Source organism: Glycomyces endophyticus (genome assembly GCF_039531525.1).
Taxonomy (GTDB): Bacteria; Actinomycetota; Actinomycetes; order Mycobacteriales; family Micromonosporaceae; genus Glycomyces; species Glycomyces endophyticus.
This window is the reverse complement of the sequence record NZ_BAAAQF010000004.1, coordinates 417,439-474,319: the sequence shown is the minus strand read 5'-3', so window position 1 is coordinate 474,319 and position 56,881 is coordinate 417,439. Positions and strand designations below refer to the sequence as shown.

At 71.0% G+C, this 56,881-nt stretch carries 53 protein-coding genes, 1 other RNA gene and 1 pseudogene (1 of these 55 cut by a window edge); 30 read left to right on the top strand and 25 right to left on the bottom strand.

Annotated features, from left to right (window positions below):
- The first annotated feature begins 11 nt into the window (after positions 1-11).
- From ABD419_RS05345 to ABD419_RS05335, 3 genes are all read left to right on the top strand, one after another.
- Positions 12-386: a sigma-70 family RNA polymerase sigma factor gene (locus ABD419_RS05345; RefSeq protein ID WP_344482755.1), complete on the top strand. Its 375-nt coding sequence runs from the start codon at positions 12-14 to the stop codon at positions 384-386.
- Positions 387-632: 246 nt separating this feature from the next.
- Entirely contained in the window at positions 633-887 is a 255-nt protein-coding gene (locus ABD419_RS05340; protein WP_344482752.1) for a type II toxin-antitoxin system VapB family antitoxin, read from the top strand.
- Positions 884-1,300 carry a type II toxin-antitoxin system VapC family toxin gene (locus ABD419_RS05335; RefSeq protein WP_344482749.1) on the top strand — a complete coding sequence of 139 codons (417 nt, stop codon included), beginning with the start codon at positions 884-886 and terminating at the stop codon, positions 1,298-1,300. The genes ABD419_RS05340 and ABD419_RS05335 overlap by 4 nt, the downstream gene beginning before the upstream one ends.
- Positions 1,301-1,410: 110 nt before the next feature.
- Here the strand turns inward: ABD419_RS05335 and ABD419_RS05330 are convergent, their stop codons facing one another.
- The 6 genes from ABD419_RS05330 to ABD419_RS05305 form a co-directional block, all read right to left on the bottom strand.
- Positions 1,411-1,827: a roadblock/LC7 domain-containing protein gene (locus ABD419_RS05330; RefSeq protein WP_344482746.1), complete on the bottom strand. Its 417-nt coding sequence runs from the start codon at positions 1,825-1,827 to the stop codon at positions 1,411-1,413.
- A gap of 14 nt (positions 1,828-1,841) precedes the next feature.
- A complete protein-coding gene (locus tag ABD419_RS05325) occupies positions 1,842-4,382 on the bottom strand; it encodes a sensor histidine kinase (RefSeq protein ID WP_344482743.1) in 2,541 nt (846 codons plus the stop codon).
- A 29-nt stretch (positions 4,383-4,411) separates the two neighbouring features.
- Positions 4,412-5,122, bottom strand: a complete 711-nt coding sequence (locus tag ABD419_RS05320) for an ABC transporter ATP-binding protein (RefSeq protein WP_344482740.1) — start codon at positions 5,120-5,122, stop codon at positions 4,412-4,414.
- Positions 5,115-6,806, bottom strand: a complete 1,692-nt coding sequence (locus ABD419_RS05315; RefSeq protein WP_344482737.1) for a branched-chain amino acid ABC transporter ATP-binding protein/permease — start codon at positions 6,804-6,806, stop codon at positions 5,115-5,117. The genes ABD419_RS05320 and ABD419_RS05315 overlap by 8 nt, the downstream gene beginning before the upstream one ends.
- The gene (locus tag ABD419_RS05310; protein WP_344482734.1) at positions 6,806-7,687 is read right to left on the bottom strand and encodes a branched-chain amino acid ABC transporter permease; all 882 of its coding nucleotides are present in this window, start codon (positions 7,685-7,687) and stop codon (positions 6,806-6,808) included. Before ABD419_RS05310 ends, ABD419_RS05315 begins: the two co-directional genes overlap by 1 nt.
- Positions 7,688-7,748: 61 nt before the next feature.
- Positions 7,749-8,924 carry an ABC transporter substrate-binding protein gene (locus ABD419_RS05305; RefSeq protein WP_344482731.1) on the bottom strand — a complete coding sequence of 392 codons (1,176 nt, stop codon included), beginning with the start codon at positions 8,922-8,924 and terminating at the stop codon, positions 7,749-7,751.
- A 322-nt stretch (positions 8,925-9,246) separates the two neighbouring features.
- Between ABD419_RS05305 and miaB the strand changes: the two genes are divergently transcribed.
- On the top strand, positions 9,247-10,752 hold the full coding sequence (gene miaB / locus ABD419_RS05300) for a tRNA (N6-isopentenyl adenosine(37)-C2)-methylthiotransferase MiaB (RefSeq protein WP_344482728.1): 1,506 nt from the start codon (positions 9,247-9,249) through the stop codon (positions 10,750-10,752).
- 72 nt (positions 10,753-10,824) lie between these two features.
- On the opposite strand, the gene ABD419_RS05295 is transcribed toward miaB, so the two are convergent.
- From ABD419_RS05295 to ABD419_RS05280, 4 genes are all read right to left on the bottom strand, one after another.
- Positions 10,825-12,741: an ABC transporter ATP-binding protein gene (locus tag ABD419_RS05295; protein WP_344482725.1), complete on the bottom strand. Its 1,917-nt coding sequence runs from the start codon at positions 12,739-12,741 to the stop codon at positions 10,825-10,827.
- Complete coding sequence (locus ABD419_RS05290; RefSeq protein WP_344482722.1) at positions 12,738-14,456, bottom strand: ABC transporter ATP-binding protein; 1,719 nt, start codon at positions 14,454-14,456, stop codon at positions 12,738-12,740. Before ABD419_RS05290 ends, ABD419_RS05295 begins: the two co-directional genes overlap by 4 nt.
- A 259-nt stretch (positions 14,457-14,715) precedes the next feature.
- Complete coding sequence (locus ABD419_RS05285) at positions 14,716-15,450, bottom strand: tyrosine-protein phosphatase (RefSeq protein ID WP_344482719.1); 735 nt, start codon at positions 15,448-15,450, stop codon at positions 14,716-14,718.
- Between the two features lie 222 nt (positions 15,451-15,672).
- Positions 15,673-16,890 (bottom strand): DUF349 domain-containing protein, encoded by a 1,218-nt coding sequence (locus ABD419_RS05280; RefSeq protein ID WP_344482716.1) that lies wholly within the window; start codon positions 16,888-16,890, stop codon positions 15,673-15,675.
- Positions 16,891-16,999: 109 nt separating this feature from the next.
- Between ABD419_RS05280 and miaA the strand changes: the two genes are divergently transcribed.
- Complete coding sequence (miaA, locus tag ABD419_RS05275) at positions 17,000-17,959, top strand: tRNA (adenosine(37)-N6)-dimethylallyltransferase MiaA (protein WP_344482713.1); 960 nt, start codon at positions 17,000-17,002, stop codon at positions 17,957-17,959.
- Here the strand turns inward: miaA and ABD419_RS05270 are convergent.
- From ABD419_RS05270 to nadA, 5 genes are all read right to left on the bottom strand, one after another.
- A complete protein-coding gene (locus ABD419_RS05270; RefSeq protein ID WP_344482710.1) occupies positions 17,916-18,911 on the bottom strand; it encodes an aldo/keto reductase family protein in 996 nt (331 codons plus the stop codon). The genes miaA and ABD419_RS05270 overlap by 44 nt on opposite strands.
- Positions 18,912-18,996: 85 nt before the next feature.
- Positions 18,997-20,076, bottom strand: a complete 1,080-nt coding sequence (locus ABD419_RS05265) for a WG repeat-containing protein (RefSeq protein WP_344482707.1) — start codon at positions 20,074-20,076, stop codon at positions 18,997-18,999.
- Between the two features lie 130 nt (positions 20,077-20,206).
- Complete coding sequence (locus tag ABD419_RS05260) at positions 20,207-20,860, bottom strand: DUF3043 domain-containing protein (RefSeq protein ID WP_344482705.1); 654 nt, start codon at positions 20,858-20,860, stop codon at positions 20,207-20,209.
- 68 nt (positions 20,861-20,928) lie between these two features.
- Entirely contained in the window at positions 20,929-22,254 is a 1,326-nt protein-coding gene (gene murA, locus ABD419_RS05255) for a UDP-N-acetylglucosamine 1-carboxyvinyltransferase (protein WP_344483447.1), read from the bottom strand.
- Positions 22,255-22,602: 348 nt separating this feature from the next.
- Positions 22,603-23,769: a quinolinate synthase NadA gene (nadA, locus tag ABD419_RS05250; protein WP_344482702.1), complete on the bottom strand. Its 1,167-nt coding sequence runs from the start codon at positions 23,767-23,769 to the stop codon at positions 22,603-22,605.
- A 160-nt stretch (positions 23,770-23,929) separates the two neighbouring features.
- On the opposite strand from nadA, the gene ABD419_RS05245 reads away from it, so the two are divergent.
- From ABD419_RS05245 to ABD419_RS05210, 8 genes are all read left to right on the top strand, one after another.
- Positions 23,930-25,033, top strand: a complete 1,104-nt coding sequence (locus ABD419_RS05245; protein WP_344482699.1) for a glycerate kinase family protein — start codon at positions 23,930-23,932, stop codon at positions 25,031-25,033.
- 213 nt (positions 25,034-25,246) lie between these two features.
- Positions 25,247-25,597, top strand: a complete 351-nt coding sequence (erpA, locus tag ABD419_RS05240; RefSeq protein ID WP_344483445.1) for an iron-sulfur cluster insertion protein ErpA — start codon at positions 25,247-25,249, stop codon at positions 25,595-25,597.
- A 154-nt stretch (positions 25,598-25,751) separates the two neighbouring features.
- On the top strand, positions 25,752-26,456 hold the full coding sequence (locus ABD419_RS05235; RefSeq protein ID WP_344482696.1) for a PfkB family carbohydrate kinase: 705 nt from the start codon (positions 25,752-25,754) through the stop codon (positions 26,454-26,456).
- Between the two features lie 212 nt (positions 26,457-26,668).
- On the top strand, positions 26,669-28,333 hold the full coding sequence (locus ABD419_RS05230; RefSeq protein WP_344483443.1) for a peptide ABC transporter substrate-binding protein: 1,665 nt from the start codon (positions 26,669-26,671) through the stop codon (positions 28,331-28,333).
- A gap of 88 nt (positions 28,334-28,421) precedes the next feature.
- Entirely contained in the window at positions 28,422-29,432 is a 1,011-nt protein-coding gene (locus ABD419_RS05225) for an ABC transporter permease (RefSeq protein WP_344482693.1), read from the top strand.
- Entirely contained in the window at positions 29,425-30,345 is a 921-nt protein-coding gene (locus tag ABD419_RS05220) for an ABC transporter permease (protein ID WP_344482690.1), read from the top strand. The genes ABD419_RS05225 and ABD419_RS05220 overlap by 8 nt, the downstream gene beginning before the upstream one ends.
- 5 nt (positions 30,346-30,350) lie before the next feature.
- Entirely contained in the window at positions 30,351-31,388 is a 1,038-nt protein-coding gene (locus ABD419_RS05215) for an ABC transporter ATP-binding protein (protein ID WP_344482687.1), read from the top strand.
- A complete protein-coding gene (locus ABD419_RS05210) occupies positions 31,378-32,466 on the top strand; it encodes an ABC transporter ATP-binding protein (protein ID WP_344482684.1) in 1,089 nt (362 codons plus the stop codon). Before ABD419_RS05215 ends, ABD419_RS05210 begins: the two co-directional genes overlap by 11 nt.
- Before the next feature lie 40 nt (positions 32,467-32,506).
- On the opposite strand, the gene ABD419_RS05205 is transcribed toward ABD419_RS05210, so the two are convergent.
- The 3 genes from ABD419_RS05205 to ABD419_RS05195 all read right to left on the bottom strand — a co-directional run bounded on the left by ABD419_RS05205 (position 32,507) and on the right by ABD419_RS05195 (position 34,457).
- Positions 32,507-33,370, bottom strand: a complete 864-nt coding sequence (locus ABD419_RS05205) for a metallophosphoesterase (protein WP_344482681.1) — start codon at positions 33,368-33,370, stop codon at positions 32,507-32,509.
- A gap of 24 nt (positions 33,371-33,394) precedes the next feature.
- Positions 33,395-33,820: a toxin-antitoxin system YwqK family antitoxin gene (locus ABD419_RS05200; RefSeq protein ID WP_344482678.1), complete on the bottom strand. Its 426-nt coding sequence runs from the start codon at positions 33,818-33,820 to the stop codon at positions 33,395-33,397.
- Positions 33,821-33,923: 103 nt separating this feature from the next.
- Positions 33,924-34,457 carry a hypothetical protein gene (locus ABD419_RS05195; protein ID WP_344482675.1) on the bottom strand — a complete coding sequence of 178 codons (534 nt, stop codon included), beginning with the start codon at positions 34,455-34,457 and terminating at the stop codon, positions 33,924-33,926.
- 156 nt (positions 34,458-34,613) lie between these two features.
- Between ABD419_RS05195 and ABD419_RS05190 the strand changes: the two genes are divergently transcribed.
- Positions 34,614-35,195 (top strand): hypothetical protein, encoded by a 582-nt coding sequence (locus ABD419_RS05190; RefSeq protein ID WP_344482672.1) that lies wholly within the window; start codon positions 34,614-34,616, stop codon positions 35,193-35,195.
- A 73-nt stretch (positions 35,196-35,268) separates the two neighbouring features.
- Complete coding sequence (locus tag ABD419_RS05185; protein ID WP_344482669.1) at positions 35,269-36,153, top strand: Vgb family protein; 885 nt, start codon at positions 35,269-35,271, stop codon at positions 36,151-36,153.
- Between the two features lie 65 nt (positions 36,154-36,218).
- Here ABD419_RS05185 and ABD419_RS05180 read toward each other — a convergent pair whose 3' ends face one another.
- Both ABD419_RS05180 and ABD419_RS05175 read right to left on the bottom strand, forming a co-directional pair.
- Positions 36,219-36,821, bottom strand: coding sequence for a superoxide dismutase (locus tag ABD419_RS05180; RefSeq protein WP_344482666.1), 603 nt, complete (start codon positions 36,819-36,821; stop codon positions 36,219-36,221).
- A gap of 153 nt (positions 36,822-36,974) precedes the next feature.
- Positions 36,975-38,099: a cysteine desulfurase family protein gene (locus ABD419_RS05175; RefSeq protein ID WP_344482663.1), complete on the bottom strand. Its 1,125-nt coding sequence runs from the start codon at positions 38,097-38,099 to the stop codon at positions 36,975-36,977.
- 140 nt (positions 38,100-38,239) lie between these two features.
- On the opposite strand from ABD419_RS05175, the gene ctaC reads away from it, so the two are divergent.
- From ctaC to ABD419_RS05155, 4 genes are all read left to right on the top strand, one after another.
- Positions 38,240-39,160 (top strand): aa3-type cytochrome oxidase subunit II, encoded by a 921-nt coding sequence (ctaC, locus tag ABD419_RS05170; protein ID WP_344482660.1) that lies wholly within the window; start codon positions 38,240-38,242, stop codon positions 39,158-39,160.
- Positions 39,161-39,170: 10 nt separating this feature from the next.
- Positions 39,171-39,617, top strand: a complete 447-nt coding sequence (locus ABD419_RS05165) for a cytochrome c oxidase subunit 4 (RefSeq protein ID WP_344482657.1) — start codon at positions 39,171-39,173, stop codon at positions 39,615-39,617.
- A 148-nt stretch (positions 39,618-39,765) separates the two neighbouring features.
- The gene (locus ABD419_RS05160; RefSeq protein ID WP_344483442.1) at positions 39,766-40,233 is read left to right on the top strand and encodes an NUDIX hydrolase; all 468 of its coding nucleotides are present in this window, start codon (positions 39,766-39,768) and stop codon (positions 40,231-40,233) included.
- Between the two features lie 75 nt (positions 40,234-40,308).
- Positions 40,309-40,977: a hypothetical protein gene (locus ABD419_RS05155; protein ID WP_344482654.1), complete on the top strand. Its 669-nt coding sequence runs from the start codon at positions 40,309-40,311 to the stop codon at positions 40,975-40,977.
- Between the two features lie 3 nt (positions 40,978-40,980).
- Here the strand turns inward: ABD419_RS05155 and rnpB are convergent.
- Positions 40,981-41,367: RNase P RNA component class A (rnpB, locus tag ABD419_RS05150), an RNA gene on the bottom strand.
- A gap of 31 nt (positions 41,368-41,398) precedes the next feature.
- Between rnpB and ABD419_RS05145 the strand changes: the two genes are divergently transcribed.
- The 4 genes from ABD419_RS05145 (at position 41,399) to ABD419_RS05130 (ending at position 45,794) form a co-directional block, all read left to right on the top strand.
- A complete protein-coding gene (locus tag ABD419_RS05145; protein WP_344482651.1) occupies positions 41,399-42,157 on the top strand; it encodes a sulfite exporter TauE/SafE family protein in 759 nt (252 codons plus the stop codon).
- 71 nt (positions 42,158-42,228) lie between these two features.
- Entirely contained in the window at positions 42,229-43,989 is a 1,761-nt protein-coding gene (locus tag ABD419_RS05140; RefSeq protein WP_344482648.1) for an NAD+ synthase, read from the top strand.
- A gap of 147 nt (positions 43,990-44,136) precedes the next feature.
- Positions 44,137-45,006, top strand: a complete 870-nt coding sequence (gene panB, locus ABD419_RS05135; RefSeq protein ID WP_344482645.1) for a 3-methyl-2-oxobutanoate hydroxymethyltransferase — start codon at positions 44,137-44,139, stop codon at positions 45,004-45,006.
- Between the two features lie 107 nt (positions 45,007-45,113).
- The gene (locus ABD419_RS05130; RefSeq protein WP_344482642.1) at positions 45,114-45,794 is read left to right on the top strand and encodes an HAD family hydrolase; all 681 of its coding nucleotides are present in this window, start codon (positions 45,114-45,116) and stop codon (positions 45,792-45,794) included.
- 119 nt (positions 45,795-45,913) lie between these two features.
- Here the strand turns inward: ABD419_RS05130 and ABD419_RS05125 are convergent, their stop codons facing one another.
- Entirely contained in the window at positions 45,914-46,681 is a 768-nt protein-coding gene (locus ABD419_RS05125) for an MOSC domain-containing protein (RefSeq protein ID WP_344482639.1), read from the bottom strand.
- Positions 46,682-46,725: 44 nt separating this feature from the next.
- Here ABD419_RS05125 and glnA point away from each other — a divergent pair, with 44 nt between their 5' ends.
- The 5 genes and pseudogenes from glnA (at position 46,726) to ABD419_RS05100 (ending at position 54,220) form a co-directional block, all read left to right on the top strand.
- The gene (glnA, locus tag ABD419_RS05120; RefSeq protein WP_344482636.1) at positions 46,726-48,078 is read left to right on the top strand and encodes a type I glutamate--ammonia ligase; all 1,353 of its coding nucleotides are present in this window, start codon (positions 46,726-46,728) and stop codon (positions 48,076-48,078) included.
- Positions 48,079-48,095: 17 nt separating this feature from the next.
- Positions 48,096-48,788 (top strand): type 1 glutamine amidotransferase, encoded by a 693-nt coding sequence (locus ABD419_RS05115; protein WP_344482633.1) that lies wholly within the window; start codon positions 48,096-48,098, stop codon positions 48,786-48,788.
- Positions 48,789-48,829: 41 nt separating this feature from the next.
- Positions 48,830-51,403 (top strand): annotated as a pseudogene (locus tag ABD419_RS05110) (bifunctional [glutamine synthetase] adenylyltransferase/[glutamine synthetase]-adenylyl-L-tyrosine phosphorylase); the annotation flags it as partial.
- Between the two features lie 77 nt (positions 51,404-51,480).
- Complete coding sequence (locus ABD419_RS05105) at positions 51,481-52,563, top strand: CorA family divalent cation transporter (RefSeq protein WP_344482627.1); 1,083 nt, start codon at positions 51,481-51,483, stop codon at positions 52,561-52,563.
- A 193-nt stretch (positions 52,564-52,756) separates the two neighbouring features.
- Entirely contained in the window at positions 52,757-54,220 is a 1,464-nt protein-coding gene (locus ABD419_RS05100) for a glycosyl hydrolase family 18 protein (RefSeq protein ID WP_425555929.1), read from the top strand.
- A 72-nt stretch (positions 54,221-54,292) separates the two neighbouring features.
- Here ABD419_RS05100 and ABD419_RS05095 read toward each other — a convergent pair whose 3' ends face one another.
- Positions 54,293-54,640, bottom strand: coding sequence for a DoxX family protein (locus ABD419_RS05095; RefSeq protein WP_344482621.1), 348 nt, complete (start codon positions 54,638-54,640; stop codon positions 54,293-54,295).
- Between the two features lie 104 nt (positions 54,641-54,744).
- On the opposite strand from ABD419_RS05095, the gene ABD419_RS05090 reads away from it, so the two are divergent.
- The gene (locus ABD419_RS05090) at positions 54,745-55,635 is read left to right on the top strand and encodes a LysR family transcriptional regulator (protein WP_344482618.1); all 891 of its coding nucleotides are present in this window, start codon (positions 54,745-54,747) and stop codon (positions 55,633-55,635) included.
- A gap of 86 nt (positions 55,636-55,721) precedes the next feature.
- Positions 55,722-55,913, top strand: coding sequence for a ferredoxin (locus ABD419_RS05085; RefSeq protein WP_344482615.1), 192 nt, complete (start codon positions 55,722-55,724; stop codon positions 55,911-55,913).
- Positions 55,914-55,928: 15 nt separating this feature from the next.
- On the opposite strand, the gene ABD419_RS05080 is transcribed toward ABD419_RS05085, so the two are convergent.
- A complete protein-coding gene (locus ABD419_RS05080) occupies positions 55,929-56,585 on the bottom strand; it encodes a response regulator (RefSeq protein WP_344482613.1) in 657 nt (218 codons plus the stop codon).
- On the bottom strand, positions 56,582-56,881 hold the final stretch of the coding sequence (locus ABD419_RS05075; protein WP_344482610.1) for a sensor histidine kinase. Its footprint extends 885 nt past the window's final position; 300 of the gene's 1,185 nt are visible here — the last part of the coding sequence; its start codon lies off the right edge, out of view; the stop codon is at positions 56,582-56,584. Before ABD419_RS05075 ends, ABD419_RS05080 begins: the two co-directional genes overlap by 4 nt.

Genomic DNA, 56,881 nt, shown 5'->3' with positions numbered 1-56,881 from the left:
GGGTGGCTTCGATGAAGGAATACACCGTCACGGCGACACGGGTTCACGGCCTGTGGGAGCTCGACGTACCCGGTGTCGGCGTCACCCAGGCGACCACCGCTGGAGGTGCCGAGGAGATGGTCCGCGACTATCTCGACTGCTTCGGCATCGCGGAAGCGGACACCGTGCCGATCAACCTCGTCTGGCGCATCGCCCCGGAGATCGACGCGCGCATCCTGGAAGCGCGGGAGGACGCCGCCAAGGCAGCTGAACTCCAGGCGCAGGCCTCGCGTATCAATCGCGAGACCGTGATGCTTCTCAAGGGCTCAGGTATGACCGGCCGCGATATCGCGGCAGTCCTCGGGATCTCGGAGCAGCGTGTATCCCAGCTCGCCAAGGCTGCCTGAGCAACTGCGCGATCGGGCCTCGACAATCGATGCGCGGGTTTCGTTCAGCCGCTGGTGTAGTGGAAGATCACCGAGACGGCGTAGCCGCGAGGTGATCCGGGTGGTTCGGTACCGAGCCACCCGGAACCGTACGAAACGTAAAGGCCGGGAGTCGTGCAGCGACTCCCGGCCTTCGTCGTTCGGTGCCGGGGACTCGCCGCGACGATTGGATTCTATCTTTCTAGAAAGAAAGATAGAATGGTAGACATGGCGCTGAGCATCAAGAGCCCGACGGCCGACCAGCTCGCTCGCGAGCTCGTCGCGGCCACCGGTGAATCCCTGACCGAGGCCGTGGAGACGGCGATCCGCGAACGGCTGGAGCGGCAGACGCACGACGCGCGTCCCCGGCGCATCCACCGCCGGCTCGACGCGCTGCGGGCCGAGCTGCGGCAATTGCCGGTCCTCGACGACCGCCCCGCCGACGAGATCCTCGGATACGACGAGAACGGCCTCCCCACGTGACCGAAGCCGACTTCCTCGTCGTCGACACCTCAGCCGCCGTCGCGATCTTGAGCGACGAGCCCGGCGCCGACTGGCTGACCGACGCACTCGCGCAGACGACCGCGGCGGTCATGCCCGCGGCTACCTACCTGGAGCTCGGCATGGACCTTGAGTCCCGTTTCGGTCCGCGCGAGACCGGGATCGCCGCCCGGTTCGTTCGCGATGCGGAGATCGACCTCGTCGATGCGACCGCCAAGTCGACTGAGCGGGCGCTCGAGTCCTGGCGCCGGTTCGGCAAGGGGCGGCACCCGGCGAAGCTCAACTTCGGCGACTGCATCGTCTACGGGGTCGCCGCCGAGCTGGACTGGCCGATCCTGTGCGTCGGCGACGACTTCGTCCAGACCGACATCGCCGTCCTCCGGCCTCCGCCGTAACACCTCTGGCCGGCACCGAACTGAAGAGGCCGGGAACCGCGATGCGGTTCCCGGCCTCTCCGTGTGTACCTGTAGCTGCGATCTGCACATTCGCAGACCCGACGAAAGGGTCAGTGCTGCTGCTGGTACTGGGCCGCGTACATCTGGCGGGCGGCGGGGGTGAGGGCGGGGCCGACCTGGTTGATGAGGTTGGCGAGTTCGTGGCCGACCTGGCCGATGTCGCAGTTGAGACCGGCGAGGGCGAGGATGCTCGCGCCGCTCGACACCGACATCGAGAACATGAAGCCGCCGTTCATCTCCGTCAGGTTGGAGATGACGGGGTCGGCCTGGAGCGACCGGGCCGCGCCGGCGAGGAGGCTCGTCAGACCGGAGGCGATCGCCGACAGGCGCTCGGCCTCGTCCCGGGGCAGGGTGTTGTTCGAGGCGATGAGCAGACCGTCCGCCGCCACGGCGATCACGTGCGTCACGTGCGGCACCCGGCCGACGAAGTCGTTGAGAAGGAAGTCCAGTTGCGCGCTAGTGGTCATGGTCGATCTCCGGGTCATTTCTCATTGTGGGGTCCAGCGGTCCTGCTGCTCGAAAGGCCGCGGGCGTACGCGGAGTACGTCGCGCCGATGCTCCGGGGGTTGCGCTCGATGACCATGCCGTCCTGGCCCGGGCTCGGGGCGACCGCGCCGGGGACGAGGTTGGTCATCGGGTCCCGCCGCGGCAGGCCGTTCGGCCCGAAGGTGGGGGCCTTCTTGGGTTGGGGCAGCGCGTGTCCGGCCCGCAGGGACGGGTCAGCGTGCACCACGGTCACGTCGAACTTGATCTCCGGGAGCTCGGAGAGCACGGCCGTCGTCGAGGAGGAGAGTACCGGCAGCGGGCGGGTGTCGTCCACTGCGGAGACCCGGTGACTGGGGCCGGCCGGAAGCGCCTTGGGTTCGGGCGCAACGTGTTTCGCGGGCTGACGCTGCTGCGGCACCTGGTTCGGGTCGGCCGACTGCGTCAGCGCGGGGTTGTCGGCCCGCCCGAACAGCGGCGCGTTCTGGCGCGGGCGCTGGATCGGGACGGTGCGGGCGCCGGCCGCGCCGCCGGGCAGGGTGGGCGGGCGCTGGGTGCGCGGGGGCGGCGTGAACGAGAGCAGCGTCCCGGGGACGGCGATCTCGGCGACCACGCCGCCGCCGATCGACGGCCGCAGCTCGACCTCGATGCCGTGCCGCCCCGAGAGGAAGCCGACCACGGTGAGCCCCATGGCCTGCATGGCCTCCAGGTCCACCGGGGTGTCGCGGCGGAGCCGGTCGTTGAACCGCTCCATGCGGTCGGGCTCGATCCCGATGCCGTGGTCGCGCACCTGGATGATGACCTTGCCGGTCAGGACCCGGGCGGTGATCTCGGCGGCGGACTCGGAGTAGCGCGTCGCGTTGTCCATGAGCTCGGCGAGGAGCTGCACGACGTCGTCGACGTAGTCGGCCTTGACCCACGCGCCTTCGTCCGCGGCGGCCTCGATGCGGGTGTAGTACTCGATGCGGCTCTGGGCCGCGATGAGCACGTCGTCGAGCGAGGCGTCCGTGGTCCGGACCTTCGCGGCCGAGGAGCCGCCGAGCACCAGGAGCGAGTCGTTCGCGCGCCCGATGAGCGAGGCCAGGTGGTCCAGGCGGAACAGCCGCTGGAGGCGCTCCGGGTCCTGCTCGTTCTGCTCGGCCGCGTCGAGCTCGGCCGTGAGCCGGCCGGTGAGCGAGTGGCCGCGGCGGGCGAGCCGGACGAAGATCGCGCCGACGTGGTACCGCAGGAGGGCCTGCTGCGCCGAGACGCGGATGGCCTCGCGGTGGACGATGTTGAACGCCTCGCCGACCTCGCTGAGCTCGTCGTCGCCGCGGACCCGCATCGGCGGGGTGGTGCGCGCGGCGTACTCGAACGGGCTCAGGCCGCCCAGGCCCTGCTGCTGGTCGACGCGCTTGACGGCCTGCGGCAGGTCCACCATGGCGATCTGGCGGGCCGAGCCCGACAGGTCGCGGAGGCCGCGCGTGACCGAGCGGCCGATGGTAAAGGCGATGAGGAACGCGATGGCGAGGGCGACGACCACGATGACGGACTCGGCGACCAGGCGCCGGATGGCGGCCGCGCTGACGGCGCCGGCCTCCTCGGTGGCCTCGTCGAGCGCCGCGCCGATGAGCGAGGACGTGTCCGAGTGGCGGGCGTCGTAGGCGGCCATGAGCGCGTAGTGCTCGACCTCCTGCTCCTCGTCGGAACGGGAGCCGGCGATGGTGCTCTCGAACGCGTTGGCCTCGCGGGCGTCGGACGAGCCGATGCCGCCCACCTCGAACACGGCGGCGCCGGGGTCGGTCTGGGCCACGATGCGGCGGTACTCGTTCAGGGACTCCTCGCGGGCGGCCGTGAGCCGCATGAAGGTCCGGTGCTTGCCGGCGAGCGGCTTGCCGTCCTCGAGGGACAGCACCAGCATCCGGATCTGCTCGGAGTACTCGTCGATGGTGGACAGGAGGCTCGCGGTGCGCACGGTCCGGGTCAGCTCGGCGGTCCCGGCGAGGTCGACCGCGTGGTCGAGCACGGCCGACAGGCGCGCGACCATCGAGTTGTACACCGTGAGGTGGACCGCTTCCACCGTGCCGTCGACGACCGCGCTGCGGGTCGTCTCGAGCCGCGACAGCGGGGCGTCGGCGCGCTCCAGGAGCGACTCGGACTCCGCGTCGAGGTCGAGGCTCTCGCGGGTGGCGGTGAGCTCCTCGATGGCGTTCCCGGTGGCGGTCTCGTGGTTGGTGAAGGAGGTCGCGATCGCCTCGGCATCGGAGCTGCCGGTCTGCTCCTGGTACACCAGCCTGGCGGCGTCCTCGCGCTCGGCCTGGATCGCGGCGATGACCGCGTTGACGTCGCGGGCGAGCTCGACGGCGTCGGCGGTGGCGCCGATGTCGCGGGCCTCGTCGGCCGACTCGACGAGTCGGAGCGCGACCATTCCGGCCAGGGTGAGCGCGGGAACGAGCAGCATGATCGTCAACTTGGTCCTGATCCTCATGCGGGACCAGGGACCGCCGCGCGGCTGCCGCTTCTTGCGCGTCGGCGGGGACTCGGCTAGCTCATCGTTCATCTCAGGGGTTCCTTCGGCGGGCGCCGCCGCTATTCGACGCCCAGATAGGCTTTCACGACTCGGGGGTCTTGCAGGAGTTCGGAGGCGGGGCCGCTGTGCGCGATCTCCCCGGTCTCCAGGACGTGCCCGGTGTCGGCCGCGCGCAGGGCCCTGCGGGCATTCTGCTCGACCAGCACCACTGTCACGCCCGAGGCGCGGATCTTCTCGATGACCGCGAAGACTTCGTCGACCATCTTGGGGGCCAGCCCCATCGAGGGCTCGTCCAACAGGACGACCCTCGGCCTGGCGATCATCGCGCGGGCGATCGCCAGCATCTGCTGCTCGCCGCCCGACAGCGAACCGGCGGGCAGGGCCCGCCGCTCGGCCAGGACGGGGAACAGGTCGTACATCTCGGATTCGGGGGCCGCCACGCGGCGGCGCCGGTGCGCGCCCAGGAGCAGGTTCTCGGCGACGGTGAGCGTCCCGAGGATCTGGCGCCCTTCGGGGACGAGGACGAGTCCGGCGGCGATGCGGCGGTGCGCGGGCCGGCGGGTGATGTCCTCGCCGCCGAAGCGGATCCGGCCGGAGCCGGGGCGCATCAGCCCGGAGACGGCGGCGAGCACGGAGCTCTTGCCGGCCCCGTTGGCCCCCACCAGCGCGACGAGGCCGCCTTCGGGAACGGTGAAGGACACGTCGCGGACGGCCTGCACGCGCCCGTAGGCGACCTTGAGCGACTCGACTTCGAGGATCGGTTCAGACATGTTCGGACTCCTCGGGCGCTTCGGCCTCGGTGCCCAGGTACGCCTCGATCACTCTCGGGTCGGAGGCGACCTCGCGCGGCTCGCCTTCGGCGATGACCTCGCCGAAGTCGAGGACGACGAGGCGGGTGCAGGCTTCGAGGACCATCTTGACGTTGTGCTCGATGAACAGGACGGTCACGCCGTCGTCGGCGAGGCCGCGGATGAGGGTGGCGAGTTCGGCCGCCTCGACGTGGTTCATGCCGGCCGCGGGCTCGTCGAGGATGAGCAGGGTCGGGTGGGCCGCGAGGGCGCGGGCGATCTCCAGCCGCCGCCGGTCGCCGTAGGAGAGCGCCCCGGGGCGGAGCCCGGCCCGGTCGGCGAGGCCGACGCGTTCGAGCTGGGCCCAGGCGAGGGCGAGCGCGCGGCGCTCGTCGCGGCGGGCGGACGGCAGCCACAGGAGCCGCCGCAGGTAGGTGGAGCGGCTGACGACGTGCGTCCCGACGAGGACGTTGTCGAGGACGGTGAGCCGCTCGAACAGCTTGGAGTGCTGGAAGGTCCGGCTGACGCCGGCCTGCGCGAAGCGGTGCGGGCGGGAGCCGAGCGGGACGCCCAGGATCTGCCCCTCGCCGGCGGTGGGCGGCTCCAGGCCGCTGATCATGTTGACCAGGGTGGTCTTGCCGGCGCCGTTGGGGCCGATGACCCCCAGGACCTCGCCGGAGCGGATCTCCAGGTCGACGCCGCGGACGGCGTCGACGGCCCCGTAGCTCTTGGCGAGGCCGGTGACGGACGCGATCGGGGTGCCCGGGTCGGGCAGCGGGTCGAGCGAGTCGAGGGGGGCGTAGTCGGGGCCGGGCCGGGCGGGCGCGCGGCGGAGCCGGCTGAAGAGGGTCGACAGGCCGCCGGGGAGGAACAGGACGACGGCGAGGAGGAGCGTCCCGGTGACGAGCGGGTGGATCCAGCCGGCCTCCAGACCGAGGGCCTTCTGGATCTCGGGGACGAGCGTGAGGAACCCGGCGCCGAGGACGGGGCCGAAGAACACCAGGTAGCCGCCGAGGACGGCGGTGATGAGGCCGTCGACGGTGAGGGCGAAGTCGAAGGTGGCGGGGGTGATGCGCCCGAAGAAGTAGGCGAACATGACCCCGTAGACGCCGGCGATGGCGCCCGAGGCGACGAAGGACGCCATGCGGGTGCGCACGACGTCGACGCCCATGGCGCCGGCGGCGAGCTCGTCCTCGCGGACGGCGGCGAAGGCGCGGCCCGAGCGCGAGGGTCCGAGGCGCCAGAACAGGTAGGCGAGGACCGCGACGATGATCCACGCGAAGTCGAAGGTCACCCACTTCTCGACGCGCACGCCGAGGGCGCCGTTCGTCCACTCGGCGTTGTTGATGACCACGCGGACCATCTCGCCGAAGGCGATGGTGGCGATGGCGAGGAACACCCCGCGCAGGCGCAGCACCGGGAGGCCGACGACGAACGCGGCGGCGGCGCCCACGAGGGCGCCGACGGGGAGTCCGACGAGGACGGGGGAGAGCGATCCGGCGATGGGCTCGGTCGGCACCACGAGGGTGGAGACGTACGCCGCGAGGGACGCGAACCCGGCCTGGCCGAGGCTGAGCTGCCCGGCCATGAGGACGACGTGGAAGGAGTAGGCGAGGATCGCGAACAGCGCGATCGTGGTGATGAGGGTGTCGTATCCGGCGAGCATCAGACCTCCCTGACCTTGACCTGGCCGAAGAGGCCGCGCGGCCGCAGCACGAGCACGGCGAAGAGCAGCGCGAATGCGACCATGCTCTTCCAGGTGGAGTCGAACAGGTGGATCGTCAGTGCCTCGGCGATGCCGAGGACCACCCCGGCGGCCATGGCGCCCCACAGTGAACCGAGGCCGCCGAGGATGATCACCGCGAATCCGACCAGCTCGATCGAGGCGCCCAGGTCGCGGCCGGCTTGGCCGAGGTTGAGCGCCAGGAGCGCCCCGGCGACGGTGCCGAGCGCCGACGAGAGCGCGTACGTCCCGGCGGTCACCCTCCCCACGTTGACGCCGAGGACCTTGGCGGCGGTCGGGTTCTCCGCCACGGCCCGCATGGACCGCCCCAGCGACGTCGCCGAGACGAGCCATGCGAGCCCGAGCATGAGGACCAGCGCCAGTCCGAGTGTCACGAGCTGCGTCAGGGTGACCCGGACGCCCGCGAACTCGAAGAGCTGGTTGGGGAAGTAGTCCGCCGAGAAGCTCTGCGGCTCGGTGCCGTACCGCGCCTGGAGGAGCGCGATGACGACGCCGCCGAGGGCGACGGACGAGATGAGTCCGGCGAAGTGCTCGTCGTCCCGGCCGCGCAGCGGCCGGAACGCGATGCGCTCCACCAGGACCCCGGCGAGCGCCCCGAACAGGGCCACCACCGGGAACAGGATCCACACCGGGATCGCGGTCCGCGCCGCGACCTCGATGCCGACGAAGGCGCCGGCCGTGAACACCGCCGGGTGGGCGAGGTTCAGGTGTCGGAGCACGCCGAACACGAGCGTGAAGCCGATCGCGAAGAGCGCGTAGATCGAGCCTGCGAACACGCCGTTCGCCAACTGTTGCAGCAGCATGTCTGGTTTTCCTGTACGAGGTGGGTGGGGACGGGGTCCCGCCGGGGTTCCGGCGGGGCGGTTACAGCAGGGTGAAGGCGCCGTCGCGGATGATCTGGACCACGGGCTCCTGGGTGACCTCGCCGCCCTCGTCGATCGAGATCGGGCCGAGGATGGAGTCGAACTCGAGGATCTGGCCGAGGTTGTCCTTGATGGCCTCGCGGTTCGCGTCGCAGTCGGCGCGGACGGCCTGGTCGATCAGGAACGCGGCGGTGTACGCCTGGGCGGCGAACTGGTCGGGCGCGCGGCCGAACTTCTCGGTGTAGTTCGCGATGAACTCGGCGTTGCCGGTGGTGTCGGCCGCCGCGCTCCAGGCGCCGCCGACGATGAGGCCCTCGGCGGCGTCCTCGAGGGCGCCGACCAGGACGGGGGAGTTGAAGGCGTTGCCGCCGACGATGGGGGCTTCGATGCCCAGTTCACGGGCCTGCTTGACGAGCGGGACGGTCGCGCCGGGCAGGGCCGAGAGGATGACGGCGTCGGGCTCCGCGTCGAGGACGCTGGTGAGCTGCGCCGAGAAGTCGGTGTCGGTGGTCTCGAAGGTCTCCTCGGCGACGATCTCGATGCCCTCGTCGGTGAGGACGTCCTTGATCGTGTTGAACGCGGAGGCGGTGAACTCGTCGGCGCTGTCGTAGAGCACGGCGACCTTGGCGAGGCCGAGGGCCTCCTTGGCGGCCGGGATGCTGGCGGCGAGGGCGACCTCCTCGGGCAGCGAGGCGCGGAAGATGTAGTCGCCGATCTCCGGGATGCCCTCGGCGGTCGTGGAGACGCCGAGCGCGGGCACGCCGGCGCTCTGCGCGTCGGTGTAGGTCGTGAAGGCCATGTTGGAGAGGGTCGGGCCGACGATGGCGCTGACCTTGTCGCGGTCGATGAGCTTCTCGAAGGCGGCGACCGAGCCGTCGACGGTGGTCTTGTCGTCCTCCTGGATCACCTCGTAGGTGATGCCCCCGGCGGCGTTGACCTCCTCGAACCCGAGCGCGAGTCCTTCTTGCTGGTAGGCGCCGGCGAACGCGGCGGCCTCGGTGAGGCTGAAGACGGCGCCGATCTTGACGGTCTCGTCGATGGTGCAGTCGGCGCCGGTTCCGGAGCCCGAGAGGGCGCTGTCGGAAGAGGCGTCGGTCGTGTCCTGGGAGACACAGGCACCGGTCGCGAGCAGGGCGGCAACGGCCAAGGCCGCGCCAGTGGTGGATTTGAGGCGCATGTTCTTCCTTGATCGGAAATGATGATGAGAGAGGCTGGTGGGGTCTTTGGTGGGGAAGCCACCCTCTCGTGGGGGATAGGGCGGCACGCAGGCCACCTTATAAGGACGGTCGGGGACGCACAAGACCGGACAAGAATAAGTTTTGTCAACTAGTGGGCTTTACCGTGCTCATTAAGGGAGAACACCGCGCTGTCGTCGAATTGCTCCGAACGGGCGTACGGACGACAGTGCACAGTAGGCGGTCGACTGATCACGCTGCGTGCATGGTGCGTCGCGCTCCCGGCCCTGATGATGTGACCCGCATCGCGTCTATCCTGGGGAGGTGGCTGTCAACGGTGTGAAGACGTACCAGGTGAAGACGTACGGCTGTCAGATGAACGTGCACGACTCCGAGCGGATCGGGGGCCTGCTCGAAGCGGCCGGGTACGTCCCGGTCGCGGCCGACGCCGCGCCCGACCTCGTCGTGTTCAACACCTGCGCCGTGCGCGAGAACGCCGACAACAAGCTGTACGGCAACCTCAGCCACCTCGCGCCCGCGAAGCGCGAGAACCCCGACATGCAGATCGCCGTCGGCGGCTGCCTGGCGCAGAAGGACCGCGGCGACATCGTCGCGCGCGCCCCCTGGGTCGACGCGGTCTTCGGCACGCACAACATCGGCTCGCTCCCGGCCCTGCTGGAGCGCGCCCGGCACAACCGCGCCGCCGAGGTCGAGATCCTCGAGTCCCTGGAGACGTTCCCCTCCACGCTGCCCACCAAGCGCGAGTCGACCTACTCCGGGTGGGTCTCGATCTCCGTGGGCTGCAACAACACCTGCACGTTCTGCATCGTGCCCTCGCTCCGCGGCAAGGAGAAGGACCGCCGCCCCGGCGAGATCCTCGCCGAGGTCCGCGCGCTCGTCGCCGAGGGCGTCTCCGAGGTGACCCTCCTGGGCCAGAACGTGAACACCTACGGCGTCGAGTTCGGCGACAAGCTCGCCTTCGGCAAGCTCCTGCGCGCGACCGGGGAGATCGAGGGCCTCGAGCGGGTCCGATTCACCAGCCCGCACCCCAAGAACTTCACCGACGACGTCATCGCCGCCATGGCCGAGACCCCCAACGTCTGCCACTCCCTCCACATGCCGCTCCAGTCCGGCTCGGACCGCGTCCTCAAGGAGATGCGCCGCTCCTACCGCTCCACCGCGTACCTGGAGATCATCGACAAGGTCCGCGCGGCCATGCCCGACGCGGCCATCACCACCGACATCATCGTGGGCTTCCCCGGCGAGACCGAGGAGGACTTCCAGGCCACCCTCGACGTCGTCGAGAAGTCCCGCTTCTCCAGCGCGTTCACGTTCCAGTACTCGATCCGCCCCGGCACCCCCGCCGCGACCATGGACGGGCAGATCCCCAAGGCCGTCGTCCAGGAGCGCTACGAGCGCCTCGTCGCCCTCCAGGAGCGCGTCTCCTGGGAGGAGAACCGCCGCCTCGAAGGCACCGAGGTCGAGGTCCTGGTGACCGTCGGCGACGGCCGCAAGGACGCCGCCACCGGCCGCCTCTCGGGCCGCGCCCGCGACGGCCGCCTCGTCCACTTCAACGTCACGCCCTCCGACACCGACCCGACCGGCAACGCCGAAGGCGTCCGCCCCGGCGACGTCGTCACGACGGCGATCACCTACGGCGCCCCGCACCACCTCGTCGCCGACGGGAAGGTCCTCACCCACCGCGCCACCCGCGCCGGCGACGCCTGGGCCGCGGGCAAGGCCACCAAGCTCCCCGGCGTCTCCCTCGGCATCCCCACCATCGGCCGCAAGCCCCTCCCGAAGGCCGAGGGCCCCGGCTGCGCCTGCTGAGGCGCGGGGCCTCGCCCCCGCCCAGGCCTGTCCTGTGCGCCAGGACAGGCCCGGAGACGGCCTCGAACGCCGTCAGACGAGCGAGTCCTCCCACTGGCGGTGCAGCGTCGCGTACTCGCCGCCGTGGTCGATGAGCTCGTCGGGGCGGCCGTCCTCGATGATCCGGCCGTGCTCCAGCACCAGCACCCGGTCGGCGATCTCCACCGTCGACAGCCGGTGCGCGATGATGATCGCCGTCCGGTCCGCCAGGATCGTGCGCAGCGCCCGCTGCACCAGCCGCTCCGAGGGGATGTCGAGCGAACTCGTCGCCTCATCGAGGATGAGGACCCGCGGGTCGGCCAGGAACGCCCGCGCGAACACCACGAGCTGCCGCTGGCCCGCCGACAGGCGACCGCCGCGCTTGCGCACGTGCGTGTCGTACCCGTCCGGCAGCGCCTCGATGAACTCGTGCGCGCCGACCACCCGGGCCGCCTCCACGATCCGCTCGCGGCTCGCGCCCGGCAGCCCCAGCTCGATGTTCTCGGCGATCGTGCCGTTGAACAGGAAGTTCTCCTGCGTGATCATGACGATGTTGCGCCGCAGGTCGGCCTCGGACAGCTCCCGCAGGTCCACCCCGTCCAGCGACACCGAGCCCGAGACCGGGTCGTAGAACCGGCTCACCAGCTTCGCGATCGTGGTCTTCCCCGCGCCCGTCGCGCCCACCAGCGCCAGCGTCTGCCCGCCCGCGATCCGCAGGTCCAGGCCCGGCAGGACCACCTGGTCCTCCCGGTACCGGAAGTGCACGTCGTCGAAGCGCAGCTCGCCGCGCGCCACCGCGATCGACCGCGGCTCCTCGGGCTCGGCCACCTCGACGGTCTCGTCGAGCACGCCCGAGAGCTTCTCCAGCGCCGACGTCGCCGACTGGAGCACGTTGTAGAACTGCACCAGCTCGTTCAGCGGGTCGAAGAACCGCTTCATGTACAGGAGGAACGCCGCCAGCACGCCGAGCTCGGTGTTGCCCTGCATGACCTGCCAGCCGCCGAACAGCAGCACCACCACGGTGGCGAGGTGCCCGATGCCGCGCATCCCGCCGGACATGAACGCGTTCTGCTGGTGGCCCTTGGCCTGCGCGTACTGGTTGTCGGTGTTCAGCCCCGCGAACAGCTCCCGGTCGCGCGGCTCGCGCCGGTACGACTGCACCGCCCGGACCCCGCCCATCGACTCCACGAAGTAGACGATCAGCAGCGCCACGGTCTCGCGCGCCTTGCGGTACGCCACCGCCGACACCCGGCTGAACCAGCGGCCCAGCAGCAGCATCAGCGGGAACGTCAGCAGCGCCACCGCCGCCAGGAGCGGGTCGATCACCAGCATCACGATCGTGATCGTGACGACGTTGAGCGCGGCCAGGACCAGGTCGTCCACGCCGTTCTCGGTCATCTCCCGGATGGCCTCCATGTCGGAGCTCTGTCTGGCCGTGACGCGCCCCGAGGTGAACCGCTCGTGGAACGACACCGACAGGTCCTGGAACTTGCGGAACACCCGGTTGCGCAGCGCGAACAGCATCGCGTTGCCGACCTTCGCCGACTGCGCGATGTACAGGCGCACGCACACGTACTTCAGGACCGACACCACCGCGAACACGACGGCGATCCCGATCAGCAGCGAGTAGTCGCCGCGGTCGGCGATCGCCGGGATCGCGTTGTCGATCCCGAACATGACCAGCAGCGGCGTCGCCATGCTGGTGAAGTTCTGCACCACCAGGATCGCGCACAGGAACGCGATCCCCTTCTTGTGCGGCCGCATCATCCAGCCCAGGAGCCGGCGGCTCTGCAGCCGCAGCTCCTTGATCGACTCGGCGTCGTCCACCTCGGCGCTGGTCCGGTCGGCCTCGGCCGACTCGGCCCGGCCGCGCCAGGACGCGTGCTTGTCGACGGGCTGCTCGGCGCGCCGCTCCAGCTCGTCCTCGGTCGCGCCCTCGACGTCTGCGACGCCGCTTCCGGTCGCGGTCACGCCGCCACCTCCTCAGACTCTGCGGAGAGCACGTCGACGTACTCGGGACTGGTCGCCATCAGCTCGGAGTGCGCCCCGAAGGCCGCGATCCGGCCCTCGTGGAGCAGCGCCACCTTGTCGGCCAGCGCCACCGTGGACGGCCGGTGGACGACCACGAGCGCGGTGGTGTCGCGCAGGACCTGCGCCAGGGCCCGCTCCACGAGCTCCTCGGTGTGGACGTCGAGCGCCGACAGCGGGTCGTCGAGGACGAGCACGGCCGGGCGCACGACGACGGCGCGGGCGAGCGCGAGGCGCTGGCGCTGGCCGCCGGACAGGGACAGGCCCTGCTCGCCGATGCGGGTGTCGAGCCCGTACGGCAGGTCGTAGACGAACTCGGCCTGGGCGACGCGCACGGCCTCCTCGAGGTCGCGCTCGTCGGCGTCGGGGCGGCCGAGGGCGAGGTTCTCGCGCACGCTCATCGAGAAGAGCGTGGCCTCCTCGAACGCGGTGGTGACGACCGAGCGGAGGTTCTCCAGCTTCAGGTCCCGGATGTCGGTGCCGTCCAGGAGGATCCGGCCTGCGGTCGGGTCGTTGAGGCGGGAGGGCAGCGACACGAGCGTGGTCTTGCCCGAGCCGGTCTTGCCCGCGATGGCGACGGTCTCGCCGGGGTTCACCCGGAGGTCGACGCCGGCGAGGATCTCGCGGCTGTCGTCCTCGAACGCGAACCGCACGCCCTCGAAGACGAGTTCGCCGCGCACCTCGCTCCGCTCGATCACCTTGGCGTTCGGGCGGTCCTTGATGGCCGGCTCGGTGTCGAAGACCTCGTAGACGCGGTCGGCGGCGGTCATGGCCTCGTTGCCGTGGGCCATGACCCAGCCGGTGGCCTCGATCGGCCACAGGAGGGCCAGCTGGAGCATGATGAACGCGGTGAGGTCGCCCACCGAGAGGGTGCCGCCGGCGACCATGGTCGCGCCGAGCACGAGGACCGCGCCGACGGCCGCGGTGGCGATGGCGTCGTAGCCCGACCAGGACCGGGACGCGATCATGCTCTTGAAGATGCTGCGCGAGCGCAGCTCGGCGGCCTCCTTCTCGAAGCGGGCCGCCATGAGCGGGCCGCGTCCGAGCGCCTTGATGGCGCGGATGCCGAGCGCCGACTCCTCGGCGGCGCTGGAGACCTCGCCGGACTGGTCCTGCTCGGACCGGGCCGCGGGGAGGTACTCGCGGAAGAACTTGCGGCCGATGAGGAACAGCGGGACCGCCGAGGCCGCGACGATGAGGGCCAGCCGCCATTCGATGAACAGGAGCTGGCCCATGATGATGAGGATCATCCCGGTGGAGGTGATCGCGAAGACCAGGCCGCCGGCGAAGAAGCGCCGGATCATGCCGAGGTCGGAGGTGACGCGGGCGAGGAGCTGCCCGGTCTGCCACCGGTCGTGGAACCCGGTGTGGAGCACCTGGAGGTGCTCGTACAGCGCGCCGCGGATGTCCTTCTCGATGGCCATCGCGGTGGTCGTCTGGAAGTAGCGCCGCGCCAGCTGGAGGATCGCGTCGGCGGCGCCGAGGACGGCGATGGCGCCGACGATGGCCACGAGGCCGCGCATGTCGCCGTGGTGGATCGGCCCGTCGATGGCCCGGCCGACGAGCGGCGGGATCGCGAGGCCGGACACGATGTTGAGCAGCACCATCGACCACAGCACCGCGAGGCGGTACCGGTACGGGTAGAGGTACTTCCTCATCCGCCACAGGTTCGTCAGCGCCGTCCGACGTTCCGGGGGGAGGTCTGGTTCGGATGCATCTGGAGTTTTCAACCGCTCTGAGCCCACCGCTCCAAGTTACGAGCGGGGTGTGACTTCCGGCAATCGAATTTCACCTGCCGACCGGTAAGTAACACGAGTGTGAACGGCATCGGGCACCGGACCCGTTGCGCCGCAACGGGTCCGGCAAGCGCTATAGCGACGGAATTTAACATTCGCCGTCTCACGGAGCGGGCAGGGACTACTCCAGCAGATCCGACCGAAGCGCCTCGACCCGGTCGAAACCGGTCGCCCGCACGTACTCGGCGAGCGAGCCGAAGCGCTCGCCCATCTCCGCGATCGTCTCCAGCATCGCCGCCGCCGGCGTGGTCAGGCCGCTCTCGTTCTCGGGCCGGCCCAGGTTCGCGTCCCGCCAGGTGCGCCACCGCGCGATCCCCACGTTCGACAGCTCGTAGTCCCGGGCGATGTCCGCCTCGTCGACGCCGAGCACCGACAGGAGCGCCGCGGCCACCAGGCCCGTCCGGTCCTTCCCCGCCATGCAGTGGAACAGCACCGGCTCGCCGCTCGCGATCACGTCGAGCGAGTCGCGCACCGCCTGGTAGCCGGCCTCGTACATGCCCGAGTACCGCTGCCGCAGGAACGGCACCACACCCGCCCCGGACGGGTACCCGCGGCCGATGTTCTCCCACTTCACGTGCAGCAGCTCGAAGTGGTGGAACTCGACGCCGTCGACCTCGGGGAACCGCCCCGCGACCTCCCACTCCTCGGCCCGGCGCAGGTCGATCACGTGGCGGACCCCGAGCCGGTTCACGAGCAGGTCGAGGTCGGCCTCGGTCACCATCCCGAGGTTGTCGGAGCGGAACACCCGGCCGGACCGCACCTTGCGGCCGTCCGCGGCGTCCCAGCCGCCGACGTCGCGGAGGTTGAAGACCTTCTCGGCGTCGATGAACTGCTGGGGGAGCGTTTCGAGGGTCATTCGGGTGCCTTCCCGTCGGGGGACATGGTCGGTGGGGCAGCGCGAACGGCGCGGACCGGAGCGGTCCACGCCGTCGTAGCCCTGTCCCATTATCCCGATCCGACCGCGAACGCACTCATGCGTCCGGACCGCCCCCGGATGAACGGCGGGTGTCGCTTACTTGGTTCCCTCCGCAAGCTGCAGGCTGCGTTACTTGGTTCCTTCCGCAAGCTGCAGGCGGTGCTACTTCGTTCCCTCCGCAAGCTGCAAGAACTGCTTCTTCCCCGCGAGGTCGGCCTCGGCCTTCTTGATCCGGCCGGCGTTCCCGTCGGCCTTCGCGCGGGCGAGCTTCTCCTCGGCCTCGGCGACCTGCTGGCGCATCTGGAGCAGCAGCGGGTTCTCGTCGACCGGGACCTTGCGCCACGCGGTGTCCAGCGCGTCGCGGAGCTTGTCCTCGACGGTGCGCAGGCGCCGCTGGAGCTTCGCCTGGTTCTTGCGCGGGACCGCGCCGATGTCGTGCCAGCCGGCCTGGAGCTCGCGGAACGCGTTCTGCGCCGCCTTCGGGTCGGCCTCGATGTCGAGCGCCTCGGCCTGCTTGAGCAGCTCCTCCTTGGCGGTCTGATTCGCCTCCAGCTCCGCGTCGCGGGCCGAGAACACCTCGGAGCGCGCGTTGAAGAAGACGTCTTGCGCCGCCCGGAACCGCTTCCAGGCCTTCTGCTCGGCGTCCGGCGCCAGTCGCCCGGCGTCCTTCCACTCGGCCATGAGGCCCTTGAGCGCGTCGGCCGTCGGCCCCCAGTCCTGCGAGGTCGACAGCTCCTCCGCCTTGGCGATGAGCTCTTCCTTCTTCTGCCCGATCACCTTGCGCTCGGCGTCGAGCTGCGAGAAGTAGGCCCCGCGGTGGCGCGTGAACGTGTCGCGCGCGGCCGAGAAGCGCCGCCACAGCTTCTGATCGGTCTTCCGGTCGACCCCGTGGATCGCCTTCCACTCCTCGATCATCTCGCTGAAGCGCTGCCCCGACGCCTTCCAGTGGCTGTCGCGGGACGCCAGGTCCTCCGCCTCGGCCACCAGGGCCTCCTTGGCGGCGACGGCCTCGGCGCGCTCGGACTCCTTGGCGGCCTTGAACTCGCCGAGCTTCTCCTCGGCGTGCTTGGACAGGCCGTCCAGGCGGGTCGCCAGGCCTTCGACGTCCCCGACCACCGCGGCGGTGTCCAGGCCCTCGCGGAGCTTGCGCAGCTGCGAGGCCGCCTGCTCCACGTCGGCCGACTCCGAGTTCAGTCGCGCGGCGATGAGATCGACCTCGACCACGAGGTCGGCGTACTTGCGCGCGAAGTGCGCGAGCCCCTCCTCGGTCGAGCCGGCCTGCCACGAGCCCACCGCGCGCTCGCCGGAGGAGGTCTTCACATAGACCGTGCCGTCGGCGTCGATGCGGCCGAAGCTGGTCCAGTCTCCGAGGTCACTCATCGCGGTAATCTCAAATCCTTCACACGAACTTAGGGACGTATTTCCCGTACCTTACGGTGGGCGGCGGGTCGCCGCCAGCCGGGGCGGGGCCGCCCGACTCGAGGGGGTCATGCAATTGAGGAGCGAACTCGGCGGCACACCCACCCTACAACCGCCGGTGATCGCCGTCGTAGGCCCCACCGCGGCGGGCAAGACCGCCCTCTCGGTCGCGCTCGCGGAAGCCCTCGGCGGCGAGGTCGTCAACGCCGACTCGATGCAGCTCTACCGCGGGATGGACATCGGCACCGCGAAGATCACCGCCGAGGAGGCCCGCGGCGTCCCCCACCACGTCTTCGACGTCCTCGACGTCACCGAACCCGCCGACGTCGCCAGCTACCAGCGCCTCGCCCGCGACGCGATCGAGGCCGTCCGCGCGCGCGGCCGCCGCCCGATCCTCGTCGGCGGCTCCGGCCTGTACGTCCAGGCCGCCCTCGACGAGATGGAGTTCCCCGGCACCGACCCCGAGATCCGCGCCCGCCTCGAAGCCAAACTCGACCGCGACGGCTCCGCGGCCCTCTGGGACCGCCTCAAGGAGCGCGACCCCGCCGCCGCCGACGCGATCCTGCCCTCCAACGGCCGCCGCGTCGTGCGCGCCCTCGAGGTCGTCGAGCTCACCGGCTCCTTCACCGCCTCGCTCCCCGAACCGCGCGCCCACTTCGACGCCGTCCGCATCGGCGTCGACCGCGACACCCCCGCCCTCGACGAGCGCATCGAGCGCCGCGTCCAGACCATGTGGGACGCCGGCCTCCTCGACGAGGTCCGCGACCTCGAGTCCAAGGGCCTGCGCGAGGGCCGCACCGCCTCCCGCGCCCTCGGCTACCAGCAGGTCCTCGCCCACTTCTCGGGCGAGTACGACGAGGACGAGGCCTTCCGCCTCACCGCGCAGGGCACCCGCCGCTTCGTGCGCCGCCAGCGCTCCTGGTTCAAACGGGACGGCCGCATGGAATGGTTCGATGCGGCCGATCCTGAGCTCTTCGCGAAGGCGCTTACGCGCGCGGGTTCGGAGCCGTCGTCTCCTTCGGGTCGGTGATCGCCACCGGCGCCAGGAGCTCGTTGATCTTGGTGTAGACCTCCTCCGGCAGCTTCACGCCGACGGCCTTGACGTTCTCCTCGACCTGCTCGGGGCGGGTCGCGCCGATGATCGCGGCGGAGACGTTCGAGTTCTGGAGGACCCACGCGAGGCTGAGCTGCGCGATGGTCAGGCCCAGCTCCTCGGCGATCGGGCCGAGCTGCTGGACGCGCTCGAGGACGTCGTCCTTGAGCCAGCCCTCGACGAAGCGGCCGAACTGCGGGTCGGCGCCGCGCGAGCCCGCGGGGGCCGCCTGGCCGGGCTTGTACTTGCCCGACAGCACGCCGCCGGCCAGCGGGGACCACACGATCTGGCCGATGCCCAGCTCCTCGGAGGCCGGGACGACCTCGGCCTCGATGACCCGCCACAGGGCCGAGTACTGGGGCTGGCTCGACACGAGCTGGATCTTCAGCTCCTTGGCGAGCTCGGCGCCGGCGCGGATCTGATCGGCGGTCCACTCCGAGACGCCGATGTAGTGGGCCTTGCCGGCGTGGACCACGTCGGCGAACGCCTGCATGGTCTCCTCCAGCGGGGTCTCCACGTCCCAGCGGTGGGCCTGGTACAGCTCCACGCGGTCGGTCTGGAGGCGCGTCAGGGAGTTGTCGATGGACTCCTTGATGTGTTTCGCCGAGAGGCCGCGGTCGTTCTTGCCCTTGCCCATCGGCCAGTAGACCTTGGTGAAGACCTCGATGCCGTCGCGGCGCTGGCCCTTCAGCGCCCGGCCGAGGACCTCTTCGGCCTTGCCCTGCGCGTACACGTCGGCGGTGTCGAAGGTGGTGATGCCGGCGTCGAGGGCGGCGTTGACGCACGCGACCGCCGCGTCCTCCTCCACCTGCCCGCCGTGGGTGATCCAGTTGCCGTAGACCAGTTCGGAAATGACGAGGCCAGAGCGGCCGAGATGACGAAACTCCATGGGTACAGAGCCTACCTGCCGTGCGGCTAGGGGCAAACGCAAGCATGATCACAGCGTCCGCGCGCTGCCCGCGCGCGCCTGGTGTCTAGAGCGGGCCGTCGTCGATGGAGACGGCGCCGTCGAGCTGGCGCATGGCCTCGGCGCGGTCGACGCGGGCGGGGACCAGCTCGTTGCCGTCGAACCCGAGGGCGCCCCACGAGTACCCGTCGGTGACGAGGAACCCGGCCGGGTGGACCTCGATGCGCTGGTACCGCGGGGGCACGACGACGCGGCCGGTCTTGTGGACGGCGAGCACGCGGCCGCGCTGGGCGGCGACGGCCACGCCGTTGACGAACCCGGTGACGGTGCGCCCGTCGGCGGTGGGGGTCTCCATGGCGCCGTACAGCATCGGAACGACGACGGTGCCGGTCTTGTCGATGGCGCCCCAGTCGGCCTGGCAGACGGCGGCGACGCCGCCGCGGAAGTCCCCGGCCTGGCTGAACGCGGCCTGCACGACCGGGCGGCCGTCGTGGCCGAGGTAGCCGAAGCGGCCGGTCTGGGGGTCCTGGAACCGGTCGGGCGCGGGATGCCCGGCGCGCTCGGCCCAGCCGCGGGGCGGCGCGCCGAAGCCGTACTTGGCGGCGTGCTCCTCGATGAGGGAGAGCGCGGTCTCGACGATCTGCATGACGAACCCGTGGGGGTTCTGCTCGGAGGCGCGCTGGACGTGGATGAGCGACTCGGTGATGCGGCCCTGGGCGATGCACGAGAGCCCGGCGTAGGCGCGGACGGCGCCGGTGAGGGTCCGCGGCAGCTCGCCGGCCTCGGCGAGGGCGAACAGCTGGTCGGCCTCCTCGTAGCGGCCGCGCACGCGCAGGACCTGGGCGAGGCGGGCGCGGGCGGGGGCCAGGAGCAGGTCGGCGCCGACGGCCTCGGCGTACTTGACGGCGGCGGCGGCGTCGACCTCGGCGCCGTCGAAGTCCCCGAGGACCCGCAGGACGACGGCCCGCACCCCGAGGAGCCGCGACTGGTCGGCCTCGGAGGCGTGGCGGGCGAGCCGGAGCGCGGCCTCCTCGCGGATCTGCTGGAGCGCGACGGTGTCGGCGATGGCGTGGCGCATGGTGGCGCGATCGAGTGGGCCGAGGGCGCGGAACAGCCCCGCCCGCAAGTCCGCCGCGACATCAACCACGTTGACTACTTTCCGGGGTCAGAGAGGGCTACGTCAGTTTCGAGGGTAAGCCATCGCGACCGGGGAGGGACAGTCGAGCGACCCCGGGCACGATCGCTTGTCGAAGGCGGGGCCGGGCGGCCCCGCCCGCTCATTTGACGATCTTGCCGAGGTCGTCCTCGGTGGCCTTGTAGCTCATGCGCGCCCGCGGGTTCCGCATGGAGCGCGGCATGATGCTCCGCTGGATCGCGTACCAGTAGAGGCCGCCCATGCGCTGCGTGGTCTTCGGGAAGCGCTTCAGCACGATGCGCTTGACCTTGCGGCTGAGGAAGATCGACTCGATGACGATCGCGCCGGTGAGCGCGAGCAGGCCGATGAACAGGTAGCTCTGGAGCTGGACCGTGCCCGCGGTCGAGAAGATGAGGATCGCGAAGGCGCCGAACATGTAGTACTGGCCGATGGACCAGCGGGCGTCGACGATGTCGCGCACCAGCAGCCGCTCGGCCCCGCGGTCGCGGGGGAGGTGGTACTTGTCGAAGAGCGGGTCGCCCTTCCACTGGCCTTCGGCGATGCGGCCGCGCTCGGCTCTGACGTCCTCGCGCGCCTGCTTCTTCTGCTCCTTGGTCAGGGGGCCGGACTTCTTGACGGCCTCCCGCTTCTCCTTGTTGGTCAGCGGGGGGTTCACCGGCGGCTTGGCCTTCGACTGGTTCGGCCGCTTGGGCGTGGCCTTCCCCTTCTTGTCCGTGGCCGAAACCGGCTTCGGTTCCTCGGTTTCAGGAGCTTCCTGTACGGACTTCTTGGCCACGGACGATCGGCCTTCCTCAACTCGCTGCGGGCGGTGGTCCTCCAAGCATACCTACGCCCGGAACACGGCTATTTCGTGACAGGTCGCTCGATCTTCGCGCCGAGACCGAGGAGCTTCTCCTCGAAGTTCTCGTAGCCGCGGGTGATGTAGCGGTCGACGCCGTACACGCGCGAGGTGCCCTCGGCGGCCATGGCCGCGATGAGGTGGCTGAAGCCCGCGCGCAGGTCGGGGATCTGGAGGTCGGCGGCGTGGAGCTTCGAGGGCCCGGCGATGACGGCCGAGTGCAGGAAGTTGCGGCGCCCCCAGCGGCACGGGGTCCCGCCGAGGCAGTCGGAGTACAGCTCGATGTTCGCGCCCATGCGGCGCAGCTCGGAGGTGTAGCCGAAGCGGTTCTCGTACACGGTCTCGTGCATGATCGACAGGCCGTCGGCCTGGGTCAGCGCGACCACGATGGGCTGCTGCCAGTCGGTCATGAGGCCGGGGTGGACGTCGGTCTCGAGCGCGACGGGCTTGAGCGCGGTGCCCGGGTGCCAGAAGCGGATGCCGCCCTCGACGGGGTCGTCGTCGACCTCGTACGCGCCGCCGATGGAGCGGAACACGTTGAGGAACGTCATCATGTCGGCCTGCTGGGCGCCGCGCACGAAGACGCTGCCCTCGGTCGCGAGCGCGGCGGACGCCCACGAGGCGGCCTCGATGCGGTCGGGGAGCGCGCGGTGCCGGTAGCCCTTGAGCTCGTCGACGCCGACGATCTCGATCACCCGGTTGGTGTGGACCTTGATGATCGCGCCCATCTTCTGCAGGACGCAGATCAGGTCGATGATCTCGGGCTCGATCGCGGCGTTGCGCAGCTCGGTGGTGCCCTTCGCCATGACGGCGGTGAGCAGGACCTGCTCGGTGGCGCCGACGGACGGGAAGTCGAGCTCGTAGCGGATGCCGTGGAGGCCGTTGGGGGCCGACAGGTGGGTGCCGCTGGCGTCCTTCTCGACGACGGCGCCGAACTCGCGGAGCGCGTCGAGGTGGAAGTCGATGGGGCGGCCGCCGATGTTGCAGCCGCCGAGGTCGGGGATGAACGCGCGGCCGAGGCGGTGCAGGAGCGGCCCGCACAGCAGGATCGGGATGCGGCTGGTCCCGGCGTGGACGTTGATCTCCTCGACGCCGGCGGACTCGACCGAGGTGGGGTCCATGTAGAGCGTGTCGCCGTCGAGCTCCACGTCGACGCCGTGGACGCGCAGGAGGCCGGTGACGACCTCGACGTCGCGGATCGCGGGGACCGAGCGCAGCACCGAGGGGGAGGTGCCCAGGAGGGCCGCGACCATCGCCTTGGAGACGAGGTTCTTCGCCCCCCGGACGGTGACGTCCCCTTCGAGCGGGGTGCCGCCGTGGATGATCAGCATGTCTTCTTCGGGGGTGGCGTCGGTGCTGCTCAACAGATCTCCTCGGATGGAGTGGAGTACTGGTACGGAAGCCGGGATGCGTCTCTGCAAATCTACGGCCTGCAAGCGTCGCCGTGGGTGCGATGGCCGGTTCCCGGCGAAGCGTCGTTCACCGGGCGTCAACGCTCACGTCGCCCGCTTGCCAGGCGTACATCGCGGTGGCGGACCAACGATAACGGAATAGCCACAGGGAAAACGCCCAGGTAGCGGGATAACCCTCGGTGATCATGCGCACCCGCGGCACACGGAATACACGTCCGGGGGACCCGGAACCGTTCACCCTGTGGCGAACGACTCCGGGTCCGGCGGCTACGGCAGGGCGAGCATCCGGTCGAGGGCCTCGCGGGCGTAGCCGGCGGTCCGCTCGTCGACGGTGATGACGTTCGGCACCCGCCCGGCCACGAGCTCCTCGAGGGCCCACACGAGGTGCGGGAGGTCGATCCGGTTCATGGTGGAGCAGTAGCAGACGGTCTTGTCCAGGAACGAGATCTTCTTGTCCGGGAAGCGGTTCGCCAAGCGGCGCACCAGGTTCAGCTCGGTGCCGATGGCCCATGAGGAGCCGGGCTCGGCGGCCTCGAGGGCCTTGATGATGTACTCGGTCGAGCCCACGAAATCCGCGGCCTCGACGACCTCGTGCGTGCACTCGGGGTGGACCAGGATGTTCACCTCGGGGTCGACCCGGCGCATCTCCTCGACGCACGCGAGCGTGAAGCGCCCGTGGACCGAGCAGTGGCCCTTCCACAGGATGATCTTCGCGTTCCGCAGCTCGTCGTCGGTGAGGCCGCCGTTCGGCTTGTGCGGGTTGTAGAGCACGCAGTCGTCCAGCGAGTAGCCCATGTCGCGGACCATCGTGTTGCGGCCCAGGTGCTGGTCGGGCAGGAACAGGACCTTCTCGCCCTGCTCGTAGGCCCAGCGCAGGGCCCGCTCGGCGTTCGAGGAGGTGCAGACGATGCCGCCCTCGCGGCCCACGAAGCCCTTGATCGCGGCGGTCGAGTTCATGTACGTGACCGGCACGGTCGCGTCGGCGACGCCGACCCGCTTCAGGTCCTCCCAGCACTGCTCGACCTGGGAGGCCGTCGCCATGTCGGCCATGGAGCAGCCGGCGGCCATGTCCGGCAGGACCACCCGCTGGTGGTCGCCGGTGAGGATGTCGGCGCTCTCGGCCATGAAGTGCACGCCGCAGAACACGATGTACTCCGCGTCGGGGCGCGCCGCCGCCTGCTGCGCGAGCTTGAACGAGTCGCCGGTGACGTCGGCGAACTGGATCACCTCGTCGCGCTGGTAGTGGTGGCCGAGGACGAACACGTTGCCGCCCAGCGCCTCCTTCGCGGCCTTCGCCCGCTCGACCAGGTCCGGGTCGGAGGGGGCGGGCAGTTCGCCGGGGCAGTCGACGCCGCGCTCGGAGCCGGCGTCGGAGCCGCGGCCGAGGAGCAGGAGCGCGGTCTGGGTGCTCGCAGGTTCAGTGAAGCCCGTCATGGCCGCAATCCTAGTCGCTTCCGAGGACTCCTCGGGCCGCTCGAATCCGCGATGCGGACCGCCCGTCGCGGAGTGTGGGAGCGCACGGGCGGCGACCCCGGTTCGGCAAGCGGTTACACCATGGTCGGAGGCCGCTCAGACCATCCACTACCCTCTACATGTGCGCATCCTCATAGCTCCCGACAAGTTCGCCGGCACCATGAGCGCCGGCGAGGCCGCCGACGCCGTAGCCGAAGGCTGGCTGCGCGCCCGCCCGGGCGACACCGCCGAGACGCTCCCGCTCGCCGACGGCGGCCCCGGCTTCACCGAGGTCCTCGCCCGCGCCAAGCCGCAGGCCCGGCTGCGCACCGTCGACACCTGCGACCCCCTCGGCCGCCCCATCCGCGCCGACTACCTCCTCGACGGCGACACCGCCTACATCGAGTCCGCCGCCGCCTGCGGCCTCCACCTCCTCGCCCCCGGCGAGCGCGACCCCGAGCGCACCACCAGCTTCGGCGTCGGCCTCCTCATCGCCCACGCCGTCGAGAGCGGCGCCCGCCGCGTCGTCATCGGCCTCGGCGGCTCCTCCACCAACGACGCCGGCGCCGGCATGCTCACCGCGCTCGGCTGCGTCTTCCGCGACGTCGCCGGCGAACCCGTCCCCTACGGCGGCGGCGGCCTCACCTCCGTCCACGCGATCGAAGGCCAGCCCCGCACCCGCGGCGTCATCTTCACCGCCGCCACCGACGTCGACTCGCCCCTGCTCGGACCGGGCGGCGCCACCCACGTCTTCGGCCCCCAGAAGGGCGCCGACGCCCGCGCCGTCGAGAGCCTCGAACGCGCCGTCGGCCACTTCGCCCGCACCCTCGAAGACGCCCTCGGCCTCCACGGCGCGGCCGAGAACCCCGGCGCCGGCGCCGCGGGCGGCATCGGCTTCGCCCTCTTCCTCCTCGGCGGCTCCCGAGAGTCCGGCGCCCGCCTGACCTGCGACGCCGTCGGCCTCGACGCGAAGATCGCCGCCGCCGACCTCGTCATCACCGGCGAGGGCTCCTTCGACGCCCAGAGCCTGCGCGGCAAGCTCGCCGCCGAGGTCGCCCAAGGCGCCGCCGCCCACGGCCGGCCCTGCGTGGTCATGGCCGGCCGCGCCGACGTCGCCGCCCACCCCGCCCTCGCCGGGGTGTACTCCGTCACCGAACTCCTCGGCAGCGCCGAGGAGGCCATGGCCAGACCGGTCGAGGGACTCACCGCGCTGGCCGAGCGGGTGGCGAAGGAATGGCAGGAATAGGTACCGTCGGAGACCAGCCGAGACGGCGCGTCACGACGCCTCCGAAGTGAGGTCGGACTCGATTCCCGAATCCCTCCGCACGAGCACGGGAATAGGGACGCACGCAATCCGGTTGGGTACTGTTGACGGGTCGAATCGACCCGGCGACCCGGGTCTCGCACATATCACGAGGAGTAGCAAGTGAGCGCCACTCAGCAGGCTGGAACTGAGCAGTTGGACGACGCCAAGGACAGCACCAAGGTCGGCGTCGTGCTCACCGAAGCCGCCGCCACCAAGGTCAAAGCCCTGATCGAGCAGGAAGGCGAGGAAGGCCTCCGCCTGCGCGTCGAGGTCAGCCCCGGCGGCTGCTCCGGCCTGCGCTACGGGCTGTTCTTCGACACCGACGTGCGCGACGGCGACACCGTGCAGGACTACGAGGGCTTCGGCGTGATCGTCGACAAGATGAGCATCCCGTACCTGATCGGCGCGAGCATCGACTTCGCCGACCGGATCGACGCCCAGGGCTTCACCATCGACAACCCGAACGCCCAGGGATCGTGCGCCTGCGGCGACTCGTTCCACTAGGCCTCCGGCCACACGCTCGAAGCCCGGTCGGACGCTTTCGCCGACCGGGCTTCTTCGTGCGCTAGGCTGAGCGCCCCCCGCCGGGCGATCCACCTTTGCCCCGCGATTTCCGATTCCGATCATCCCGTCCCCGACGATGCGAGGACCATTCCAAGTGGCACATGTCGTGCAAGGCGTCAAGACCGCCGTCACCGGCACCACCGCCGAGGCCGTGGGCCACGGCCTGGCCCGCCTCGGGCAGGCCCCGGTCGTCCTCGGCGGCGACGAGCTCGACCTCATCGAGGTCATGGAGCGCGGCGGGTCCCTCGGCCTCATCCACATCGGCCCTGGCGAGCCGAAGGCCATGCACGCCTACGCCGACCAGGCCCGCGACCTCGGTCTGGAGTTCAGCGCCGACCCCGGCGACCTGGAGGGCGACGAGGCCGTCGAGTTCCTGACCGGCGCGAAGTTCCTCGTCACCGGCGAGCACCGCTACCACCTGCTCCAGGCCACGACCGGCCTCGCCGACGACGAGATCCTCGAGCTCGTCCGCGTCCGCGTGACCACGCTGGACCAGGACGGCGTCGAGGTCGCCGGCCACGACATGGACCGCGTGCGGGTCCCGTTCGCCCGCGCCGACGAGATCATCGACCCCGCCGGCGGCGGCGAGGCGTTCACCGCCGGACTCCTGGCCGGGCTCGGCTGGGGCATGAGCCTGCGCCGCGCCTCCGAGGTCGGCAGCCAGCTCACCGCCCTCGCCCTCGAATCGGTCGGGCCGCAGGGCTACTCGGTCAACCCGGTCGACTTCGTGAACCGCCTCGAACGCTCCTACGGCCCGGCCGCGGCAGCCGAGGCCTCCGCCTACCTGGTGCCCGAGTGAACACACGGGTCGTATTGACCCGCAACGGAAACACTCGTCTCACAAAGCAGGATTTATACGGAGATACCGGCGTGACATTGCAGCTGCAAGGTCTCTGCTTACCGTCCGCCGGGTAACGATTTCACAACGCACTCTTTTATTTAGTTGTGTTGTGCGCCATGGTGTGAGTTATCCCACGACCCACTCACACCCTGGAGCTCCCAGTGCGACGAATGCGAATGACGGTGGCCGCCATGGCGGTCGCCGGGCTCGCGGTATCCACCGCTGCCTGTACCGGCGACGAAGGCGACGTCGACGGGGAGGGCGGCGGCAGCGGCGGCACCGTCAACATGCAGATCGGCGAGATCCGCAGCCTCGTCCCGGGCGGCTCCGGCGAGTCCGAGGGCTACCGGATCATCAAGAACGTCTACGACGGCCTGGTCTACTACGACCGGGAGACCGGCGAGCCCAAGAACCTGGTGGCGGAGGAGATCTCCTCGCCCGACAACCAGGTCTGGACGATCACGATCAAGGACGGCCTCACCTTCCAGAACGGCGAGCCGGTGAACGCCGACGCCTTCATCCGCTCCTGGGACCGGACCGCGTACGCCTCGAACGCGCTGCCGCTCAACTACTTCTTCGGCACCTTCGAGGGCTACGCCGAGATGAACCCCGACCCGCTGCCGGAGGACCAGTGGGCCGACCCGGAGGTCACCGAGTGGGCTCCGATCGAGACCACCCACCTCTCCGGCGTCACCGCCGTCGACGACCTCACCATCGAGGTCAGGCTGACGGCGCCGTTCATCGGCTTCCCGACGATGCTCGGCTACGAGGCGTTCTACCCGGTCGCCGAGGCGTGCCTGGCCGATCTCGAAGCCTGCGAGGCCACGCCTATCGGCAACGGCCCCTTCATGTTCGAAGAGCCCTATGACATCGAGGCCGGCGGCACCGCGGTCCGCTGGGAGGACTACGCGGGCGACATGCCGGCCAAGATCGACGCCGTCAACTGGAAGGTCTACCTCGAAGGCGACGACTGCTGGGCGGACTTCCTCACCGGCGACATCGACGTCTGCCGCCCGACCGCGGCCGACTACGAGAACGCCATGAACGACCCCGACCTGGAGTCGCGCCACATCCAGCAGGACGACCCGAGCATCCTCATGCTCGCCTTCCCGCTCTACGACCCGAAGTACCAGGACGTGAACCTGCGCCGCGCCATCTCGATGGCGATCGACCGCGAGGGCGTCGCGAACGTCGTCGGCCCCGAGCGCTTCTACCCGCTCGACTCGTGGGTCCCCGCCTCCATCCTCGGCGGCGGCCAGGGCGCCTGCGGCGAGTACTGCACCTACGACCCCGAGGCGGCGGCCGCGCTCCTCGCCGAGGCCGGCGGCTGGCCCGAGGGCGAGAAGATGCAGATCTGGGTGAACGACGCCGCCGACAACGTGGACATCTTCCGCGCCATCGGCGACTCGATCTCGCAGTCCCTGGGCATCGAGTACGAGCTCGTCACGCTCGACTTCCCCGAGTTCCTGGCCACCCGCGAGGAGCACAACGTCACCGGCCCGTTCCGCTCCGGCTGGGGCCCCGACTACAACCTGAACGAGAACTACCTGGAGCCGATCTACGGCGGCGGCGTCGACGTCAACGACCAGGGCTGGGCGAACGCCGACTACGACGCGAAGATCCTCGAGGCCGGCGCGGCCGCGACCCTCGACGAGGCCGTCGCGCTCTACGCCGAGGCGGAGAAGATCCTCGCCGAGGACATGCCGAGCGTCCCGGTGTTCGGCGAGCGGTTCAACTACTTCTACACCGAGCGGCTCGAGGACGTGTACGTCCACCCGATCTACAGCGGTCCGGGCGGCGACTGCGAGCTGCGCGAAGTCACGATCGCCGAGTAGCGCCTACAACTGAAGACCGCCCGGGCGGGACCGCCGCGGCCGCATGCCGCGGCGGCCCCGCCCGGGGGCTCTGGAATTGGAAAGAACCATGGGACGCTACATACTCCGCCGCCTCCTGCAGGCGCTGCTGACCCTCGGGATCGTGCTCTTCCTGCTCCACTACCTGACCGTGCTGTCCGTCCAGATCAGAGGCAACCCCGCGCTGCTGTTCTTCGGCGGCGACCGCACCCCCGACCCGGGCATGCTCGCCCAGGTCGAGCGGCTCTACGGGCTCGACAACAAGTGCTACGAGCGGGTCGGCGACCCGTGCCTGACGCCGTTCGTCGACCGCCTCCAGAACTTCGTGCAGGGCGACTTCGGGACCACCCTCAACGGCAACCGGGACGTCGGCCAGCTCCTGGCGATCTACATCCCGAACACCCTGCGGCTGTTCATCTTCGCGACGCTCACGCTGGTGACCGTGGCGATGGTGCTCGGCACCTGGGCCGCCCGCCACCGCGGCAAGTTCATCGACCACACCGTGCGCGGCACCACGATCCTCGCCGACTCGATCCCGGTGTTCCTCATCCTGCTGTCCTACGTGTACATCGTGGCGGTGCCGCTCACCAGGTGGGCCAGGGGGATCTGGGGCACGGAGTCGTTCATGGGCCAGGTGTTCAGACCGAACTACAACGCCGACTACCCGTGGACGACGATCATCATCCCCGGCATCATCGTCGGCACCGTCGGCCTCGCCACCATGACCCGCCTCATCCGCGCCAGCCAGCTGGAGAACCTCGGCTCGGACTTCGTGCGGACCGCGAAGGCCAAGGGCCTCAAGCCGATGCGCATCACGATCGTGCACGTCATCCGCAACTCGATGATCCCGATCATCACCGGCATCGGCTTCCTGTTCGCGTTCATGCTCTCCGGCGCCGTCCTCACCGAAGGCGTCATGGGCATCCCCGGGATGGGCCGCATGATCTTCCAGGCGGTGCAGCGCCAGGAGGGCAACCTCGTCATCGTCGGCCTCACGGTCTCGGCGGTCGTGGTCGTCTTCGTGAGCCTGATCGTCGACCTCCTCTACGCCGCGCTCGACCCGAGGATCCGCTATGAGTGAGCTGACCGCCCCGACGCCGACCGCCGAGCGGCAGGCGTCCCTCTGGTCGGACGCGTTCCGCACCATGCGCAAGCGCCCCGACGTCATCATCGCGACCGCGGTGCTGCTGCTCGTGTTCGCGATGGCCGCGCTCCCGGGCCTGTTCACCGACAAGGACCCCACGGTGTGCATCGGCCGCGAGGCCAAGCTGCGCCCCGACACCTGGTTCACCGGCGACCACCCGCTCGGCACCGACGCGTTCGGCTGCGACTTCGCCGCGACCCTCGTCCACGGCACGCGGCCCACGATCACGCTGGCGCTCGTCGTCATCGTCGCCTCGGTGTTCGTGGGCCTGATCCTCGGCATCCTCGCCGGCTACTACGGCGGCTGGCTCGACACGCTCATCTCCCGCGGCCTCGACGTCTTCATCGTCATCCCGATGCTCATGGGCGCGGTCCTGATCCTGAGCCTCTTCCGCGGCCGCGTCGCCGCCGACAACCTGTTCGAGACCATCGCGCCGGCCGCGATCTCCCTGGCGCTGTTCGGGTGGATGGAGTTCTGCCGGTACACGCGGGCGGCCACGCTGGAGACGAAGAACCTCGACTACGTGGTGGCCGCCAAGTGCCTCGGCGCGAGCGACCGCCGGGTCATGTTCAAGCACATCCTGCCGAACGCGATCGTCCCGGTCACGGCCGTCGTGCCCACCACCATCGGCGGCATCATCGTCACCGAGGCGGCCCTCGCCGTCCTCGGCATCGGCGTCCAGCCGCCCGCGACCAGCTGGGGCGTGCTGCTGTCCAAGGGCACCGAGTGGGCGGGCGGCGGCTACGTCTACCTCTTCGCCTGGCCGCTGGGGCTGCTCGTCTTGACCGTGTTCGCGTTCGCGACCTTCGGGGACGCGCTGCGCGACGCCCTCGACCCGAAACTGAGGTGAGTGCGGTGACAGAGACCGTCCGCGTCATCGGCGACACCCTCCCGGGCGCCGACTTCAACTCGCCGCTGCTCGAAGTGGACGACCTGCACGTGGAGTTCCGGGTCCGCGGCCGCAGCGTCCCGGTCGTCCGCGGCGCGAGCTTCACCCTGGAGCAGGGCCGCACCCTCGCGGTCGTCGGCGAGTCCGGCTCCGGCAAGTCGGTGACCTCCCAGGCGATCATGGGCATCCTCGACACCCCGCCCGCGAAGATCACCCGCGGGGCGGTGCGCCTCCGCGGCGTCGACCTCCTCGCGCAGAACGAGGAGACCCGCAGGGAGGTGCGCGGCAACCACATCGCGATCGTCTTCCAGGACGCGCTGTCCGCGCTCAACCCACTGTGGTCGGTGGGCTTCCAGATCGGCGAGCTGTTCCGCGTGCACCGCGGCACCACCCGGAAGGAGGCCCGGCTCAAGGCGATCGAGCTCCTCGACCAGGTCGGCATCCCCGACGCGAAGAACCGGGTCGGCCACTACCCGCACCAGTTCTCCGGCGGCATGCGCCAGCGCGTGATGATCGCGATGGCGCTCGCCCTGGACCCCGAGGTCCTCATCGCGGACGAGCCGACGACCGCGCTCGACGTCACGGTCCAGGCCCAGATCATGCGGCTGCTCAAGCGGATCCAGTCGGAGCGGCACATGGGGCTCATCCTCATCACGCACGACCTCGGCGTGGTCGCCGACGTCGCCGACGAGGTCGCGGTCATGTACGCGGGGGAGGTGGTCGAGCGCGCGGGCATCCGCGACGCGTTCAAGCGGCCGGCCCACCCGTACACGAAGGCGCTGCTGCGGGCGATCCCGCGCGTCGACAGCGTCGGCCGGGAGCTGGAGGTCATCCGCGGGCTCCCGCCGAACCCGGCGAGGCTCCCCGGCGGGTGCCCGTTCCATCCGCGCTGCTTCGCGGCGGAGGACAAGTGCACGACCGAGGTGCCGCCGTGGGCCGAGCCCGCCGAGTCCCACGGCTCCCGCTGCCACTTCGCCGAGGAGGTCTACACCGATGAACGCTGAACTGGGCCAGGCCGAGACGGGGCCCGAACCGGTCTTGGAGGCCGCGGACCTCGTCAAGCACTTCCCGATCCAGCGCGGCGTCGTCGTCAAGCGCACGGTCGGCCACGTGCAGGCCGTCGACGGCGTCGACCTGAAGCTCTACCCGGGGCAGACGCTCGGGGTGGTGGGGGAGTCGGGCTGCGGGAAGTCGACGCTGGCGAAGCTCCTGGTGGGCCTCGAGACGCCGACGTCGGGTTCGATCAAGCTGCTGGGCAGGGAGATCGGGAACCTGTCGGCGCGGCGGATCAGGCCGTTCCGGCGCGACATCCAGCTGGTGTTCCAGGACCCGTACACCTCGCTGAACCCGCGGCTGACCGTGGGCGACATCGTGGGGGAGCCGTTCGCGATCCACCCCGGGGTGGTGCCGAAGCACCGGCGGGCCGGCGAGGTGAAGGAGCTGCTGGACATGGTCGGGCTCGACCCCGACCACGTCAACCGGTACCCGCACCAGTTCTCCGGCGGGCAGCGCCAGCGCATCGGGATCGCCCGCGCGCTCGCGCTGCGGCCGCGGGTGCTGGTGTGCGACGAGCCGGTGTCGGCCCTGGACGTGTCGATCCAGGGGCAGGTCATCAACCTGCTCGAGCGGCTCCAGAACGAGTTGGGCCTGGCGTACGTGTTCATCGCGCACGACCTGTCGGTGGTGCGCCACATCGCCGACGAGGTCGCGGTCATGTACCTGGGCAAGGTGGTCGAGCGGGGGACGGGGCCGGAGATCTACGACAGCCCGCGGCACCCGTACACGCAGGCGCTGCTCTCGGCGGTGCCCGTCCCGGACCCGGACCTGCGCGGCCGCCGCGAGGAGATCGTCCTCCAGGGCGACGTGCCCTCGCCGATCAACCCGCCGTCGGGCTGCCGGTTCCGCACCCGCTGCTGGAAGGCCACCGAGCACTGCGCCGAGGAGGTCCCCACGCTCGCCGCGGGCGACGAGGGGACACACCCGCCCGTCGCCCGCCACCACCCGAACCGGAGTGAACGCAGTACACATCAAGCGGCCTGCTTCTACGCGGAGGAGCGCGACGTCACGCACGCGGTGAAGTAGCCCGCGCGGGAGGCCGGACCGCCCGGTTCCGGCCTCCCGGTCAGTCCTCGGGGCTGCTGCCGCGCAACGCCTCCTGGAGTTCCTCGCCGCCGATCTCGCGGAGGGCGTCGCCGGGTTGGAGGGTGTGGAAGACGGGCGCCGCGAGGTCGGCGAGGTCGATGAGGGTGGCGGCGGAGCCGCGCACGTACCGGACGGCCTCGTCGCCGCAGCCGAGGTCGCGGCGGTTGACGACGGCCGGGCCGGTCCACACCATGGCGTCGCCGAGCCTGCCGGCGAGCTGGAGGTGGTAGTGGCCGCACAGGATCACGCGCACGTCGGTGCCGGCGATCGCGTCGGCGAGGTCGCCGGGGTTGGCGAGCGTCGGGGGCTCCTGGACGGCGTTGGGGAAGCGGATCGGCGGGTGGTGGAACGCGAGGACGGTGCCGCGCGGGGCCGGGGCGGCGAGGAGGCCGCGGAGCCAGTCGAGCTGGGCGGCGCTGATGCGGCCGTGGACCTTCCCGGGGACGAGGGTGTCGAGGGTGATGAGCCGGACGCCGTCGCGGGCGGTGGCCGCGGCGCGCTCGGGGGTGTGGACGGCGTCGACGGCGGCGTCGCGGAGGTCCGCGTCGAGGTGGCCGCTGCCGAGGACCTCGGTGAACGCGTCGCGGTCGTCGGCGTTGCCGGTGGTGAAGACCAGGGGCGCGCCGCGTTCGGCGGCAAAGGCGCCGATGCGGTCCCGGGCGAGCCGGTAGGCGCCGGGCGAGCCGTCGTCGGCGACGTCGCCGGTGACCACGACGAGGTCGATGCGCCGCAGGGGAGCGAGGTGGGCGAGGAGGCCCGTCAGGGCCTCGGCGGCGTCGACGCCGGTGCGGTGCGGGGCGCCGTCGCCGGTCAGGTGCGTGTCCGAAAGATGCAGAACCCTCATCCGCTGAGGCTATCGGGACCGGTGTCAGCCGCGGGGGCGGTGCTGCACCGACTTCTTCACCGAGCCGTCGGGGTTGAACGCGGTCCACTCGCCGGTCTTCTCGCCGTGCTCGTACTCGCCGCGGTCGATCGGGGCGCCGTCGGCGTTCCACCGCTCCCAGAGCCCGTGCTTCGCCTCGAGGTCGTCGAAGCCGCCCTTCTGGAGCAGTTCGCCGTTGGCGCGCCACCAGGTCCACCGGCCCGCGACGAGGCCGTCGCGGAACGGCCCCTCGGAGCGGAGCCGGCCGCCGTCGGAGTAGTGGCGCCACATGCCCTGGCGGAGGTCCTCTTCGTACTCGCCGATCATGTGGCCGCCGTGCTGGTCGCGGTCGGCCCACAGGCCGGTCTTGCGGCCCTGGTCGTCGACCGCGTTCGGGCAGTCCTCGGGCTTCGGTGTCGCTCGCGCGGTCATTGCCCCGCCTCTCGATTCGCTCGGTGCGCCACGGGTACCGCGTATCCGCGGTCTGAAACCGAGCCTAGGTGGAGCGGTGCCGCGCCCGTGGCGATTCCGGGCGTCAGCGGGTGAGGGCGTCCGCGAGGGCGAGGAGTCCGGAGGCGAGGAGGATCGGGCCGGTGGTCGCGCCGACGACGGCGCTGACGGCGAGCGAGCGGGCCCTGGCGACGAACACCGATGCGACGGAGGCGATCGAGACGAGCGCGGCCGTGACGTGCAGCGCGGGGATCTCCAGGAGCACCGCGACGGGGAAGAAGTGCACGCCCACGACGAACGCGATCCAGGCGGACATGAGGTCGGCCCGTTTGCGGGCCGCGAGGACCGCGCAGCCGAGGCCGGCGAGGGCGAACTCGATCCCGACGAGGATGCCGAACTTCGGGCCGACGCTCGCGTCGATGACCGAGCCGTCGCTCCAGTGCCGCCACAGCAGCAGGCCGCCGGCGACCGCGGTGAGGCCGCTGAGGACCGAGCCGACGCGCAGGGACAGGAGCCACTTCGCGGGCGGGCGCTCCTGCGCCCAGCCGAACCAGGCCATGGCGAAGAAGCCGAAGACGGCGGCGGTGCCGGCGGCGTCGCGGAGGAATTCAGGGGTCACGGGGGGCCGATCTGCGAGGTGCGGGGGCGGGCTCGGCCCAGCCTACAAGCCCGCGGCGGCCGGCCCGGCGTGAGCCGTGCCGCCCCCGGCGAACTGGACCATGTGTGCGCGACCTCGTAGGATGGAGGTTCGCGCAGCCGATGATCGGAGACTTCCTTGTTCCGACCACTGACCGGGTTCCCGGACCCCGCCCCGCGCCGTTCGCGGGCGGCCTTCCTGGTGACCTCGGTGATCGCCGCGGTCTCCATGGTCTGCGCGGTCGCCGTCTGGATCGCCGCCGCCGAGGCCCGCGCGGGCGCCGCCGAGCGGCTCCGCGCCCGCGGCGACGACTTCGTCGAGCTGTACCTGCTGCACCTCGACGAGATCGTCAGGTTCCGCTTCACCGACTCCGCGGTCGCCTACCTCGCCGCCGCGGTCCTGTTCGCCAGCCTCGCCGTCGCGATCCGCTTCGGTCCCCAGTGGGCGGTCGCCGTGAACGGGCTCCTCAGCGCCGCCGGGACCGCCGCCCTCGCCTGGTTCGGCCTCACGAAGCTCGCCGACGGCCTCCCCCTCGGCGACTGGGCCGGCTACGAGCTCACCGCGATGCTCCAGGACGCCGCGCCCGCCTGGTACGGCCCCGCCGAGCAGCTCCCGCTCATCGCCGCCGCCGCGGGCCTGCCGGTCATCGCCGGCCTCCTCGCGGCCGGCCACTTCCGCGCCCGCGCCGAGCACCGCGAGGACGCCGACCTGCGCTGGTGACCGCGGAAGTCGAGTGCGCCCCGCCGCGCCGCCGGGTATCGTCTCCCGTCGGCAACGGATAGGAGCGAACCTCTTGACCCGCATCGACATCACCACCGTCCAGGTCGCCGACGACAAGAGCGGCCCGTACGCGATCACCACCGGACCCGATCGGGCCCTGTGGTTCACGCTCGTCCACAGTGCGCAGATCGGACGCCTCGCGCCCGGCGGCGAACCCGAGTACTTCGCGCTCAGCCCCAAATACGACCCCTTGGTGATCACGACCGGCCCCGATGCGTCGCTCTGGTTCACCGGCCTCGCCGGGCGCATCGGCGCCGTCACCGCCCGCGGCGACGTCACCGAGTTCGACCTCCCGAGCCGCAGCGCGCGCCCGTTCGGGATCGCCGCAGGGCCTGACGGCGCCCTCTGGTTCACCGACGGCGGGCTGCACCGTATCGGCCGCATCACCACGACCGGGGCGATCACGCACTTCGGCATCCCCGTCAAGGACGCGTCCCCCGCGGCGATCGCGGCCGGACCCGACGGCGCCCTCTGGTTCACCATGAACGCCGCCAACGCGATCGGGCGCGTCACCGTCGACGGGGACTTCGACGTCCACCGTCTCCCTACCGCCGACGCCGCGCCGGTCGGCATCTGCGCCGGGCCCGACGGGGCCGTCTGGTTCACCGAGATCGGCGCCGGCCAGATCGGCCGCATCGACGACGCCGGCACGATCGTCGAGCACCCCCTGCCCGACCGCGCCTCCCGCCCCCACGCGATCACCACCGGCCCCGACGGGGCGCTCTGGTTCACCGAGTGGGGCGCCAACCGCATCGGCCGCATCACCGCCGCGGGCAAGATCAATCTCCGGGGCCTGCCCGTGCCGGACAGCGAACCCCACGGCCTCACCGCCGGACCCGACGGCGCGGTCTGGGCCGCGCTCGAGAACGGCTCGCTCGCCCGCTGCACCGCCGTCTGACGCCCGGCCGGGGACGCGACCGGGCCGCGTCCGCAACGGGGGGTGCGGACGCGGCCCGGAGTTCCTCACGCCTGCTTGGCGGCCTCGTAGCGCGCGGCCACGTCCTGCCAGTTCACGACCTCCCACATCGCCTTCACGAAGTCGGGGCGGACGTTCTTGTACTGCAGGTAGTACGCGTGCTCCCACGCGTCGAACGCCAGCAGCGGCACCGAGGTCTGCGCGACGTTTCCGTGGTGGTCGTAGACCTGCTCCACGATGAGGCGCTTGGAGGTCGGCTCGTACGAGAGCACGCCCCAGCCCGAGCCCTGGACGAGGGTCGTCGCGGCCGACAGCTGCCCGTGGAAGCCCTCGAACGACCCGAAGTACTCGTCGATCGCCTCCGCGAGGTCGCCCTCGGGGCGGTCGCCGCCGTCGGGGCTCATGTTCTCCCAGTAGAGGGAATGGAGGACGTGACCGGAGACGTTGAACGCGAGGGTCTTCTCCAGGCCCACGATCCCGGCGAAGTCGCCCTTGTCGCGGGCCTCGGCGATCCGCTCCAGGGTGTCGTTGGCGCCCTTGACGTACGCCGCGTGGTGCTTGTCGTGGTGCAGCTCGAGGATGTACCCGTTGATGTGCGGCTCCAGCGAGCCGTAGTCGTAGGGCAGGTCCGGAAGCGTGTAGACGGTCATCGTCGCCTCTCTCTGTCGCGGCAGTTCGAACACTGTCGCCACAGTTTCACAACTGCAAGTCCTTTGCAATAGAAGGCGGCACGGGTCGCCCCGTGATCCCGATCGTCTTAGGACCTCAGTCCGAGGACCCCTCGCAACCGATGCGGCCCAAGGTCACCGCGACATCCGCCGGATCGACTCGACGATCCCCGGCAGCACCTCCAGGAACCGCTCCACCTCGGCCTCCGTCGACTCCCGGTGCAGCGACACCCGCACGTTCCCGTGGCTCAGCACCCCCATCGCCTGGAGCACGTGCGAGGGCCGCAGCCGCGTCGACGCGCACGCCGACCCCGACGACACCGCGAACCCCGCCCGGTTCAGCTCCGTCAGCAGCACCTCGCCGTCCACCCTCAGGCACGAGAACGTCACGATGTGCGGCAGCCGGTCCACCGGGTCGCCCGGCAGCTCCACCTCCGGCACCGTCGCCGCGATGTGCTCGCGGATCAGGTCCGTCAGCGCCCGCATCCGCGCCGACAGCGCCTCGCGCTCGGCCGCTACCGCCCGCAGCGACGCCGCCGCGGCCACCGCCGCCGGCACGTCGACCTCCCCGATCGCCTCCCGCACCGACGAGTCCTCCCCGGGGAACGGGTTGCGCCAGCGCACCCCCTTGCGCACCACCAGGACGCCGGCCCCCGCCAGCCCGCCCCACTTCCGCGCGCTGGCCGCCAGCACCGACCAGCCCTCGGGCACCGGCTCCCACGGCAGGCTCGCCGCCGCGTCCACCACCAGCGGCACCCCGCCCGAGTTCGCGGCGATCGCCGCGACCGGCTGCCGGGTCCCGACCTCGTGGTTCGCCGACTGCACCGCCAGCACCGACGCGTCGTCGCCGCCCTCGACCCCGGCCAGCGGATCGGCGTCGACCCGGCCCAGCCGGTCCACGGGGACGGCCTCCGACCGGCCCCCGCGCGCCTCGTGCCATTGGGCCGCGTGCAGCACCGCCGAGTGCTCGACTGCGCCGTACACCAGCGGTCCGGGCTCGCTGCGGGCCGCGATGACGCCGAGTACGCCCGCGTGCACGGCCTGTGTCCCGCTCGATGTGAAAGTGACCTCATCGGCACTCACCCCGAGCGCGGCGGCCGCCGACTGGCGTGCGGCCTCCAGCAGCATCCGGGATCGCCGGCCCAATGTGTACAGTCTGCCCGGTCCGGCCCAGCCCTCCGACAAAGCCGCAGCATAGGCGTCGCGGGCCGCCGGATGGACCGGCTGAGCGGTCGCGCCGTCGAAGTAGGTCTCGGTCACGGTTCCAATCTAGAAGACACCCGAACCCGAACCCAACCCCTTGCGCCCCGCTTCACGAGCCAAGCAGTAGGCTCTTGCCGTCAAGTCCGTGCCATACCGCCTGCCCGGCGGCCAACGCGGAGCCGAGCGCTGAGAAAGGCATGAGACAGGTGGTCGGAACACCGTCCCGAGAACGTCGCGGCCGAGCCCGCCGCGCGATAGGTCTCACCGCGACCGCCGCGCTGCTCCCACTCCTCCTCACGGGGTGCAGCCTTGACGACGCCTTCTACCTGGGCTGGCCGCGGACCCGCCCCACCGACCAGGCGCAGCAGATGTTCGACCTGTGGATCGGGTCGACGGTCGCCGCGCTCGCGGTCGGCCTCATCGTGTGGGGCCTGACCTTCTGGTGCATCGCCGCGTACAAGAAGAAGGACAGCGACACCGAGCTGCCCCGCCAGACCAAGTACAACCTCCCCGCCGAGCTCACCTTCACGGCGCTGCCGTTCGTGCTCATCGGCATCCTGTTCTACTACACGGTCGTCGTCCAGGACAACGTCACGGAGATGAGCGACCAGCCGACGGCCTGCACCGAGGTCACGGCGTTCAAGTGGAACTGGCAGTTCACGTACACGGACGAGAACTGCGAGGCCCTGACCGGCGCCGACGGCCAGCCCGTCACCGAGACCGGCGACTCGGACTACATCCCGATCATCGTGGTCCCCAACCAGGAGGACGTGCGCTTCGTCGGCAACGCCGAGGACGTCATCCACTCCTTCTGGGTCCCGGACATGCTCTTCAAGCGCGACCTGATCCCCGGCTCCGACGCGCAGACCACCCGCTGGGAGGTCGACTTCAACTCGGAGGGCACCTTCGTGGGCCGCTGCGCCGAGCTGTGCGGCGCCTACCACGCCTTCATGAACTTCGAGATGCGCGTCGTCTCGCCGGAGGACTACGAGGCCTTCGTGAACGCCCGCGTCGAGGGGATGACCACCCCCGAGGCGCTGGAGCTCATCGGCCAGGACCCGTACGCGACCACGACCCACCCGTTCAACACCGACCCGGCCTCGGGCGAAGCGAGCTAGGGGACCAGCGATGAAGACCGAGAACAAACTGTTCGCCATCGTGGCCGTGACGATGTTCATCTTCGCGGCCGGATACGGCTACTGGACCTACCTGAACGAGAACCCGGCCTACGGCGTCCCGAACCAGGTGGAGTGGGTCGGCACCGTCGCCCTGATCTTCTCGGGCCTCCTGACCGGCATGGTCTGGCTGGTGTTCTGGGTGATCTCCCGCCGCATCGACCCGCGCCCGGAGGACCGCCCCGACGGCGAGATCTCCGACGTCGCGGGCGAGGTCGGCTTCTTCAGCCCCGGCTCGTACTGGCCCCTGGGCCTGGCGCTCGCCGCGGTCCTCACCGGCCTCGGCCTCGTCTTCTGGCTCGTCTGGCTCATCACCGCCGGCATCGTGGCGGTCCTGTTCGCCGTCGGCGGCCTGACCTACGAGTACTACACGGGCACCCGCAAGCTCGGACCGCAGTAGCAAGACCACGCCAGAAGGCCCGGAGCGCCATGCTCCGGGCCTTCCGCGCGTCTGTAGGGTGTGGCGGGTGACTCCCTCTGTGCGGCGCCGGAAAGCGCCTCTGCTGCGGCGCTTCGTGGGCACGGTCTTCTACAGCCTCCCGCACCCGATGCGCCGCCGGATCGTCCGCATCGCCACGCCGACCTACACCCTCGGCTCCGTCGTCCTCGTCATGGACGAGGACCGCACGCACCTGCTGATGCTCAAGCAGCCCCCCGGCAAGCGCTGGTCCCTCCCCGCGGGCCTCCTCAACCGCCGCGAGCAGCCCGTCGAGGGCGCCCGCCGCGAGCTCGCCGAGGAGACCGGCATCGAGGCCGACCTCGCGGAACTCCTCCCTGCTCTGCCCAACGCCGTCGTCCACACCAACGGTCGCTGGGTCGACAACGTCTTCCGCCTCGTCCGCGACCCCGAGACCACCGAGGTCCTCGTCGACGGCCACGAGGTCTGGGACGCCGCCTGGCACCCCGCCGACGCCCTCCCCGACATGACCCGCGCGACCGCCAAGCTCCTGTCCCACTACGGCCTCGGCCCCCTCGCCGATTCCGACCCCGCAGCAGAACCCCCGGCCTCGGCCTGACCTCTCTGGACCCCGTTCCCAGCGGGATGCCGCTAGCCTGTTGCCAAGTCCCCCTTCCGAAGACGGAGGCCGTTGATGCAGCAGCGGATCAAGAGCACCTTCGAGCCGTTCGGGTCGGTCCGACTCCACCTCGAAGACCTGGAGCGCATGGTCGAGGCCGTGCAGCACTACGACCAACGGAGTCTCACCGTGACCGCCGAGGAGGACGGCGGCGAGTACGACATGGTCTCGGTCGCCGAGATCCGCGAGCATTTCACCGCGCCCCTGCACGAGGTCAAGATCACGGCGAGCAGCGAGGACGGCGGCATCCACATCCGGGTCTCCCGAGGCCTGGCCGTCATCGCGGCCGAGGGCGACACCGACCGCGACCAGGCGGCCCTCTCCCGCGTCCGGGCCGTGCTCGAACGCCGCCGGCGCCGATCCCAGTCCAAGACGACGGCGATCGCGGTCCTGCTCGCCGCCGCCGTCGTCGCATTCGCTCCGAACACCTTCGTCCCCAGAGCGGGCGTGGCGACCGAGGTCCTGATCCTGGTGTGGAACGCGATCGTCCTCGCACCCACCATCGTCTGGGTGTCGCTGATCCTCGCCGGAGGGAACCGGAACCAGCTCGTCCCCGAGTACCGCCGCCACACCGGCCGGTTCTGGACCGCCAACCGAGACCAGGTCCTCGTCGGCCTCATCTCGTCGGCGGCAGGAGCCGCCATCGGCTTCGGATTCGCACTGCTGATGCTGGTGGTCGTGTGAGTGGGAACGAGATGGCCGATACGCCGGGTTCTGTCGTTGAGCGGTCATCCATCTAGGCGCGCCGTTGCCGGCGCGCTCGCGCGGTCTACCCGTGAAGGCGCCCTCTCGGGCTCGGGCGGGCCGCCCTCGGGCCTTCACGCAGGGCCCCGAAGGGCCCCTCTTGACCTTGCTCCGGGTGGGGTTTACCGAGCCGCCGCCGTCACCGGCGGCGCTGGTGGTCTCTTACACCACCGTTTCACCCTTACCGGCCGAAGCCGGCGGTCTGTTCTCTGTGGCACTGTCCCGCGGGTCGCCCCGGGTCGCCGTTAGCGACCACCCTGCCCTGTGGAGCCCGGACGTTCCTCGACAGTAGTGGTCTCCCGTCACTGCCGCGACCGCCTGGCCATCTCGTTCCAGCGGTCAAGCGTACGCTGCGTGAGCCATGAATCTGATAGAGGTCTCCCTGCTGGTGCTCGCGGGCCTGCTCGGCGGCGGCCTCAACGCCGTCGCGGGCGGCGGGTCGCTCATCACGTACCCCACGCTGATGGCCGTCGGCGTGCCCCCGCTGCAGGCCAACGCCACCAACGGCATCGCCGTCGCCCCCGCCTACGCCGCCGCGGCCTTCGGGTCCCGCGAGAACCTCGCTCCCCAGAAGCGCCGCGCCTTCGCGCTGATCCCGACCGCGCTCGCCGCCTCGGTCTGCGGCGCGCTGCTGCTGCTCAACACCCCGCACTCGGTGTTCGAGGCCATCGTCCCGTTCCTGGTCCTCGCCGCGACGCTCCTCATGGCCGTCGGGCCCTGGATCAACCGCAAGGTCACCGCGTTGAACGGCGGCCGCGACCTGCACCCCGTCGCCTTGCACGCCGGGGTGTTCGCGGGCTGCCTCTACGGCTCCTACTTCAACGCCGCGCTCGGCCTGATCCTCATGGCCGTCATCGCCATGAGCGTCTCCGAGAAGCTCGCCAAGGTCGGCGCGCTCAAGAACTTCTGCACGACGATCGTCGGCGTCGTCACCAGCGTCATGTACGGCGTGTGGGCCGACGTCGCCTGGTGGGCCATCGGCGTGCTGGTCCCGGCGACCTTCCTCGGCGGGTACGTGGGCGCGAGGATCTTCCAGCGCATCCCCGAGCGCCCGCTGCGCTGGGCCATCGTCGTGTACGGCCTCGTCCTCTCCGGGATCCTGCTCGTCCGGTCGCTGTAGCGGCGGTCCGAAAGCGACGACTTCGCGCAAGTCACACGACACCGCGTGCGAAAACGCGGAAGAATAGGCCCATGCCGACGCTCCGTATCGCACTCGCCCAGGACAACCCGGTCGTAGGCGACCTCGACCGCAACGCCGACCTCATCCGCAGCGCCGCGACCGCGGCGACCGCGGCGGGGGCGCACCTGCTCGCCACCGGGGAGCAGTCCCTCACCGGCTACCCGGTGGAGGACCTCGCCCTCCGCCACTCCTTCGTGGAGGCCAGCCGCGAGCGCCTCGAACGGCTCGCCGGCGAACTCGCCGCCGACGGGAACGGCGCGCTGCCGGTCGCCGTCGGATACCTGGACGCCGACGGCCCGATCCCCGCGAACATCGGCGCGGTCGGCGGGCGGGGCATCCGCAACGCGCTCGCGCTGATCCAGGACGGCAAGGTCCTGTTCCGCTATTACAAGCGCCACTTCCCGAACTACGGGGTGTTCGACGAGGAGCGGTACTTCGTGCCGGGCCACGAGCTGCACCTCGCGCGCATCGGCGGCGTCGACGTCGCCTTCACCATCTGCGAGGACCTGTGGGGCGGGGTCCCGATCACCGCGTCCGCGCAGGCCAGGGCCGGTCTGGTGGTCAACGTGAACGCCTCGCCGTACGAGCAGGGCAAGCACGAGCGGCGCCTGGCCGTGGCCCGGGAGCGGGCCGCCGAGGTCGGCGCGCCCGTCGCGTACCTGAACATCGTGGGCGGCCAGGACGAGCTGGTGTTCGACGGCGGCTCGTTCATCGCGGCCCCCGACGGCCGCCTCCTCGCCTCGGGCCGCCGCTTCGGCTCCGAGCTGCTCGTCACCGACCTGGAGCTGGCGCCCGCCGCGGACGGCGGCGTCGCGAACCACTCGGCGACCGCGATGAGCACCTCGCTGCACGTCGTCTCGGCAGAGCCCGCGGCGGTCGCGACCCGCATCGAGCCGCCGTTCGCGGCCGAGCTCGACCGCATGGAGGAGGTCTGGGAGGCCCTGCGCCTGGGCCTGGGCGACTACGTGCGCAAGAACGGCTTCTCGTCGGTGATCTTCGGGCTCTCCGGCGGCATCGACTCGGCCCTGACCGCCGTGCTCGCGCGCGACGCGATCGGCGCCGACAAGGTCCACGTCGTGTCCATGCCCAGCCAGTACTCGTCGGGCCACTCGCTCGACGACGCCGCCGACCTCGCGCGGCGGTGCGGCCTCCAGTACTCGGTCGAGGCGATCCAGCCGATCGTCGACGCCTACCTCTCGGAGGTCGCCGTCTCGGGCCTCGCGGTCGAGAACCTCCAGGCCCGCGTGCGCGGGACGCTGCTCATGGCCCTGTCGAACCAGCACGGGCACCTCGTGCTCGCGCCGGGCAACAAGAGCGAGTACGCCGTGGGCTACTCGACGATCTACGGCGACGCCGTCGGCGGGTTCGCGCCGATCAAGGACGTCTACAAGACTCTCGTCTACGCGCTCGCGACCTGGCGCAACGAGAAGGCCCGCAGCCTCGGGGAGACCGAGCCGATCCCCGAGAACACGATCCTGAAGCCGCCGAGCGCGGAGCTGCGGCCCGACCAGAAGGACTCCGACTCGCTGCCCGACTACGAGGTGCTGGACGGCATCCTCGCCGGGTACGTCGACGGGGACGCCGGCCGCGAGGACCTGGTCGAGCAGGGCTACCCGGCCGACGTCGTCCAGCGCGTCGCGGGCCTGGTCGACAACGCCGAGTACAAGCGGCGCCAGTCGGCGCCGGGCACCAAGATCACCGTGAAGTCCTTCGGCCGCGACCGGCGCCTGCCGATCACCAACCGGTTCCGGGGGCGCCCCGGCCGGGCCTGACGGCGGATCGCCCCGGGGGACCTCCCCGGGGTGATTTGTCACATCGGTGTTGCGGACGCGTGACATATATATCGATGAGCGTTAGTTTTGTTCGGTAACCACCCGGGGACCGGTCAGCCGGCCACGAGGAGATTCTGGAGCACGACGATGACGCTCTCATCACACGGTGCAGCATCGAGCACCCCCGACGAGATCCCGAGCCTGTACGGGCCGGGCACCACGGTCAAGCGCGTTCGCACCCGCCACCTGGTCGAGGCCAAGGAGCGCGGCGAGAAGTGGGCGATGCTGACCTCCTACGACCAGTACACGGCCGCCCTCTTCGACGAGGCCGGCATCCCGGCGCTGCTCGTGGGCGACTCCGCCGCGAACAACGTCTACGGCTACGAGACGACCCTCCAGGTGTCCGTCGAGGAGCTGCTGCCGCTGGTCGCGGCCGTGGCCCGCTCGACCAAGCGCACCCTGGTCGTGGCCGACCTGCCGTTCGGCTCGTACGAGACCGGTCCCGCGCAGGCGCTGGAGACCGCCGTCCGGTTCATGAAGGCCGGCGCCCACGCCGTGAAGCTCGAGGGCGGGCGCCGCATGGCCGCCCAGATCCGGGCGCTCACCGACGCGGGCATCCCCGTCATGGGCCACATCGGGTTCACGCCGCAGAGCGAGCACACCATCGGCGGCTACCGGGTCCAGGGCCGCGACGCCCAGGCGGCCGAGGTCGAGGCCGACGCGCACGCCGTCGCCGACGCGGGCGCGTTCGCGGTGGTCCTGGAGATGGTGACCTCCTCGGTCGCGGCCGAGATCACCAAGCGGCTGCCGATCCCCACGGTCGGCATCGGCGCCGGCTCCGAGACCGATGCGCAGGTCCTCGTCTGGCAGGACATGGCCGGCCTGCGCCGCGGGAAGCCGCCGCGCTTCGTCAAGCGGTACGCCGACCTCGCCACGGTCCTCCAGGACGCCGCCAAGGCCTACGCCGACGACGTCCGCGCGGGCGGGTTCCCCGCGAAGGAGCACGGCTTCGAGTAGCCGGGCAGACCTCCGGTCGGGCCGGGCGCGCGTGTGACGAAGCTTGCGAGTCGCAAACGCGCCCGGCCCTATGGGGAAGGCCCGTCGATCGCGTAGCGTCTCAGTACGTGAACGACGCCATCCTGCTCTTCGACTACGACGGCACCGTGCGGCTCGGCTCCGAGCACGCCTCGCATTACGCCCGCCTCGTCGCCGCCGAACTCGAACCCGAGGACGAACGCGCCTTCCTCGCCGCCCACGCCGCGTTCGTCGCGGGCAAGCCCACCACCGCCTCCACCTTCGACGCCTACGACGCCGACAACGCCGTGCGCCGCCTCGCCGGCGAGTTCGGCGTGCCCGACGCGGTCCGCGCCGGCCACTACGAGTCCACCCGGGACCGCATGGCCGCGGGGGACTTCGGGATCTGGGCGCCCGACGGCTTCGCCGAGTTCATCTGGGGCCTGCCGCGCACCGTCGAGGTCCGCCTGGTGACGAACGCCCCGGAGTCGAGCCTGGAGCCCGTCCTCGACCGGCTCGGCCTCGACGGCCTGTTCGACCAGGTCGTGGGCGACGCGGCCAAGCCCGTCGGCCTGGAGACCATGCTCGACGAGCTGCTGGAGGACCGCAAGCCCGAGCACATCCTGAGCGTCGGCGACATCCCCGTCAACGACCTCGCCCCGGCCGCCGACCGCGGCTGCACCACCGCTTACGTCGACCACTACGGCCGGCCGTGGCCGCGCGCGAGCGCGTCGGCGCGCACCCTCGAAGAGCTGTACCCGTTCATCCACCGCTGGGCGACCGTCGGGTAGCACGCGTACCAGTGAGCGTCGCGCGCGTCACGGGCTCGTGAACCCAGCATGTCGCACTCGGCGTTTATGCTGGGATTGCGCCCTGAGCCGACCGATCCCCGGCTCAGGGCGTCCCTCGTCTAGCCGGCGATCGGGTCGCCCACCCGCACGACCGCGCGTTCGGCGGTCGTCACGTAGATCCCGAAGTGGTTGTCCAGCTCGGTGATGATGTGCCGGTGCAGTTCCTTGTCGCGCTCGTTCGAGCCGTCGGGGGTCCAGCTCGGCAGGACGCACCGCTCGCAGGGCTTCTGGAGCGTGAAGTCGAAGTCGCCCAACCGGATCCGCATGCCGGGCTCGAGGTCGTACTCGGCGAACGGCGCCAGGTCCGCCTCCACGACCACGTTCGGGCGGAACCTCGCCGACTCGATCTCGCGGCCCATCTGCTCGCTGAGCTTGCGCAGGCTCGCCTCGAAGACCACCAGCATCCGGCCGGCGCTGCCCCGGGTCCTGCGGATCTCGACGCCCTTCGGGGCGTCGATCGTCTCGGCCAGCCGCGCCGGGAGCCCGGGGTCGTCGAGGCCCCAGGCCGCGCCGCCGGACTCGTAGAAGACGGGGTCGCCGGCCGACGAGTCGGCGTTGCTGCACTGCGCGGGGTGCGCGGCCTCCCAGGCCATCATCTTCGGGTGGCTGCCGCCCCACACCGACTTGTCGGTGCCGGGTTCGTAGAGCCCGAGAAGCCGGTCCCCGGCCAGACCCTCCGAGTCGACCACTGCGGAACGCAATGACTCGCCCCTGAGTCCCTTGACCGGATACCGCCACAACTGCCTGATCTCACCTGCGAACACGCTCCCGAATGTACCTCCTCTCACGTTTTGGAGTCGTCCTGGCCGGGTTAACTTCGGCGACATAATCAGGTGAGACAATTGCCGCCCCAGGACAGAGGAGACCCGCCATGGAACGGCAGAAGGAGTTCGTGCTTCGCACGCTCGAAGAACGCGACATCCGCTTCGTGCGGCTGTGGTTCACCGACGTCCTCGGCACGCTCAAGTCCGTGAGCGTCGCCCCGGCCGAACTCGAGTCCGCCTTCGAGGAGGGCATCGGCTTCGACGGCTCCGCCATCGAGGGCTTCGCGCGCGTGTACGAGTCCGACATGGTCGCCATGCCCGATCCGACCACGTTCCAGGTCTTCCCGTTCGAGGGCCGCGGCATCGGCGAGTCCGCCCGCATGTTCTGCGACATCCTCACCCCCGAGGGCGCCCCGTCCTGGGCCGACCCGCGCCACGTGCTGCGACGGTCCCTCTCCAAGGCCGCCGACCGCGGGTTCACCTTCTACGTGCACCCCGAGATCGAGTTCTTCCTGTTCAAGGACATCTTCCCGGAGACCGGCGCCAAGCCCGAGCCCGTCGACGACGGCGGCTACTTCGACCACACGACCCACTCGGTCGCCCGCGACTTCCGCCGCCAGGCCATCCTCGCCCTGGAGCGCGTCGGCATCTCCGTCGAGTTCTCCCACCACGAGGTCGCCCCCGGCCAGCAGGAGATCGACCTCCGCTACGCCGACGCGCTGACCACGGCCGACAACATCATGACGTTCCGGCACGTCGTCAAGGAGATTGCGATGACCTCCGACGTCACCGCGTCCTTCATGCCCAAGCCGTACAACACCCAGCCCGGCTCCGGCATGCACTCGCACCTGTCGCTCTTCGAGGGCGAGGACAACGCCTTCCACGACCCGGGCGACGAGCAGCGCCTCTCCAAGACCGCCAAGGCGTTCATCGCCGGCCTCCTGCGCCACGCGCCGGAGTTCACCGCGATCACGAACCAGTGGGTCAACTCCTACAAGCGCCTGTACTCCAGCGCCCAGCCCGGCCAGATCTCCGAGGCCCCTTCGTACGTCTCCTGGGGCAAGGCCAACCGGTCCGCGCTCGTGCGCGTCCCCGTCTACGGCAAGCCGAACTCGGCCCGCGTCGAGATCCGCTCCCTCGACTCCGCCACGAACCCGTACCTCGCCTACGCCGTGCTCCTCGGCGCCGGCCTCAAGGGCATCGAAGAGGGCTACGAGCTGCCCCCGGGCACCGAGGACGACGTCTCGGCCCTCACCGGCGCCGAGCGCCGCGCCGCCGGCTACCAGCCGCTCCCGGCCAACCTCGAGGAGGCCCTCGACAAGATGGAGTCCTCCGAGCTCGTCGCCGAGGTCCTCGGCGAGCACGTGTTCGACTACTTCCTGAAGAACAAGCGCCAGGAGTGGGAGGACTACCGCACCCAGGTGACGGCCTTCGAACGCAAGCGCTACATCAACCTCTGACCGATTACAGTGGGTGGGTGACCACCGCACTCGTCATCGAGAACGATCCGGAGCAGGGCCTCGGCAGGGCCGCCGCATGGCTGGCCGAGGCCGGCATGGAGTTCGACACGGTGCGGCCCCACCTCGGTGAGGCCGTGCCGAACTCGCCCGGGGGTCATGAGGCCCTCATCGCCCTGGGGGGCGGCCGCGGGAAGGACTGGAGCGACGACCTCGCCGGGCTCCTGACCACCGCCGTCGCCGACCAGACGCCGACCCTCGCGATCTGCTCCTCCGCCCGCATCCTCGCCGCCGCGTTCGGCGGCAGGGTCGAGGACCGCGACGAGCCGTTCGGCCCGCGGATGCTCGCCAAGCGCGACGCCGCCGGCCGCGACCTCGTCTTCGGCCCCGCCCCCATGACCATCGACGTCATCCGCTGGCGCCGCCAGGAGCTCGTCGAGCTCCCGGCCGAGGCCACGCTGCTGGCGTCCTCCCCGCAAGGGGCCCTTGAGATCTTCCGCATCCGCGAGACCGCCTGGGGCGTCCAGTCGCACTTCGAGTTCACCCCTGAGCAGCTGGCCGGATTCGGCGCCTTCGACGAGGCCGCGCTCGCCAAGGCCGCCGAGGTCGACGAGCACATCGTCTTCACCTGGAAGCCGATCCTCCAGCGGTTCGCGAAGGTCGCCTCGGGCGAGAAGAAGGCGCTCCCGCTCCTCGACCTCCGCGAGCGCTGATGGCCGACAGCGAGCACGCCCTGAACGCGGACGAGGCGCGCCTCGCCGTCGTCGCGGCCAGCAACGCGCTGGCCGACCACCTGCGCGCGCACCCCGAGTCCGAGCCCGCGCTCACCGAGGACGAGGACGCCGGCCTCGCGCGCGTGCGCGAGGCCGGGCCCTTCCGGCTGAACGCCGCCTGGAAGGAGAACCTGCTCCGCATCGCCGCCGCCGACCTCACCGGCAGGGCCGACCTGCGGGCCACCTCCGACGCGCTCTCGCGCCTCGCCGACGCGGTCCTGGCCCGCGGGCTCGAACTCGCCCGCGAGGAGCACCCGGGGGAGGCGCGCCTGGCCGTGATCGCCATGGGCAAGACCGGCGCCGAGGAGCTCAACTACGTCTCCGACGTGGACGTCGTGTTCGTCGCGGACGGCGACCTCGGCCTCGCCACCCGCCAGGCCGCCCGCATGATCCAGATCGTCGGCCCCGCGACGTGGCCCGTCGACGCCGGGCTGCGGCCCGAGGGCCGCTCGGGCGCGCTGGTGCGGACCGTCGAGTCGTACACCGCGTACCTCAAGGACTGGGCCCGCACCTGGGAGTTCCAGGCGCTCCTCAAGGCCCGGCCCGCCGCCGGCGACCTGGAGCTGGGGCTCGAGTGGCTCGCGGCCGTGCAGCCGTTCATCTGGGGCGCCGCCGACCGGCCCGGCGTCGTCGCCGACATCCGCGACATGCGCCGCAAGGTCGTCGACTCCGTGCCCGCCGCCGAGCGGCGGTACGAGATCAAGCTCGGCCCCGGCGGCCTGCGCGACATCGAGTTCGCCGTGCAGCTACTCCAGCTCGTGCACGGGCGCGGCGACCCCTCGCTCCGCGTCCGGTCCACACTGGAGGCATTGGAGGTCCTGGTCGCGGCCGGGTACCTCGCGCGCCGCGACGGGGAGGACCTGGCCGACACGTACGTCTTCCTGCGCACCGTCGAGCACCGCCTCCAGCTCCAGCGGCTCCTGCGCACCCACCGCGTGCCCGACGGCGGCGAACCGCTCCACCACCTCGCCCGCACCCTCGGCTACACCACCGACGAGGGCTTCCTCGCCGCGTGGCGCGCCCACGCCACCACCGCGCGGCGCCTCCACGAGAAGCTGCTCTACAAGCCCCTGCTCGACGCCGTCACCCGCGTCCCCACCCCCGAACTGCGCATGAGCGAGGCCGAGGCCGCCGGCCGCCTCGCCGTGCTCGGCTTCAACGACCCCGCGAGCGCGCTCACCCACATCGGGAAGCTCACCGCGGGCGTCTCCCGCACCGCCACCGTGCAGCGCGCCCTCCTGCCGATCATCCTGCACGAGCTCGCCGACTCGCCCGAGCCCGACCGCGGCCTCCTCGCCTACCGGCAGGTCTCCGACAAGCTCGGCACCACGCCCTGGTACCTGCGGCTGCTGCGCGACGGCGGCCCCGCCGCGGTCCGGCTCGCGCGCCTGCTCGGCACCTCCCGCTATTTCACCTCCTTGCTGCTGCACGTGCCGCAGTCGCTGCGGTACCTTTCGGACAACGCCGACCTCACCCCGCGCCCGCGCGAGGAGATCGCGACCGGGATGCGCCAGGCCGCCGCCCGGCACTCGGACCCGACCGCCGCGATCGGCGCCGTCCGCGCGATCCGCCGCCGCGAGCTCATCCGCATCGCCGCCGCCGACCTGCTGGGGCTCCTGGACGACCAGGCCGTGGGCCTCGCGCTCTCCGACCTCACCGACGCCGTCCTCCAAGCGGCCCTTGAGATCGGGGCCCGCGGACTCGACGACGCGCCGCCGATGCTCGTGATCGGAATGGGCCGCCTGGGCGGCCGCGAGACCGGGTACGGCTCCGACGCCGACGTCGTGTTCGTCCACAACGGATCGACCGATCCCGAGCGCAAGGCCGCGTCGAAGATCGTGGGCTCGGTCCGCACGCTCCTGGCCGCGCCCACCGCCGACCCGCCCCTGGAGATCGACCTCGACCTGCGGCCCGAGGGGAAGGGCGGCGCGATCGCGCCGAGCCTCGCCGCCTACCGCCGCTACTACGACGACCGGGCCCGCCTCTGGGAGCGCCAGGCGCTGCTGCGCGCCCGGCCCGTGGCCGGGGACGAGGGCCTCGCGGCGGCCTGGACCGAGTTCGCCGACGGCGTCAGGTACCGGCCCGGCGGGCTCACCGAGGCCGAGCGCGTCGAGTTCCGCCGCGTCAAGGCCCGGGTCGACGCCGAGCGGCTGCCGCGCGGCGCGGACCCCAACGGCCACACCAAGCTCGGCCGCGGCGGCCTCGTCGACATCGAGTGGACCGCGCAGCTCCTCCAGCTCGAGCACGCCGACGACCCGGCGATCCGCACCACCCGCACCGTGCCGGCCCTGGAGGCCGCCGCGGCCGCCGGGCACCTCAACGCCGCCGACCTGCTGTCGCTGCGCGAGGCCTGGCTGTTCGTGTCGCGCGTGCGCAACGACATGACGCTGGCGCGCGGCGTCCCCCGCGACGACCTGCCGCGTTCGGGGCCCGAGCTGGCCGCGCTGGCGCAGACCCTCGAGTACGGGGACGACACCGAGCGGTTCCTCAACGACTACCTGCGGCTGACCCGCCGCGCACACGAAGCGGCGCACCGGATCGTCTACGGCACCTAGGACTTGTCCTGCGCATCCGGACGGGATGCACCCGACAGGCCCTAGACTCGGAACCCGGACGCGGATTGGGGGAGCGGATGATCGACTACACCGTGGTGACGGCCGGGGGCGCCGAGGAGCGCAGCGGGGACGGCGCGCGGCTGCGGGCCGACGCCGCCGCAGACGGGGCGTTCGCGTGGGTCGAGTTCGACAGCCCCGACGCCGAGGGCGTCCAGGAGGCGCTGACCGCGCTCGGACTCGACCGCTTCGGCGCCTTCCCGGTGAACGCCGTGCACCCGCGGCCCAAGGTGGAGCGCATCGAGGGCGAGGTGATCCTGCTGGTCAAGACCGTGTGGTACATCGAGGCGACCCAGCAGGTGGAGACCGGGGAGCTGACGCTGTTCACCGACGGGCGGTCGCTGGTGACGGTGCGCCGCGGCGTGGTCGACCCGGTTCCCCATGTGCGCGAACGACTCCGAGACGGCGACTTCCGCGCCGGCGGCGTGCCGGCGATCGTCCACGCGCTCTTCGACGCCGTGGTCGAGCAGTACGACGGCGCGGTCGAGGACCTCACCGACGACGTGAGCGACCTGGAGCGGCTGGTCTTCTCCGGGCAGCGCGACGACCGCAACCAGGAGATCTACTTCCTCATCCGCGAGACGCTGGAGTTCCAGAACGCCGTGCGCCCGCTCGTGGCGTTCGCGCACGCGCTGCGCGAGCGCCGCACCGACGCGGACGTGTTCGCGCACAAGGGGTTCAGCGACGTCGGCGGACACCTCATCCGGGTGGACGCGGCGCTCGAGACCTGCATGAGCCTGCTGACGACCGTGCTCACCGCCCACCAGGGCCAGATCGGGACGTGGCAGAACGAGGACACGAAGAAGATCTCGGCGTGGGCGGCGATCGCGATCGCGCCGACGATCATCTCGGGGATCTACGGCATGAACTTCGACGACATGCCGGAACTGCACTGGGCGGTCGGGTATCCGCTCGCGCTGGCCGCGATGGTGGTGGTGTGCGTGCTACTGCATCGCGGTTTCAAACGGAACGGCTGGCTGTTACGGATCGATGTCCTTGAATCGCAATGGATGAGGACGAGGGGCGGACCCGCCGTGCGCCGCATCGCTGACGATGCCCCTGCGCGGCGGATCCGCCCCTCCGGCCCTGCCTGCCTTCGTTGAACACCATAGCGAACCGCCGCAAAGCGAATGCGTCGAGCCGATGGTGACGGTCCGTGTGGGCCGCGGCCGCGCTCCCATTTCGGTAACAAAGCCGCCATTGAAATTTTTCGATGTGAATGCTTGACTTTCGCGAGGCCCTCCCATAACAATAAAGATACCTATCAGTTAAGTCTCTTTACCTTTGGGAGGAACATTGAGACGACTGAGGACCCGGCGCTTGATCGCCCTCGTCACCGCGGCTCTGGCCGTGGTCACGACCGGCGTCATCTACACCGTCGCGAACCCCTTCAGCGCACATGCAGAGACCGTCTGCTCCGACCCGTGGGTCTCCTCCGAGGTCTACGTCGGCGGCGACCAGGTCAGCCACAACAGCGTGGAGTACCGCGCCAAGTGGTGGACCACCAACGAGACCCCCGGCACCACCGGCGAATGGGGCGTCTGGCAGTCCCTCGGCGCCTGCACCGACGGAGGCGACCCGCCCACCAGCGAGGAGCCCACCGAGGAGCCGACCGAGGAACCCACCGGCGACCCCGGCACCGGCGGCGCGATCAACGCCGCCTACTTCACCGAGTGGGGCGTCTACGGCCGCAACTACCACGTGAAGAACCTCGTCACCTCCGGCTCCGCCGAGGACCTCACCCACATCGTGTACGCGTTCGGCAACGTCCAGAACGGCCAGTGCACGATGGGCGACTCCTACGCGGCCATCGACAAGTTCTACGACGCGGGCACCTCGGTGGACGGCGTCGCCGACACCTGGGACACCGGCGCCCTCCGCGGCAACTTCAACCAGCTGCTCAAGCTCAAGGAGATGTACCCGGACATCCAGATCGTGTGGTCCTTCGGCGGCTGGACCTGGTCCGGCGGCTTCACCCAGGCCGCGCAGAACCCGACCGCCTTCGCGCAGTCCTGCTACAACCTCGTCAACGACCCCCGCTGGGCCGGCCTGTTCGACGGGATCGACATTGACTGGGAGTACCCGAACGCCTGCGGTCTCACCTGCGACACCTCCGGCACCTCGGCCTACCCCAACCTCATGAAGGCACTGCGCGCCAAGTTCGGCGCCAACGCCCTCGTGACCTCCGCGATCACCGCCGACGGCACGTCCGGCGGCAAGATCGAGAAGGGCGGCTACGACGCCGCGGCCCAGTACATCGACTTCTACATGGTCATGACCTACGACTACTTCGGCGCCTGGGACGCCGACGGGCCCACCGCCCCGCATTCGCCGCTCAACAGCTTCAGCGGCCAGCCGATCGCCGGCTTCGACGGCGCCACCGCGATCGCCAAGCTCAAAGCGCTCGGCATCCCGTCGGAGAAGCTCCTGCTCGGCTTCGGCTTCTACGGCAGAGGCTGGACCGGCGTGACGCAATCGGCGCCAGGGGGTTCCGCCACCGGCGCGGCCCCGGGCACCTACGAGGCCGGCATCGACGACTACGAGGTCCTCAAGGCCGAGTGCCCGGCCACCGGGACCGTCGGCGGCACCGCATACGCCAAGTGCGGCAACGAGTGGTGGAGCTACGACACCCCCGCGACGATCGCGACCAAGATGACCTGGCTCGACAGCCAGGGCCTCGGCGGCGCGTTCTCCTGGGAGCTGTCCGGCGACACCGCCAACGGCGAACTCATGAACGCCATCGCCGCCGGGCTGGACTAGGCATCCGGCAAGCAGTCTGACCCGCCAGGCCGGCGGGGGACCCGTCCCGGTCCTCCGCCGGCCGCTCGCCGTTCAGACCGCCAGGAACAGCCACAGCACCGCGACGCTCAAGCCCAGGAACACCAAGGGGCCGTAGAAGTTGTGGAAGACCCGCGCCTTCACGTGCAGCGCCGTCGCCAGCACGAAGAACACGACCAGGCCCACCGCCGCCGCGATCCCCAGCGGCCGCCAGACGAACCCGGCCGCGAGCCCCAGCGCCGCCGCGCCCTTCACCGCGCCGAGGAACGGCAGCCACGAGTCCGGCACCCCCACCGCCCGCGAGTTCCGCTTCACCCACGCCGCGCCCGCGAAGTTCGCGACCGACTCGATCGCGTTGGCGGCGATGGCGAGCACGTTGACGACCACCAAGGCGATGAACATCGCGGCAGACCTCCGGTTCCCGCCCGGCGGACCCTCCGCCGGACGCCCCCAGTCTCGTGCCGATCCGCGCACACGTCCAATACCAGTGTCTATAACCTGTGGTTATGGATGTCGACCTGCGGCTGCTGCGTTCCTTCCAGACCGTCGCCGACGAGGGCAACCTCACCCGCGCCGCCGAGCGGCTGTACGTCTCCCAGCCCGCGCTCACCAAGCAGATCCGCCAGCTCGAGGCGCAGCTCGGCGCCGTCCTCTTCGAGCGGTCCAAGCACGGCATGGCCCTCACCGGCCCCGGCGAGGCGCTCGCCGCCGCCGTCCCGGCCGTCCTCGACGCCTGGGACGGCGCCCGCCGCGCCGTGCGCGCCGCCGAGACCGAAGCCGCCGAAGTGCTCCGCGTCGGCTTCCTCGCCAGCGCCGCCAACGAGAAGACCCAGCCGATCATCGCCGCCTTCCGCGAGCGCCGCCCCGGCTGGCGGATCGAACTGCGCCAGGCGAGCTGGGGCGACCCCGTCGCGGGGCTCGTCTCCGGCGAGGTCGACGCCGCGTTCCTGCGGCTGCCGTTCCCCCGCCAGGACGAGTTCGAGACGGCGGTCCTGCTCACCGAGGCCCGCTGCATCGCCATGGCGGCCGATCATCCACTGGCGCAGCACGACTCGCTGCGCTTCGAGGACCTCCTCGACGAGCCGTTCGTGGCCGCGCCCGGCGCGGTGGGCGCCTTCCGCGACCACTGGGTCGCGGCCGACGCCCGCGGCGGCCGCACGGTGAAGGTCGGGGCGGTCACCGAGCACCCCGACGACTGGCTCACCGCCATCGCCAACGGCGACGGCATCGCACTGGCCCCGGTGAGCGCGGCCCGCTACTACGCCCGGCCCGACATCGCCTACCGGGAGGTCTCCGGCGTCGGCCCGAGCACGGTGGCCCTGGTGTGGCCCAAGGGCACCGCGCCCTCCGGTGCGCTGGCCGACCTCATCGCGGCGGCGACGGCCCTCGCCGACTGAGCCGGGGCGTTCCGAGCGCCCGGGCGGACCTCCGCGCTCCGATATACGTATAGTATGAATATACGTACTACAGTGAGGAGCAAGCCATGGTCAAGATCGTCGCCGACCGCGACCGGTGCGCCGGGTCCGGCATGTGCGCGCTCACCGCGCCGGGCCACTTCGACCAGGACGACGAGGACGGCCTCGTGCTGCTCCTCGCCGACGAGGCCGAGGACTGCGACGACGAGGTCGCCGACGCGGTGCGGCTGTGCCCCGCGGACGCGCTCCGGCTTGCGTGAAGGCCGCACCGACCCTCAGCGCAGCCCGCGGTCCCGCGCGTAGATCGCCGCCTGCGTGCGGTCGCGCAGGCCCAGCCGCGCGAGGATCCGCGAGACGTGGTTCTTCACCGTGCCCTCGCTGAGGAACAGCCGCGCCGCGATCTCCCGGTTCGTGGCCCCCGCCCCGAGCAGCCGCAGCACCTCGACCTCCCTGCCCGACAACCGGTCCGACACCGGCTCCGGCCCGGGCCCGCCCGAGGTGAGCGCCGCCGTCAGGCTCGCCGCCGCGGCCGGGTCGAACTGCACCACCCCCGTGCACGCGGTCCGGATCGCATCCGCCAGGTCCTTCGAGGGCCGGTCCTTCAGCAGGTAGCCCCGGGCCCCCGCGCGCATCGCCTCGACGATGCTGTCCCGGTCGTCGAAGGTCGTCAGCATGACCACCAGGCACTCCGGCCGCCGCTCCCGCAGCGCCCGCGTCGCCGCGATCCCGTCCGTCCCCGGCATCCGCACGTCCATGAGCACCAGGTCCGCCGCGCACGCCACCGCCACCTCGACCGCCTCCCTCCCGTCGGCCGCCGTCCCCACCACCGCGATGCCCTCCTGGAGGTCCAGCAGCGCCGCGACGCTCTCGCGCACCAGCCGCTGATCGTCCGCCACCACCACCCGGACCGCCTGCGCCCCTTCGCCGCTCACGCCGCCCCCCGCCGCGGGACGACCGCCGTCAGGCGGGTCCCCGCCCCCGGCGCGCTCTCCACCGCGAGCGTGCCGCCGACCAGTTCGAGCCGCTCGCGCATCCCCGCCAGCCCTGCGCCCTCCGGCCCCGCCGCGAACCCGCGCCCGTCGTCCGCGACCACCAGCCGCGCCCGCTCGCCGTCCATCCGCAGCCGGACCTCCACCCGCGCCGCCCCGGAATGCCTGCGCGCGTTCGTGACCCCCTCCTGCGCGGTCCGGTACAGCGCCACCAGCGCGTCCCGTCCGAACCGCCGCTC

Coding starts and splice junctions, on each gene's coding strand:
- ABD419_RS05340 (WP_344482752.1), top strand. CDS start 633: ATGGCGCTGAGCATCAAGAGCCCGACGGCCGACCAGCTCGCTCGCGAG.
- ABD419_RS05285 (WP_344482719.1), bottom strand. CDS start 15,450: ATGACCCTCGAAACGCTCCCCCAGCAGTTCATCGACGCCGAGAAGGTC.
- ABD419_RS05210 (WP_344482684.1), top strand. CDS start 31,378: ATGAACGCTGAACTGGGCCAGGCCGAGACGGGGCCCGAACCGGTCTTG.
- ABD419_RS05345 (WP_344482755.1), top strand. CDS start 12: ATGAAGGAATACACCGTCACGGCGACACGGGTTCACGGCCTGTGGGAG.
- ABD419_RS05305 (WP_344482731.1), bottom strand. CDS start 8,924: ATGCGCCTCAAATCCACCACTGGCGCGGCCTTGGCCGTTGCCGCCCTG.
- ABD419_RS05125 (WP_344482639.1), bottom strand. CDS start 46,681: ATGTCGCCGAAGTTAACCCGGCCAGGACGACTCCAAAACGTGAGAGGA.
- ABD419_RS05140 (WP_344482648.1), top strand. CDS start 42,229: ATGCCGACGCTCCGTATCGCACTCGCCCAGGACAACCCGGTCGTAGGC.
- ABD419_RS05095 (WP_344482621.1), bottom strand. CDS start 54,640: ATGTTCATCGCCTTGGTGGTCGTCAACGTGCTCGCCATCGCCGCCAAC.
- ABD419_RS05280 (WP_344482716.1), bottom strand. CDS start 16,890: ATGAGTGACCTCGGAGACTGGACCAGCTTCGGCCGCATCGACGCCGAC.
- ABD419_RS05220 (WP_344482690.1), top strand. CDS start 29,425: ATGAGTGAGCTGACCGCCCCGACGCCGACCGCCGAGCGGCAGGCGTCC.
- ABD419_RS05180 (WP_344482666.1), bottom strand. CDS start 36,821: ATGACCGTCTACACGCTTCCGGACCTGCCCTACGACTACGGCTCGCTG.
- panB (WP_344482645.1), top strand. CDS start 44,137: ATGACGCTCTCATCACACGGTGCAGCATCGAGCACCCCCGACGAGATC.
- glnA (WP_344482636.1), top strand. CDS start 46,726: ATGGAACGGCAGAAGGAGTTCGTGCTTCGCACGCTCGAAGAACGCGAC.
- ABD419_RS05085 (WP_344482615.1), top strand. CDS start 55,722: ATGGTCAAGATCGTCGCCGACCGCGACCGGTGCGCCGGGTCCGGCATG.
- ABD419_RS05290 (WP_344482722.1), bottom strand. CDS start 14,456: ATGAGGAAGTACCTCTACCCGTACCGGTACCGCCTCGCGGTGCTGTGG.
- murA (WP_344483447.1), bottom strand. CDS start 22,254: ATGCTGATCATCCACGGCGGCACCCCGCTCGAAGGGGACGTCACCGTC.
- ABD419_RS05320 (WP_344482740.1), bottom strand. CDS start 5,122: ATGTCTGAACCGATCCTCGAAGTCGAGTCGCTCAAGGTCGCCTACGGG.
- ABD419_RS05315 (WP_344482737.1), bottom strand. CDS start 6,806: ATGCTCGCCGGATACGACACCCTCATCACCACGATCGCGCTGTTCGCG.
- ABD419_RS05165 (WP_344482657.1), top strand. CDS start 39,171: ATGAAGACCGAGAACAAACTGTTCGCCATCGTGGCCGTGACGATGTTC.
- ctaC (WP_344482660.1), top strand. CDS start 38,240: ATGAGACAGGTGGTCGGAACACCGTCCCGAGAACGTCGCGGCCGAGCC.
- nadA (WP_344482702.1), bottom strand. CDS start 23,769: ATGACGGGCTTCACTGAACCTGCGAGCACCCAGACCGCGCTCCTGCTC.
- ABD419_RS05160 (WP_344483442.1), top strand. CDS start 39,766: ATGCGCCGCCGGATCGTCCGCATCGCCACGCCGACCTACACCCTCGGC.
- ABD419_RS05325 (WP_344482743.1), bottom strand. CDS start 4,382: ATGAACGATGAGCTAGCCGAGTCCCCGCCGACGCGCAAGAAGCGGCAG.
- ABD419_RS05155 (WP_344482654.1), top strand. CDS start 40,309: ATGCAGCAGCGGATCAAGAGCACCTTCGAGCCGTTCGGGTCGGTCCGA.
- ABD419_RS05270 (WP_344482710.1), bottom strand. CDS start 18,911: ATGGAGTTTCGTCATCTCGGCCGCTCTGGCCTCGTCATTTCCGAACTG.
- ABD419_RS05090 (WP_344482618.1), top strand. CDS start 54,745: ATGGATGTCGACCTGCGGCTGCTGCGTTCCTTCCAGACCGTCGCCGAC.
- ABD419_RS05205 (WP_344482681.1), bottom strand. CDS start 33,370: ATGAGGGTTCTGCATCTTTCGGACACGCACCTGACCGGCGACGGCGCC.
- ABD419_RS05200 (WP_344482678.1), bottom strand. CDS start 33,820: ATGACCGCGCGAGCGACACCGAAGCCCGAGGACTGCCCGAACGCGGTC.
- ABD419_RS05330 (WP_344482746.1), bottom strand. CDS start 1,827: ATGACCACTAGCGCGCAACTGGACTTCCTTCTCAACGACTTCGTCGGC.
- ABD419_RS05105 (WP_344482627.1), top strand. CDS start 51,481: ATGATCGACTACACCGTGGTGACGGCCGGGGGCGCCGAGGAGCGCAGC.
- ABD419_RS05225 (WP_344482693.1), top strand. CDS start 28,422: ATGGGACGCTACATACTCCGCCGCCTCCTGCAGGCGCTGCTGACCCTC.
- ABD419_RS05145 (WP_344482651.1), top strand. CDS start 41,399: ATGAATCTGATAGAGGTCTCCCTGCTGGTGCTCGCGGGCCTGCTCGGC.
- ABD419_RS05230 (WP_344483443.1), top strand. CDS start 26,669: ATGCGAATGACGGTGGCCGCCATGGCGGTCGCCGGGCTCGCGGTATCC.
- ABD419_RS05310 (WP_344482734.1), bottom strand. CDS start 7,687: ATGCTGCTGCAACAGTTGGCGAACGGCGTGTTCGCAGGCTCGATCTAC.
- miaA (WP_344482713.1), top strand. CDS start 17,000: ATGCAATTGAGGAGCGAACTCGGCGGCACACCCACCCTACAACCGCCG.